Source organism: Pseudomonas sp. PSPC3-2 (assembly GCF_049897085.1).
GTDB lineage: Bacteria > Pseudomonadota > Gammaproteobacteria > Pseudomonadales > Pseudomonadaceae > Aquipseudomonas > Aquipseudomonas paraveronii.
In genome coordinates, this window is sequence record NZ_JAFCVO010000003.1 from 111,509 (window position 1) to 166,210 (window position 54,702).

General features: G+C 61.5%; 55 protein-coding genes, 1 other RNA gene and 1 pseudogene (2 of these 57 only partly in view). 29 read left to right on the plus strand and 28 right to left on the minus strand.

Annotated elements, in window-relative coordinates; translation table 11 throughout:
• The 3 genes from ACP7CJ_RS07190 to ACP7CJ_RS07200 all read left to right on the plus strand — a co-directional run.
• On the plus strand, nt 1-51 hold the end of the coding sequence (locus ACP7CJ_RS07190) for an ATP-binding cassette domain-containing protein (RefSeq protein WP_276195396.1). 1,860 nt of this gene lie to the left of the window's left edge; the window shows 51 of its 1,911 coding nt (coding positions 1,861-1,911); its start codon lies off the left edge, out of view; the stop codon is at nt 49-51.
• Complete coding sequence (locus ACP7CJ_RS07195; RefSeq protein WP_276195395.1) at nt 51-623, plus strand: mechanosensitive ion channel family protein; 573 nt, start codon at nt 51-53, stop codon at nt 621-623. The genes ACP7CJ_RS07190 and ACP7CJ_RS07195 overlap by 1 nt, the downstream gene beginning before the upstream one ends.
• Nucleotides 624-711: 88 nt before the next feature.
• Nucleotides 712-1,344 carry a LysE family transporter gene (locus ACP7CJ_RS07200; protein ID WP_247406615.1) on the plus strand — a complete coding sequence of 211 codons (633 nt, stop codon included), beginning with the start codon at nt 712-714 and terminating at the stop codon, nt 1,342-1,344.
• A 138-nt stretch (nt 1,345-1,482) separates the two neighbouring features.
• Here ACP7CJ_RS07200 and ACP7CJ_RS07205 read toward each other — a convergent pair whose 3' ends face one another.
• Genes ACP7CJ_RS07205 through ACP7CJ_RS07220 form a run of 4 tightly spaced genes read right to left on the minus strand, consistent with a single transcriptional unit; the run spans nt 1,483 to nt 4,626 of the window.
• Nucleotides 1,483-2,223 carry a penicillin-binding protein activator LpoB gene (locus ACP7CJ_RS07205; RefSeq protein WP_276195394.1) on the minus strand — a complete coding sequence of 247 codons (741 nt, stop codon included), beginning with the start codon at nt 2,221-2,223 and terminating at the stop codon, nt 1,483-1,485.
• A 3-nt stretch (nt 2,224-2,226) separates the two neighbouring features.
• Nucleotides 2,227-2,814, minus strand: coding sequence for a penicillin-binding protein activator LpoB (gene lpoB, locus ACP7CJ_RS07210; protein ID WP_426099922.1), 588 nt, complete (start codon nt 2,812-2,814; stop codon nt 2,227-2,229).
• A gap of 35 nt (nt 2,815-2,849) precedes the next feature.
• A complete protein-coding gene (locus ACP7CJ_RS07215; protein WP_426099923.1) occupies nt 2,850-3,221 on the minus strand; it encodes a YcfL family protein in 372 nt (123 codons plus the stop codon).
• 10 nt (nt 3,222-3,231) lie between these two features.
• Nucleotides 3,232-4,626 carry a COG3014 family protein gene (locus tag ACP7CJ_RS07220; RefSeq protein WP_276195391.1) on the minus strand — a complete coding sequence of 465 codons (1,395 nt, stop codon included), beginning with the start codon at nt 4,624-4,626 and terminating at the stop codon, nt 3,232-3,234.
• A gap of 313 nt (nt 4,627-4,939) precedes the next feature.
• On the opposite strand from ACP7CJ_RS07220, the gene ACP7CJ_RS07225 reads away from it, so the two are divergent.
• The gene (locus ACP7CJ_RS07225) at nt 4,940-6,835 is read left to right on the plus strand and encodes an FTR1 family protein (protein ID WP_276195390.1); all 1,896 of its coding nucleotides are present in this window, start codon (nt 4,940-4,942) and stop codon (nt 6,833-6,835) included.
• A gap of 2 nt (nt 6,836-6,837) precedes the next feature.
• Nucleotides 6,838-7,293, plus strand: a complete 456-nt coding sequence (locus ACP7CJ_RS07230) for a YaiI/YqxD family protein (RefSeq protein WP_276195389.1) — start codon at nt 6,838-6,840, stop codon at nt 7,291-7,293.
• Here ACP7CJ_RS07230 and elbB read toward each other — a convergent pair.
• A complete protein-coding gene (gene elbB, locus ACP7CJ_RS07235) occupies nt 7,290-7,955 on the minus strand; it encodes an isoprenoid biosynthesis glyoxalase ElbB (RefSeq protein WP_247398864.1) in 666 nt (221 codons plus the stop codon). The two genes, ACP7CJ_RS07230 and elbB, sit on opposite strands and share 4 nt — an antisense overlap.
• Nucleotides 7,956-8,070: 115 nt before the next feature.
• Here elbB and ACP7CJ_RS07240 point away from each other — a divergent pair, with 115 nt between their 5' ends.
• Complete coding sequence (locus ACP7CJ_RS07240) at nt 8,071-9,306, plus strand: sterol desaturase family protein (protein ID WP_247398867.1); 1,236 nt, start codon at nt 8,071-8,073, stop codon at nt 9,304-9,306.
• Here ACP7CJ_RS07240 and ACP7CJ_RS07245 read toward each other — a convergent pair.
• Nucleotides 9,287-9,934 (minus strand): DedA family protein, encoded by a 648-nt coding sequence (locus tag ACP7CJ_RS07245; protein ID WP_247398870.1) that lies wholly within the window; start codon nt 9,932-9,934, stop codon nt 9,287-9,289. The two genes, ACP7CJ_RS07240 and ACP7CJ_RS07245, sit on opposite strands and share 20 nt — an antisense overlap.
• A gap of 207 nt (nt 9,935-10,141) precedes the next feature.
• On the opposite strand from ACP7CJ_RS07245, the gene hemB reads away from it, so the two are divergent.
• Nucleotides 10,142-11,155, plus strand: coding sequence for a porphobilinogen synthase (gene hemB / locus ACP7CJ_RS07250; protein WP_426099924.1), 1,014 nt, complete (start codon nt 10,142-10,144; stop codon nt 11,153-11,155).
• A gap of 18 nt (nt 11,156-11,173) precedes the next feature.
• A complete protein-coding gene (ppk1, locus tag ACP7CJ_RS07255) occupies nt 11,174-13,393 on the plus strand; it encodes a polyphosphate kinase 1 (RefSeq protein WP_247398886.1) in 2,220 nt (739 codons plus the stop codon).
• Between the two features lie 75 nt (nt 13,394-13,468).
• On the opposite strand, the gene ppx is transcribed toward ppk1, so the two are convergent.
• Nucleotides 13,469-14,971, minus strand: coding sequence for an exopolyphosphatase (gene ppx, locus ACP7CJ_RS07260; RefSeq protein WP_247398889.1), 1,503 nt, complete (start codon nt 14,969-14,971; stop codon nt 13,469-13,471).
• 480 nt (nt 14,972-15,451) lie between these two features.
• On the opposite strand from ppx, the gene ACP7CJ_RS07265 reads away from it, so the two are divergent.
• The 4 genes from ACP7CJ_RS07265 (at nt 15,452) to ACP7CJ_RS07280 (ending at nt 19,969) form a co-directional block, all read left to right on the plus strand.
• Nucleotides 15,452-16,099 carry a DUF1120 domain-containing protein gene (locus tag ACP7CJ_RS07265; RefSeq protein ID WP_276195386.1) on the plus strand — a complete coding sequence of 216 codons (648 nt, stop codon included), beginning with the start codon at nt 15,452-15,454 and terminating at the stop codon, nt 16,097-16,099.
• 133 nt (nt 16,100-16,232) lie between these two features.
• On the plus strand, nt 16,233-16,922 hold the full coding sequence (locus tag ACP7CJ_RS07270; protein WP_426100009.1) for a fimbria/pilus chaperone family protein: 690 nt from the start codon (nt 16,233-16,235) through the stop codon (nt 16,920-16,922).
• Between the two features lie 7 nt (nt 16,923-16,929).
• Complete coding sequence (locus ACP7CJ_RS07275) at nt 16,930-19,431, plus strand: fimbria/pilus outer membrane usher protein (RefSeq protein ID WP_276195385.1); 2,502 nt, start codon at nt 16,930-16,932, stop codon at nt 19,429-19,431.
• On the plus strand, nt 19,421-19,969 hold the full coding sequence (locus tag ACP7CJ_RS07280; RefSeq protein ID WP_276195384.1) for a hypothetical protein: 549 nt from the start codon (nt 19,421-19,423) through the stop codon (nt 19,967-19,969). Before ACP7CJ_RS07275 ends, ACP7CJ_RS07280 begins: the two co-directional genes overlap by 11 nt.
• Here the strand turns inward: ACP7CJ_RS07280 and ACP7CJ_RS07285 are convergent.
• The 4 genes from ACP7CJ_RS07285 to ACP7CJ_RS07300 are packed head-to-tail and all read right to left on the minus strand — an operon-like array spanning nt 19,941 to nt 22,787.
• Entirely contained in the window at nt 19,941-20,678 is a 738-nt protein-coding gene (locus ACP7CJ_RS07285; RefSeq protein WP_017845136.1) for an amino acid ABC transporter ATP-binding protein, read from the minus strand. The two genes, ACP7CJ_RS07280 and ACP7CJ_RS07285, sit on opposite strands and share 29 nt — an antisense overlap.
• Nucleotides 20,665-21,315, minus strand: a complete 651-nt coding sequence (locus tag ACP7CJ_RS07290) for an amino acid ABC transporter permease (protein WP_247398900.1) — start codon at nt 21,313-21,315, stop codon at nt 20,665-20,667. Before ACP7CJ_RS07290 ends, ACP7CJ_RS07285 begins: the two co-directional genes overlap by 14 nt.
• On the minus strand, nt 21,312-21,980 hold the full coding sequence (locus ACP7CJ_RS07295) for an amino acid ABC transporter permease (protein WP_017736949.1): 669 nt from the start codon (nt 21,978-21,980) through the stop codon (nt 21,312-21,314). The genes ACP7CJ_RS07290 and ACP7CJ_RS07295 overlap by 4 nt, the downstream gene beginning before the upstream one ends.
• 21 nt (nt 21,981-22,001) lie before the next feature.
• Entirely contained in the window at nt 22,002-22,787 is a 786-nt protein-coding gene (locus ACP7CJ_RS07300; RefSeq protein ID WP_276195383.1) for a transporter substrate-binding domain-containing protein, read from the minus strand.
• Nucleotides 22,788-23,042: 255 nt separating this feature from the next.
• Here ACP7CJ_RS07300 and ACP7CJ_RS07305 point away from each other — a divergent pair, with 255 nt between their 5' ends.
• The 5 genes from ACP7CJ_RS07305 to ACP7CJ_RS07325 all read left to right on the plus strand — a co-directional run bounded on the left by ACP7CJ_RS07305 (nt 23,043) and on the right by ACP7CJ_RS07325 (nt 28,273).
• The gene (locus tag ACP7CJ_RS07305; RefSeq protein ID WP_426099925.1) at nt 23,043-23,738 is read left to right on the plus strand and encodes a FadR/GntR family transcriptional regulator; all 696 of its coding nucleotides are present in this window, start codon (nt 23,043-23,045) and stop codon (nt 23,736-23,738) included.
• A 121-nt stretch (nt 23,739-23,859) separates the two neighbouring features.
• Nucleotides 23,860-24,189: a thioredoxin TrxA gene (gene trxA, locus ACP7CJ_RS07310; protein WP_247398910.1), complete on the plus strand. Its 330-nt coding sequence runs from the start codon at nt 23,860-23,862 to the stop codon at nt 24,187-24,189.
• A gap of 234 nt (nt 24,190-24,423) precedes the next feature.
• Nucleotides 24,424-25,683 carry a transcription termination factor Rho gene (rho, locus tag ACP7CJ_RS07315; RefSeq protein ID WP_003176825.1) on the plus strand — a complete coding sequence of 420 codons (1,260 nt, stop codon included), beginning with the start codon at nt 24,424-24,426 and terminating at the stop codon, nt 25,681-25,683.
• 155 nt (nt 25,684-25,838) lie between these two features.
• The gene (ubiD, locus tag ACP7CJ_RS07320) at nt 25,839-27,305 is read left to right on the plus strand and encodes a 4-hydroxy-3-polyprenylbenzoate decarboxylase (protein WP_426099926.1); all 1,467 of its coding nucleotides are present in this window, start codon (nt 25,839-25,841) and stop codon (nt 27,303-27,305) included.
• On the plus strand, nt 27,305-28,273 hold the full coding sequence (locus tag ACP7CJ_RS07325; RefSeq protein ID WP_276195380.1) for a CDP-6-deoxy-delta-3,4-glucoseen reductase: 969 nt from the start codon (nt 27,305-27,307) through the stop codon (nt 28,271-28,273). The genes ubiD and ACP7CJ_RS07325 overlap by 1 nt, the downstream gene beginning before the upstream one ends.
• A gap of 39 nt (nt 28,274-28,312) precedes the next feature.
• On the opposite strand, the gene ACP7CJ_RS07330 is transcribed toward ACP7CJ_RS07325, so the two are convergent.
• The gene (locus ACP7CJ_RS07330; protein ID WP_276195379.1) at nt 28,313-28,795 is read right to left on the minus strand and encodes a sn-glycerol-3-phosphate transporter; all 483 of its coding nucleotides are present in this window, start codon (nt 28,793-28,795) and stop codon (nt 28,313-28,315) included.
• Nucleotides 28,796-29,078: 283 nt separating this feature from the next.
• Here ACP7CJ_RS07330 and ACP7CJ_RS07335 point away from each other — a divergent pair, with 283 nt between their 5' ends.
• A complete protein-coding gene (locus ACP7CJ_RS07335) occupies nt 29,079-29,732 on the plus strand; it encodes a gamma-glutamylcyclotransferase (protein WP_426099927.1) in 654 nt (217 codons plus the stop codon).
• Here ACP7CJ_RS07335 and glpT read toward each other — a convergent pair.
• Nucleotides 29,729-31,066 (minus strand): glycerol-3-phosphate transporter, encoded by a 1,338-nt coding sequence (gene glpT / locus ACP7CJ_RS07340; protein WP_426099928.1) that lies wholly within the window; start codon nt 31,064-31,066, stop codon nt 29,729-29,731. The two genes, ACP7CJ_RS07335 and glpT, sit on opposite strands and share 4 nt — an antisense overlap.
• A gap of 310 nt (nt 31,067-31,376) precedes the next feature.
• Nucleotides 31,377-32,354: an NADPH:quinone oxidoreductase family protein gene (locus ACP7CJ_RS07345; RefSeq protein ID WP_426099929.1), complete on the minus strand. Its 978-nt coding sequence runs from the start codon at nt 32,352-32,354 to the stop codon at nt 31,377-31,379.
• A 150-nt stretch (nt 32,355-32,504) separates the two neighbouring features.
• On the opposite strand from ACP7CJ_RS07345, the gene ACP7CJ_RS07350 reads away from it, so the two are divergent.
• Nucleotides 32,505-32,921: a flagellar basal body-associated protein FliL gene (locus ACP7CJ_RS07350; RefSeq protein ID WP_276195376.1), complete on the plus strand. Its 417-nt coding sequence runs from the start codon at nt 32,505-32,507 to the stop codon at nt 32,919-32,921.
• A 96-nt stretch (nt 32,922-33,017) separates the two neighbouring features.
• Here ACP7CJ_RS07350 and ACP7CJ_RS07355 read toward each other — a convergent pair whose 3' ends face one another.
• The 4 genes from ACP7CJ_RS07355 to ACP7CJ_RS07370 form a co-directional block, all read right to left on the minus strand.
• Nucleotides 33,018-34,136 (minus strand): ABC transporter permease, encoded by a 1,119-nt coding sequence (locus tag ACP7CJ_RS07355; protein WP_276195375.1) that lies wholly within the window; start codon nt 34,134-34,136, stop codon nt 33,018-33,020.
• Nucleotides 34,136-36,862, minus strand: a complete 2,727-nt coding sequence (rbbA, locus tag ACP7CJ_RS07360; protein WP_426099930.1) for a ribosome-associated ATPase/putative transporter RbbA — start codon at nt 36,860-36,862, stop codon at nt 34,136-34,138. Before rbbA ends, ACP7CJ_RS07355 begins: the two co-directional genes overlap by 1 nt.
• Entirely contained in the window at nt 36,859-37,824 is a 966-nt protein-coding gene (locus tag ACP7CJ_RS07365; protein ID WP_276195373.1) for an HlyD family secretion protein, read from the minus strand. The genes rbbA and ACP7CJ_RS07365 overlap by 4 nt, the downstream gene beginning before the upstream one ends.
• A 139-nt stretch (nt 37,825-37,963) precedes the next feature.
• Nucleotides 37,964-38,413 carry an EVE domain-containing protein gene (locus ACP7CJ_RS07370; RefSeq protein ID WP_276195372.1) on the minus strand — a complete coding sequence of 150 codons (450 nt, stop codon included), beginning with the start codon at nt 38,411-38,413 and terminating at the stop codon, nt 37,964-37,966.
• A 195-nt stretch (nt 38,414-38,608) separates the two neighbouring features.
• Here ACP7CJ_RS07370 and ACP7CJ_RS07375 point away from each other — a divergent pair, with 195 nt between their 5' ends.
• The gene (locus ACP7CJ_RS07375) at nt 38,609-38,758 is read left to right on the plus strand and encodes a hypothetical protein (RefSeq protein ID WP_426099931.1); all 150 of its coding nucleotides are present in this window, start codon (nt 38,609-38,611) and stop codon (nt 38,756-38,758) included.
• A gap of 7 nt (nt 38,759-38,765) precedes the next feature.
• Here the strand turns inward: ACP7CJ_RS07375 and ACP7CJ_RS07380 are convergent, their stop codons facing one another.
• The 4 genes from ACP7CJ_RS07380 to ACP7CJ_RS07395 form a co-directional block, all read right to left on the minus strand.
• The gene (locus ACP7CJ_RS07380; RefSeq protein ID WP_426100010.1) at nt 38,766-39,395 is read right to left on the minus strand and encodes a 5-formyltetrahydrofolate cyclo-ligase; all 630 of its coding nucleotides are present in this window, start codon (nt 39,393-39,395) and stop codon (nt 38,766-38,768) included.
• Nucleotides 39,396-39,452: 57 nt separating this feature from the next.
• Nucleotides 39,453-39,631: non-coding RNA, 6S RNA (gene ssrS, locus ACP7CJ_RS07385), on the minus strand.
• A gap of 30 nt (nt 39,632-39,661) precedes the next feature.
• Nucleotides 39,662-39,979: a cell division protein ZapA gene (locus ACP7CJ_RS07390; RefSeq protein ID WP_247405663.1), complete on the minus strand. Its 318-nt coding sequence runs from the start codon at nt 39,977-39,979 to the stop codon at nt 39,662-39,664.
• Complete coding sequence (locus ACP7CJ_RS07395; protein WP_247405660.1) at nt 39,976-40,185, minus strand: TIGR02449 family protein; 210 nt, start codon at nt 40,183-40,185, stop codon at nt 39,976-39,978. The genes ACP7CJ_RS07390 and ACP7CJ_RS07395 overlap by 4 nt, the downstream gene beginning before the upstream one ends.
• 138 nt (nt 40,186-40,323) lie before the next feature.
• Here ACP7CJ_RS07395 and ACP7CJ_RS07400 point away from each other — a divergent pair, with 138 nt between their 5' ends.
• From ACP7CJ_RS07400 to gcvH, 9 genes are all read left to right on the plus strand, one after another.
• Nucleotides 40,324-40,881 (plus strand): YecA family protein, encoded by a 558-nt coding sequence (locus ACP7CJ_RS07400; protein ID WP_247405657.1) that lies wholly within the window; start codon nt 40,324-40,326, stop codon nt 40,879-40,881.
• Between the two features lie 37 nt (nt 40,882-40,918).
• The gene (pepP, locus tag ACP7CJ_RS07405) at nt 40,919-42,241 is read left to right on the plus strand and encodes a Xaa-Pro aminopeptidase (protein ID WP_247405654.1); all 1,323 of its coding nucleotides are present in this window, start codon (nt 40,919-40,921) and stop codon (nt 42,239-42,241) included.
• Nucleotides 42,238-43,425, plus strand: a complete 1,188-nt coding sequence (ubiH, locus tag ACP7CJ_RS07410; RefSeq protein ID WP_247405651.1) for a 2-octaprenyl-6-methoxyphenyl hydroxylase — start codon at nt 42,238-42,240, stop codon at nt 43,423-43,425. The genes pepP and ubiH overlap by 4 nt, the downstream gene beginning before the upstream one ends.
• On the plus strand, nt 43,418-43,903 hold the full coding sequence (locus tag ACP7CJ_RS07415; RefSeq protein WP_247405648.1) for a DUF4442 domain-containing protein: 486 nt from the start codon (nt 43,418-43,420) through the stop codon (nt 43,901-43,903). Before ubiH ends, ACP7CJ_RS07415 begins: the two co-directional genes overlap by 8 nt.
• A gap of 9 nt (nt 43,904-43,912) precedes the next feature.
• Nucleotides 43,913-45,130: a 2-octaprenyl-3-methyl-6-methoxy-1,4-benzoquinol hydroxylase gene (locus tag ACP7CJ_RS07420; RefSeq protein ID WP_426100011.1), complete on the plus strand. Its 1,218-nt coding sequence runs from the start codon at nt 43,913-43,915 to the stop codon at nt 45,128-45,130.
• A gap of 157 nt (nt 45,131-45,287) precedes the next feature.
• A complete protein-coding gene (locus tag ACP7CJ_RS07425; RefSeq protein ID WP_276195367.1) occupies nt 45,288-46,292 on the plus strand; it encodes an extracellular solute-binding protein in 1,005 nt (334 codons plus the stop codon).
• Between the two features lie 143 nt (nt 46,293-46,435).
• Nucleotides 46,436-48,052 carry an ABC transporter permease gene (locus ACP7CJ_RS07430; protein WP_426099932.1) on the plus strand — a complete coding sequence of 539 codons (1,617 nt, stop codon included), beginning with the start codon at nt 46,436-46,438 and terminating at the stop codon, nt 48,050-48,052.
• Between the two features lie 156 nt (nt 48,053-48,208).
• Nucleotides 48,209-49,291 (plus strand): glycine cleavage system aminomethyltransferase GcvT, encoded by a 1,083-nt coding sequence (gene gcvT, locus ACP7CJ_RS07435; RefSeq protein WP_426099933.1) that lies wholly within the window; start codon nt 48,209-48,211, stop codon nt 49,289-49,291.
• Nucleotides 49,292-49,342: 51 nt separating this feature from the next.
• Nucleotides 49,343-49,729 carry a glycine cleavage system protein GcvH gene (gcvH, locus tag ACP7CJ_RS07440; RefSeq protein ID WP_276195364.1) on the plus strand — a complete coding sequence of 129 codons (387 nt, stop codon included), beginning with the start codon at nt 49,343-49,345 and terminating at the stop codon, nt 49,727-49,729.
• A 42-nt stretch (nt 49,730-49,771) separates the two neighbouring features.
• Here the strand turns inward: gcvH and ACP7CJ_RS07445 are convergent, their stop codons facing one another.
• From ACP7CJ_RS07445 to ACP7CJ_RS07470, 6 genes and pseudogenes are all read right to left on the minus strand, one after another.
• Complete coding sequence (locus tag ACP7CJ_RS07445) at nt 49,772-50,911, minus strand: DegT/DnrJ/EryC1/StrS family aminotransferase (protein WP_276195363.1); 1,140 nt, start codon at nt 50,909-50,911, stop codon at nt 49,772-49,774.
• A 156-nt stretch (nt 50,912-51,067) separates the two neighbouring features.
• Nucleotides 51,068-51,733, minus strand: a pseudogene (locus ACP7CJ_RS07450) (outer membrane protein).
• A 184-nt stretch (nt 51,734-51,917) separates the two neighbouring features.
• Nucleotides 51,918-52,232 carry a DUF2388 domain-containing protein gene (locus tag ACP7CJ_RS07455; protein WP_003176799.1) on the minus strand — a complete coding sequence of 105 codons (315 nt, stop codon included), beginning with the start codon at nt 52,230-52,232 and terminating at the stop codon, nt 51,918-51,920.
• A 69-nt stretch (nt 52,233-52,301) separates the two neighbouring features.
• Nucleotides 52,302-52,748, minus strand: a complete 447-nt coding sequence (locus ACP7CJ_RS07460; RefSeq protein ID WP_426099934.1) for an NfeD family protein — start codon at nt 52,746-52,748, stop codon at nt 52,302-52,304.
• Nucleotides 52,749-52,758: 10 nt separating this feature from the next.
• On the minus strand, nt 52,759-53,679 hold the full coding sequence (locus ACP7CJ_RS07465; protein ID WP_046381704.1) for an SPFH domain-containing protein: 921 nt from the start codon (nt 53,677-53,679) through the stop codon (nt 52,759-52,761).
• Between the two features lie 77 nt (nt 53,680-53,756).
• Nucleotides 53,757-54,702: the 3' portion of a GspE/PulE family protein gene (locus ACP7CJ_RS07470; protein ID WP_426099935.1), read on the minus strand. The gene runs 737 nt beyond the window's last position; the window shows 946 of its 1,683 coding nt (coding positions 738-1,683); its start codon lies beyond the right edge, outside the window; it ends in the stop codon at nt 53,757-53,759.

A 54,702-nucleotide genomic window follows, 5' to 3' on the forward strand; every position in this document is an offset into this window, starting at 1 on the left:
GCCCTCGAACTGCTCGAAAGCCTGCAAGCGGAGCTGGAGGCGCTGTCCTGATGGAAGCGCTGCAACTGCCGCTGCCGGCGCAATGGGTCGAGCCTGTGTGGATCGGCGTGCAAGTCCTGCTGATCCTGCTGGCTGGCTACCTTACCCAGCGGTTTGTCGCCAAGGGCCTGACCCGACTGGGTGAGCGCTACCCCTTCCCGCCGCAATTGTTGATGCCGCTGCGCGGCGGCTTGCGCTGGCTGATCATGGGCAGTGCGCTGATCTTCGTGCTGGAACGCCTGGGCGTGTCCGCCACGGTGTTGTGGACCGCGCTGTCGGGGTTCGTCGCGGTGGCGGCGGTGGCGTTCTTCGCCATGTGGTCGGTGTTGTCCAACCTGTTGTGCGCGATCCTGATCTTCACCGTCGGGCCGTTCCGCCTGGGTGACATCGTCGAGTTGGTGGACACCGTCGACAAACCGGGTGTGAAGGGCCGCGTCGTGGCGATCAATCTGCTTTACACCACGCTGATCGAAGTGGAAGAGGCGGGGACCGGCGGAGTGACGGTGCAGGTGCCCAATAGCCTGTTCTTCCAGCGCTCGGTGCGACGCTGGCGCGACAGTGCGGTGATGCCGGGCGAGCGCTAGCGTTCACATCTTGTAAAAATCTATAGCCAGCCTTCGGTCGGCAGAGTTAGCTTAAGGCACAACCGCAAACTCGCTGCTGAGGTGTGCAATGGCACTCGACACATGGCTGGCCTTTTTCCTCGCCAGTTGGATCATCTCCCTTTCCCCTGGCGCAGGCGCCATCGCCTCGATGTCCAGCGGCCTGCAATACGGTTTCCTGCGCGGTTACTGGAACGCCATCGGCCTGCAAATCGGCCTGGCGATGCAGATTGCCGTGGTCGCGGGCGGGCTGGGGGCTATTTTGGCGGCGTCGTCCACCGCGTTCTATGCGATCAAATGGTTTGGCGTGGCGTACCTGGTGTACCTGGCCGTCAAGCAGTGGCGTGCCTTGCCCATGGACATGACCGACGACGCGGCAGTGCGGCCGATTGGCAAGCCGATGGCGATGATGTTCCGGGGGTTTCTGGTCAACGCCAGTAACCCCAAGGCGCTGGTGTTCATGCTCGCGGTGTTGCCGCAGTTCGTGAACCCGCAGGCACCGCTGCTGACCCAGTACCTGATCCTCGGCGCGACGATGATCAGCGTCGATATGATCGTGATGGCGGGGTATACCGGCTTGGCGTCGAAGGTCTTGCGCCTGTTGCGCACGCCCAAGCAGCAAAAACGCATGAACCGCACGTTTGCCGGGTTGTTCGTGGGGGCGGCGGGGTTTCTGGCCAGCTTGCATCGCGCAACGGCGTAACTGACGAAACCGCAGCAAAAATGTGGGAGCTGGCTCGCCTGCGATAGCAGCACCTTGGTGTAACTGATACACCGAGGTGTCCGCATCGCAGGCAAGCCAGCTCCCACCTTTGATTTGTGTTGCTTGTGAAGTCGCGGCTCAGCGCAGAATCTTCGGCGCTTCATCCCTTGGCAGGTTATTGCGCAACACTGGCTGGCCTGGGTCTTGATACCCACCGCCCAACTGTTCCGCCAACTGCCTGGCCACATCCTCACCCAAGGCTTTCGACACTTCCTTCACCACACGCGGCCGGTTCAGGCTGACGTGCACGTCGCGGCTGTTCACCAGTTTGGTGTCCTGACCTTCACCCATCGCGGTAAACGCTGAGGTGATTTCGAAGGTGCGCGTGTTGATCAGGCTGAAATCCGCCACCAGCGTCAGGCCCAGCACCGCCGAGTAGCTGTTGGTGCGGTCCAGGGCGTTGATGTCCTGGGTGAAGTCGATGTCCGACAGGGTGCCGAACAGCACGTAGTCCGCGTCCTTGAAGTGGCCGGCCTTGATGCGCTTGATCACGTCATACACGTCACCCTTGGCATCGGCGGTGTAGGGCGTGCCCTGCACCAACTGGAACTGGCGCGACTTGAGGATCTCGCCCTTGATGTCGCCGCTGAATTTACGCAGCTCTGCCTGTTCGATGTAGCGGGTGCGGCTTTCGTACTCGCTGTAGTTCGCCGCGCCGCTGGCGTTGTATGCGCTGGCCTGGAAGTTGTTGCTGGCCGAGACCTGATGGATGTACTCCTCGACCTGCGCCTCGTAGGCCAGGTCGGTCACCGCGATCTTCGGTGCAGCCGAGGCGCCAAAGGCGCACAGCAGGCCGATCATGCCGATCCATGCACGCATTGCTTAGCGCTCCGTGGTCTTGCGGATTTCTTTTTCGTCCATCCATTCGGCCACGCCGCTTTCGACGTCGATCAGTTGCAGGCTGAACTTGTAGAACACGTCCTTGTAGTCCGAGCTGCGCTTGACGATGGAACTGATCGAGCCTTCCAGGCGGTACTTGGCAGCGACCATGTTGCCGGTCTTGCTCACGCTGGATTTTTTGTACAGGCCGCTCTGGTTCTGCAGCTTGAGCTGGTCGACCTGGCTTTGCATGTCGGTGTTGTCGCTGGCGAAACGCGCGGTGCCGGTCTTCATCAACTGGGTCTTGATCGACGTGGTGATCTCGCGGGTGTCGATGTACTCGCTGGTCTTATTCTTCACGTCATACACCTGCACCACCGGGCGGCCCTGGAGGACGCCGGACTGGGCGAGGGAGCGGGTCATGCTTTCGGCGATCATCTGCAGGTCGGTGGAGCCGAACTCGTTGGTCACCAGTTCCACGGCCTTGGTGTCGCCGTAGCTGATGTTCTTGCCGCCGAGTACCGGCGAGGTGTTGGCGCAGCCGCTGGCCAATACGGCGATCACGGCGAGGAGCGAGAAGCGTGCAAACATGGGAAATCTCTCTAAAACCTGAAAAGGGGAGCGACTCAAGGGGTCTTCACTTCGAGGCGGAAGTCCGCCGCTTGAGGCAAGTTGGCAATGGCTGGCAGGAACGTGGCCTGGTTGGCGTACAGGGTCAGTACCTTCCAGGTTTCTTCGTCGCCCACCGGGAAGCCGTCGGCGCCCAGCCAGGCGAAGCGGTAATACATCATCCGGTTGCTGCTGGTGATGTTGCTCAACTGCACCTTGGCGGTGAGAAAACCATTCTCGCGCGCCACCCGAATGGCACCGACGGCGATGCCCTTGAACTTGCCCATCACCACGATTTTGCTGGCGGCGCTGCCGGGTGCAGGTGGCGGCGGGGTGGCGCAGCCGGCGAGCAGGACCAGCGCCAAGGCGCCGAGGATGAAATGACGCATAGCGTGCTCCTTAAGGTTGTTTGAGGGCGATGGCCTGGGCGGAAGTACTCGGCACCACGTGGGCCGCCAGACCGCCGGCGAATACCTGGTTGCCGACCACGCGCAGGGTGATGACCTGATAGCGCTGATCGGCCTTGACCGTCACCCGCGTGCCGCCCAAGGCGTTGGGCAGGCTGACTTGATGCTCGCCGTGCTTGAGGCGCAGGCGCGTCACTTGGGTCATGTCCGGCAGGGTGCGCCAGGTGCGGGTGTCGGCGCCTTCGGCCACGGCCGAAGCAATGCCCAGCACCAGGCCGGCCATCGGGTTGGTCTTGTTCAGGTTGTTTTGCGCCACGCCCCGGCTGACTGCCCGCACGGTGGTGCGCAGGATGATCCCCGGCATGTCGTCACGCAGCGCGCGACGGGACATGGCGGTGGTGCTGTTGAGCACGGTGAGGTTCTGTTGCTGGCCGTCGACGCCGATCTGGGCGAAGGCCTGGGTGGACGTGTCGGCCTTGATCACCGGGAACGACAGCGGTGTGATCACCAGGTTGCCATTGATCGGGATTGGCAGCGGCAAGCGTATCGAGTCGCGGGCTGGCGCCAGGCCGCTCTGGACCACGATCAGCACGTCGGTTTCATCGGCGCCGACGTTGGACGCATCCAGGTTCAGCAGCGCTTGCTCGAGCAACGGCGTGTTGGGGCGCAACTCGGCGGCTTTGCGATAACCCGGCGCCGCCAGGTCTTTTTCGCCGAGGGCTTCGTAGACAAAACCGGCCAGGTAATGGCTGAACGCGCTCTGGTAGCTGTTTTTCAAGCCGACCACGTCCGGCGCGTCCAAGGCTTCCACCGGGTACCCGCGCAGGTCTTTGATCTGGGTGGTCACGCCCTGGCGTTCGGCCTCGTTTTCGCGCTTGAGGTATTCCTTGTCTCGCAGGTTGGCGATCACGGCTTCGCGCTCGTGGGTCTTCTTGATCTCGGTGCGCGCGCCGTCGAAGTCATTCAGGGCCAGCAGGTTCAGGGCCATCTGGGTGGTCAGCATGACTTTTTCGTAGTCGTAGCCTTCGTAGCGACGCACTTTGTCGTTGGCCAGGAAGCTGCCGAACTGGGAAAGGTACTTTTCGCTGTCGAACTTGACCGACTCTTCCCACTTGTAAACTTGCAGGTCAGCACTGCGCCAGGCGGTCTGGCTGCCGGTCAGGTCGCCCTTGGCCCGCAGCAGTTCACCTTTCTCGAAGAAATAGAGCAGGTCCTTGTCTTCGCCGGTGTTGTTCTTTTCCAGCAGGGTCAGCGCGGCCTCGACGTTGCCGGTTGCCAGTTGCTGGTTGGTAGCTTGCAGCTCGTCGTCGTAGCTGCGAAACATCGAACAGCCGGACAACGCAGTGACCGCAGCGAGCGCGAGCGGGGTTAAGGCGCGAAATGCCATGGCAGGCTTCTTCCCTGAATGTAATCGGCCGAGGTGCTGGTCGGCTCGAATCACCAATCGCGGGAGACAGCGTGCCTCCAACTAATTCCTCATAAAAATGAGGAGCAAAATTCCCTTTTGCGATAACAGGGCGCGGCATTATAGGCAGCGAGCATGGCAAAACAATGGCTTTTTGCTAGTTAGTCGCCATCATCCATGTTATTGCCGCTCCTTGGTCCGCACTGTTATTCCAAATACAAATCACTTACACCTTGAGTCAAACCTCTTAAAGCTCAACAATGTGTTACTTCGTATTTCTTTTTGAGATTCATTCATGACTGCCCCCTTCCGTTTTCTCGCCTGGCTGGTATTGCCGGCGTTGATGTCGTGCAGCTTCAACCTGTTGGCTGCACCTGCCGAGGGCGCCACGAAAGCCCTGCATTTGCTGGACTACATTGGCGCGGATTACCCGCCGACGGTAGCGGCGGGGAAGGTCATCGATGAGTCGGAATACCGTGAGCAGGTGGAATTTCTGGGGGTGTTGCAGGGCCTGGTGGCTGAGCTGCCTTCCAAGCCCGAGCGCGCCGATCTGGTCAAAGGGGTCGATGAATTGGTTGCCGCTGTGACCGCTCGTCAGGAAGGCGCCAGTGTGGCCCGCCAGTCCCGGCAGTTGGGCGCCAAGCTGGCGGCGGCATATGAAGTCAGCCAGGCCCCGGCGATTACGCCCGACCCGACACGCGGCGCACCGCTGTATGCGCAGCACTGCTCGGTCTGCCACGGCGCGGCCGGAGCCGGTGATGGCCCGGCGGGTGTGGGCATGACGCCGCCGCCGGCGAATCTGCAGAACGCTGAGCGCCTGGACCGCCTGAGTCTTTATGCGATCTACAACACGCTGGGCCTGGGCGTCGAAGGCACGGACATGCCGTCTTTCGCCGACCAACTGGACGACCGCCAGCGCTGGGACCTGGCCACCTATATCGCCAGCTTCACGGCCGACCCGGCTGCCGCGAAAAGCGCGCAGCCCTTCAACCTCGCCGACCTGGCCCGTCAGACCCCGAATGAAGTGCTGGCCGCCAGCGGCCCAGCCGCTGCCGCGACGTTCCGCGCCCAGCGTGCCCAGCCGCCGCAGGTCAAACGCGGCCCGGCGCAGTTGCTCGACTACACCGCCGCCACCCTCGACAAGAGCCTTGCGGCGTTCCGCAACGGCGACCATGAGCAAGCCTATGACCTGTCGGTAGCGGCGTATCTGGAAGGGTTCGAGCTGGTAGAAAGCTCCCTGGACAACGTCAACGCCAACGTGCGCAAGGACACCGAGAAGGCCCTGATGGCCTATCGGCAGTCGTTGCAGGACGGTTTGCCGCTCGAACAGGTGCAGCAGCGCCTGGACGCAGCCAAGGGCAAGCTCAGCGAATCCGCCGGCTTGTTGGGCGGCGATGGTCTGAGCTGGTCGTTGAGCTTTATCTCAGGCTTGCTGATCCTGCTGCGCGAAGGTCTGGAGGCGATCCTGGTGCTGGCGGCGGTCCTCGCCTTCCTGCGTAACACCGGCCAGGAATCGGCGGTGCGCAGCGTCCACGTCGGCTGGGGCTTGGCCTTGGTGGCCGGCTTGGCCACCTGGGCGTTGGCCGCCTATGTGATCGATGTGAGTGGCGCCCAGCGCGAACTGCTCGAAGGCTGCACGGCATTGTTTGCCAGTGTGATGGTGCTGTGGCTCGGCGTGTGGATGCACGACCGGCGCCACGCAGCGGCCTGGCAGGACTACATCAAGAGCAGCCTGGTGGGCGGCGGTGGGCGTTTCGGCTTCGCGCTGCTGGCGTTCTTCTCGGTGTACCGCGAGCTGTTCGAAGTGATCCTGTTCTACGAAACCCTGTGGCTGCAAGCCGGCCCGGCCGGGCACAACGCCGTGCTGGCGGGTGGCGCGACGGCGCTGGTGCTGCTGGTGGGCCTGGCGTGGGTGATCCTGCGCGGTTCGGCGAAGCTGCCATTGGCGCTGTTCTTCGGGATCAACGCGGCGTTGCTGTGTGCGTTGTCGGTGGTGTTCGCCGGGCACGGCGTGAAGGCGTTGCAGGAAGCCGGCATCTTCGGCACGCGGCCGGTGGCATTCTTTGACTTCGATTGGCTGGGTATCCACGCCGATGCCTACTCGTTGAGTGCGCAGGTCGTGGCGATCCTGGCGATTGTGGTGATGTATGGCCGCAGTCGGATCGCCGACAAGCGCCGGCTGGCGGCATAAGCATGCGCGTGTGGATCGACGCCGACGCCTGCCCGCGGGCGGCCAAGGACCAGGTGGTGAAGTTCGCCCTCAAGCGTCAGTTCGAGGTGGTGCTGGTGGCCGGGCAGAGCCAGATCAAGCCGAGCTTTGCCTGCGTGAAGCTGATCGTGGTGCCCAGCGGCCCGGACGCAGCGGATGACTACCTGGTGGCGCACGCGGTGCCCGGTGAGTTGGTGATCTGCAGCGATGTACCCTTGGCCGACCGCCTGGTGAAGAACGGCGTGACGGCACTCGACCCGCGTGGCAAGGAGTTCAGCCCGCAGAACATGAGTGAGCGGTTGGCGGTACGCAACCTGTTCACCGATCTGCGCGAGCAAGGCCAGATGGGCGGTGGTCCACCGCCCCATGGGGAAAAGGACAAGCAAGCGTTTGCCAACTCACTCGACCGTCTCCTTACGCGCTTGATGCGGGCCGATTAGTCGTTCTCGTGGGTCAGCTCAAGCACCCGATCCACCAGCTTGTTGATGCCTGACGCGACTTCACTGATGTTCTTGCCAAGCATATAGGCCGGCGTGCTGACCAGCTTGCGCGCCGTGTCTTCGACGATATCCTCTACCGTGCATTCCTGATGGTGGGCGCCCATCTTGTCCAGGGCGGCGGCGGTGTCGGTATCGTTGCCGATGGTGCAGGTCACGCCCGGACCATAGATTTTTGCGGCCAGGGCTGGCGAGATGCAGATCAGCCCCAGCGGCTTGCCCGCTTCGACAAAGGCTTCGGCCAGCGCCAATACCTGCGGGTTGAGGCTGCAACCCGCGCCTTCGATGGCAAAGTTCGACAGGTTCTTCGCCGCGCCAAACCCGCCAGGCACGATCAACGCATCGAAATCCTCGGCGTTGGCTTCAGCGATGTCCTTAACCTCGCCCCGGGCAATGCGGGCGGACTCCACCAGCACATTGCGCGACTCGGGCATTTCTTCGCCCGTGAGGTGGTTGATCACATGCAACTGCGCAATGTCGGGGGCAAAGCATTGGACCTGAGCGCCGCGCTGATCCAGGCGCAGCAGGGTGATCACGCTTTCGTGGATTTCTGCGCCGTCGTACACGCCACAGCCGGAAAGGATCACTGCAATCTTTTTGCTCATGGGCATTTCTCCTGATTCATGGCGTTAAATGTCTACTAATTTGTCATCTGTTGCCAATGGGAACTCCCGCCGCAGCACCTAATCTTGAGGCAATAAAAACAGACCGGACTAGCTCATGGACTTCGTGCCTTACGCGGTGCCGTTTTTCATCGCCTTGATCGTGGTTGAACTGCTCGCCGACCGTTGGCGCGGGGCGCGCAACTACCGGGTGGCGGATGCCATCAACAGCCTCAGCACCGGCGTGCTGTCCACCACCACCGGGCTGCTGACCAAGGGCGTGGGGCTGCTGACCTACGCGTTCGCCCTCAAGCACCTGGCGCTGCTCGAGTTGTCGGCCCAGAGCGTCTGGACCTGGGTGTTTGCCTTTGTGTTCTACGACTTCTGCTACTACTGGCTGCATCGCTGCGGGCATGAGCGCAATATCCTGTGGGCCGCGCACTCGGTGCATCACCAGAGCGAGGACTACAACCTCACCACCGCCTTGCGCCAGACCAGCACCGGCTTTCTGCTGAGCTGGATCTTCTACCTGCCCCTGGCCGTGCTCGGCGTGCCGCTGCTGGTGTTTATCAGCGTAGCCTCGCTCAACCTGCTGTATCAATTCTGGGTCCACACCCGCCACGTGCCCAAGCTCGGCTGGTTCGAGTGGTTCTTCGTCACGCCGTCCAATCATCGGGCCCACCATGCACAGAACGCTCTCTACATGGATCGCAACTACGGCGGGGTGTTCATTATTTGGGACCGGCTGTTTGGCTCGTTTCAGGAAGAGGACGATAACGAGCCGGTGATCTTTGGCGTCACCACCCCCTTGGCCAGTTGGAACCCGCTGTGGGCCAACCTGCAGTTCTATGCGCAGTTGTGGAGTGATGCGCGGCGCACGCAAAGCCGCTGGGACAAGCTGCGTATTTGGTTCATGCGCACCGGTTGGCGGCCCGCCGATGTGAAGGCCAACTACCCGTTGGCCAAGCCGGATTTGAGCCAGTTCCGCAAATTCGAGGTGCCGCTGGATACGCGACAACAGGTGTACGTCGCCCTGCAATTTGCGGTGTATGTGGGGTTTGGCAGTTATCTGATGAACGTCGGGGAAGGGCTGCCCACGACGGCACTGGTGCTGGGCTGGAGTGCGATGGCGCTGGGCTTGTTTTGCGTGGGCGTCGCCCTGGAGAACCGCCCGTGGGCGTTGAGGGCGGAGCTGGTGCGCCTGGGGCTGAATGTGCCGCTGGTATGGCTGGCGCCGCTGGTCGGGCTATGGCCGGCCAGCCACCTGGGCTGGCTGGGCCTTTTGAGCTACAGCTTGCTGAGCCTGATGGGCCTCTACTGTTGCAGAGGCCGGCTTACTCGGCTGGCGTCTTAGGCGGCTCGACCGGGCTGGTTTCGGCCGGGTGTGTAGCCGCCAGTCGGGCCTTTGCATCGGCACAGGCTTGACGGGCGATGCGCGCGTTCTTGAACCGCCGCCGCAGCCAGAGAGCCAGGCCCAGCAGTAACAAAGCACCCAGCACCCACAGCTCGTACTTCTTGATGCTGCCCAGCATGCCTTCCAGGACCGCGCCAAAATGGTACGCCGCCGCGGCGAGCGCCGCCGCCCACACCGCCGCGCCAATGCCGTTGAGCAATAGGTAGCGCAAGGGCGGATAGCCGGACAGGCCAATCGCCACGGGCATCACTGTGCGTAATCCGTAGACGAAGCGAAAGCTCAGCACCCAGATATCCGGGTGCTTGCGGATATGTTCCAGGGCCTTGTCGCCCATCAATTGCCAGCGCGGCTTGCGCGCCAACAGTTTGCGGCCGTGCTTGCGCCCCATGTAGTACCAAAGCTGGTCGCCGGCGTAGCTGCCGAAAAAGGCAACGACCACCACCAGGTTGATATCCATATATCCACGGAACGCCAGGAAGCCTGCGAGAACCAGTATGGTTTCGCCTTCGAAGAACGTGCCTAGGAAGAGGGCAAAGTAGCCGAAGTCATGCAGAAATTGTTGAAGCATGGTCTGGGTGCTGGCGAAATGAACGCGCAGCCTACGCCTTCGTGAACATTCATGAAAGTATCGAGATGTGTCACGAAGTGAACATTTCCTACATAAACGCCGAATGCGACTACAGGTCGCATGGATAAGCACAACTGTCATTCCTTCGTCATAATGGCCGCTTATAACTGCAACACTCGTCCGTAAATGCGGGCTCAGGAGTCTGTCGTGAGCTTTACCCCTGCCAATCGCCTGTTCCCCGCCACCCGTCTGCGCCGCAACCGTCGTGATGATTTTTCTCGCCGTCTGGTCCGTGAAAACGTACTGACCACGAACGATCTGATCCTGCCGGTCTTTGTGCTGGACGGGGAAAATCGTCGGGAAGCCGTGGCGTCGATGCCGGGTGTAGAGCGCTTGAGCATTGATCTGCTGCTTGAGGAGGCGGCGAACTGGGTGGAACTGGGGATTCCAGCGTTGGCGCTGTTCCCGGTGACGCCTGCGGAACTCAAGTCCCTCGATGCTGCCCAAGCCTGGAACCCGCAAGGGATCGCCCAACGCGCCACCCGCGCGTTGCGTGAGCGCTTCCCGGAGTTGGGGGTAATCACCGATGTGGCCCTGGACCCGTTCACCACCCACGGGCAGGACGGCATCCTGGATGAAGAAGGCTACGTGCAGAACGACATCACCGTCGACGCGCTGGTCAATCAAGCCCTATCTCATGCGGCAGCCGGGGCCCAGGTGGTCGCGCCGTCGGACATGATGGACGGCCGCATCCAGGCGATCCGCGAAGCCCTGGAGCTGGCCGGCCACGTCAATGTGCGAATCATGGCTTACTCGGCCAAATACGCCAGCGCCTACTACGGCCCGTTCCGCGATGCGGTGGGCTCTGCGCTGAATCTTGGCAAGGCCAACAAGGCCTCGTACCAGATGGACCCGGCCAACAGCCATGAAGCCCTGCACGAAGTGGCCGCCGACCTGGCCGAAGGTGCCGATATGGTGATGGTCAAGCCCGGGATGCCCTACCTGGACATCCTTTATCGGGTCAAAGAAGAATTCAAGGTGCCGACCTTTGTCTATCAGGTCAGCGGTGAATACGCCATGCACATGGCCGCGATCCAGAATGGTTGGTTGAGTGAAGGGGTGATCCTCGAATCCCTGACAGCCTTTAAACGTGCCGGCGCTGATGGCATTCTGACCTACTTCGCCGCCCGCGCTGCCCAATTGCTTAGAGAGCAACAATAGCCCTCACAGGAACACTCGATGAATACCGAAGGACTCTCAGAAGTTGCCGTAAAAGACGCCCACCCGGTGGTTGAACAAGTCGCCGAGACCCCGCCGGAGCTGGAGCCGCCTGTGGTGGTCGCGGAAGCGCCTGCTCCGGCGCCCGCGCCCGTCGTGGTGACCAACCTGGATGACAGCAGCCTGTACATCCACCGCGAGCTGTCACAGCTGCAATTCAACATCCGCGTGCTGGAGCAGGCGCTGGATGAGTCCTACCCGTTGCTGGAACGCCTGAAATTCCTGCTGATTTTCTCCAGCAACCTGGACGAGTTCTTCGAGATCCGCGTCGCCGGTCTCAAGAAACAAATCACCTTCGCCCGTGAACAAGCCGGTGCCGATGGTCTGCAACCGCATCAAGCCCTGGCACGCATCAGCGATCTGGTGCACGGTCATGTGGATCGCCAATACGCAATCCTCAACGACATCCTGCTGCCAGAACTGGAAAAACATCAGGTCCGCTTTATCCGTCGCCGCCACTGGACCACCAAGATCAAGACCTGGGTGCGTCGCTACTTTCGCGACGAAATCGCGCCGATCATCACGCCGATCGGTCTCGACCCGACTCACCCGTTCCCGTTGCTGGTCAACAAGAGCCTGAACTTCATCGTTGAGCTGGAGGGTATCGACGCCTTCGGTCGCGATTCCGGCCTGGCGATCATCCCGGCACCGCGTCTGCTGCCACGGATCATCAAGGTACCGGAAGAGGTGGGGGGCGCTGGCGATAACTATGTATTCCTGTCGTCGATGATCCACGCGCACGCCGATGACCTGTTCCAGGGCATGAAGGTCAAGGGCTGCTACCAGTTCCGCCTGACCCGTAACGCCGACCTGGCGCTGGACTCCGAAGACGTCGAAGACTTGGCCCGCGCCCTACGCGGTGAGCTGTTCTCGCGGCGCTACGGCGATGCGGTACGCCTGGAAGTGGCCGACACCTGCCCGAAACACCTGTCTGACTACCTGCTCAAGCAATTCAACCTCGGCGAGAGTGAGTTGTATCAGGTCAACGGCCCGGTCAACCTGACGCGCCTGTTCAGCATCACCGGCCTGGACAGCCACCCGGAGCTGCAATACACGCCGTTCACGCCGCAGATCCCGAAACTGCTGCAAAACAGCGAGAACATCTTCAGCGTGGTGAGCAAGCAGGACATCCTGCTGCTGCACCCGTTCGAGTCCTTCACCCCGGTGGTCGACCTGCTGCGCCAGGCCGCCAAGGACCCGCATGTATTGGCGGTCCGCCAGACCCTGTACCGCAGCGGCGCCAACTCGGAAATCGTCGATGCGCTGGTGGACGCTGCGCGTAACGGCAAGGAAGTTACTGCGGTGATCGAGCTGCGTGCGCGGTTTGACGAAGAGTCCAACCTGCAACTGGCCAGCCGCCTGCAAGCGGCCGGCGCGGTGGTGATCTACGGCGTGGTCGGGTTCAAGACCCACGCCAAGATGATGCTGATCCTGCGCCGCGAAGCCGGTGAGATCGTGCGTTACGCGCACTTGGGCACCGGCAACTACCACGCCGGCAACGCCAAGCTCTACACCGACTACAGCCTGCTGACCTCCGACGACGCCCTGTGTGAAGACGTCGGCAAGTTGTTCAGCCAGTTGATCGGCATGGGTAAGACGTTGCGCATGAAGAAGCTGCTGCATGCGCCGTTCACCCTGAAGAAGGGCATGCTCGACATGATTGCCCGCGAGACCCAGTTCGCCCTCGACGGCAAGCCGGCGCACATCATTGCCAAGTTCAACTCGTTGACCGATCCGAAGATCATCCGCGCGCTGTACAAGGCCAGCCAGTCCGGCGTGCGCATCGATCTGGTGGTGCGCGGCATGTGCTGCCTGCGGCCGGGCATCGTCGGGGTCTCGCACAACATCCATGTGCGCTCGATCATCGGGCGCTTCCTGGAGCACACGCGGGTGTTCTACTTCCTCAACGGCGGCGAAGAGCAGATGTACCTCTCCAGCGCCGACTGGATGGAGCGCAACCTCGATAAGCGCGTAGAGACGTGTTTCCCGGTGGAAGGCAAGAAGCTGATCATGCGGGTCAAGAAAGAGCTGGAAAGTTATCTCACCGATAACACCCACAGCTGGAGTCTGCAGTCGGACGGCCGCTACGTGCGCAACACGCCGACCGGCAACCAGAACCCGCGCAGCGCCCAGGCGACGTTGCTGGAGAAACTGGGTAGCCCGATTCTCGCGGTGAATTAACCCAGGCTGGCTCAGGCCCAATGTGGGAGGGGGCAAGCCCCCTCCCACATTTTTTTCGGTGCTGTCTAGATCGAGTTAGTGCACGTTCAGGCTGAAGCCCACCCGCGTCAGCCATTCCGCTTCCTGGGCGAAGTCCGCCTGGGTCAACTGGTTTTCTTCCAGCCAGCCTTCCGGGAACACCACGTCGAGGCTGTCGCCGCTGGCACGCAGGGTCACCTGGGGCATTTCCTGGGTGCCACGGATGTGGTGGAACAGGATCGCAAAGCGCAGCAGCACGCACAGGCGGATCAGCTTGATGCCTTCGTCACCGAATTCGGCGAACTTGTCCTTGGGGATATTGCGGCGATGGCCGCGTACCAGCAGTGCGAGCATCTGCTGGTCTTCCCGGGAGAAACCGGCCAGGTCGGAGTGCTCGATCAGGTAGGCGCCGTGCTTGTGGTAATGGTAGTGGGCGATATCCAGGCCTACTTCATGCACCTTGGCCGCCCAGCCCAGCAGTTCGCGCCATACGCCGTCTTCCAGGTCCCAGTCCGCAGCCACCTGGTCGAAGGCATGCAGGGCTTTGCGCTCCACGCGGGCCGCTTGTTCCAGATCGACGTGATAGCGCTCCATCAACGAGCTGAGGGTGCGCTCACGCACGTCCTCGTGGTGATGACGGCCGAGCAGGTCGTAGAGCACCCCTTCGCGCAGGGCGCCGTCGCAGTGGTCCATGCGTTGCAGTTCGAGGGCGTCGAAGATCGCTTCGAGAATCGCCAGGCCCGCCGGGAAGATCGTGCGGCGGTCAGGCTTGATGCCATCGAAGTCGATTTTCTCGGCATCGCCCAGTTTGAACAGCTTGCGCTTGAGCCACGCCAGGCCTTCGGCGTTGACCTCGCCGGTGCCATGGCCGCCGGCTTTCAAGGCCAGGCCGATGGCGCGGATGGTGCCGGACGAGCCGATGGCTTCATCCCAGGTCAGGCGATGCAGGGCGTGCTCGATGCTCATGATCTCCAGCCGCGCCGCCGTATAGGCCTGTGCATAGCGCGCCGGGGTGATTTTGCCGTCCTTGAAATAACGCTGGGTATAACTGACGCAGCCCATCTGCAGGCTTTCGCGCAGCAGCGGCTCAAAGCGCTGGCCGATGATGAATTCGGTACTGCCGCCGCCGATGTCCGCCACCAGGCGCTTGCCAGGGGTGTCGGCCAGGGTGTGGGACACGCCGAGGTAGATCAGGCGCGCTTCTTCGCGTCCGGAGATGACTTCTACCGGGTGCCCGAGGATTTCCTCGGCGCGGCGGATGAATTCGCCGCGGTTACGGGCTTCACGCAACGCGTTGGTGCCGACGATTCGCACAGCGCCCAGGGGCATGCCGTTGATCAATTGGGCAAAACGCTTGAGGCAATCGAGCCCTCGCTGCATGGATTCTTCATTGAGCTGGCGCGCGTCGTCGATTCCGGCAGCCAGTTGGACTTTCTCGCCTAGCCGCTCAAGGATGCGGATTTCGCCGTTCTGGGCCTTGGCCACGACCATATGAAAGCTGTTGGAGCCCAGGTCGATGGCGGCGATCAGGGACAGATTCTTGGCTTGGGATTGCGGCATGGTTAGGGGTCTCGGTCGATAACCTCGCCATCGTGCCACGATCGACCGCTGGAGCCAACGCGTAGCGCTTCGCTAATTTTCCTATGACTGTCTGTGAGGAACTCTTGTGGGAAATGTAAGGTGGGTTTCTAAAATTGCCCTGAATGAGGTTTTAGTTTCGTAGGAATTTTTAACTAGTTGTCGTTGTAAAAATTTTTGTGATTTTCCCTACAGGGTTATTGTTTGAAATCCTTTGGTTTTTTTGTTTTGGACTACCTCGTATTCGGGCAAAGGCGACTCTTTGTTTTTACAGCTCCCACAGTAACTGATGTGTTATCTGATTCTTTAATGAGGGGCCAAAGCGACAGACTGTCACTCGGCAATATTGCCTGGGTGTTATTTATTTATAGTCGTGCAGGTCCAGAGAAATAAACCGTTCGGCGCTGGGCTTGCTAAGAAGAAAATAAAGAACGCCTGATAACTTTTAGTGACAGGTCAAATATGAAAAAAATTGTTGGATTGACTCTCGGTCTCGCTTGCCTGGCTGCGGCCATCAGCGCACAGGCATCTACCGTTGCCCAGTTGTCCGTCAGGGGCACGATTACACCCGCTGCTTGCAACCTCAGCCTGACCGGGAGTGGCACTATCGATTACGGCACCATCCGCTCCGGTGAACTGTCCCAGACCGCGTTCAACCCGCGAGAGGAGAAAACCACCTCCCTGTCCGTCAGTTGCGGCACTACCCCTGCCAAGTTCGGGCTGAAACTCACCGATCTGCAGGCCGGCAGCAAGGTGACGGGCATTCTCGGTGCGGGTTTCACTGAAGCACAGAACTATGGCTTGGGTCAGGTCTCGGGCCGGCGAACCGGTGGCTATTCGGTCACTCTCAGGGACCTTCGGTCGTCGAGCACCGCGCTGTTTCCAATCATGCGTGTCGGCACCGGTACCTGGCAGAACAGTGATGGCAAAGTTACTCAAGCCCCTACCCAGTATTCCTGGCGCAGTAGCACCACGGTTACACCGGCTTCAATTTCCCAACTGACTGGCACCATCGCTGTGAAGGCAGTGATCAACAAAGGCCAGGACCTGGACCTGAGCCGCGACATTACCCTTGATGGGCGCGCCACCCTTGAACTGAGTTACATCTAAACGACTCAACAGCAGCCGATCAAGAAACTGACTATTTCTTATCGGCTGTTTTCATGTGAGCGATCAGTTGCCATTTGCTCAACGTCATGGTCACGGGGAATACCGAGTGCGTAGTCTTTCAATAATAAATAGTGTGCTGTTATGGAGTGTAAGTGCATGTCTCTGTTTTGCCACTGTTGCAGTAGCGGACGGCATGCAGCCGGAAACCACAGTGGTGGTGCTTTATGAGGAAGATGGCGAGGCCACAATAAATATCAGGAATACCGATTCGGGTCCGGCGTTACTTCATTCGGTAGTGGAAAATGTGCCAGAGGACCCGGAACCGTTATTAATTGTCACGCCTCCCATCACCCGCGTGGAGGCGGGCGAAACCCAGCTCGTGCGCTTCATCAGTACCTTGAAGGAACCGCTGAAGACCCAGCGGTTGAAGCGCGTATCTTTCGAGGGGATTCCCCAAGCGCGTGCCGCAGGTGGTGCGACGATCGGTATCACCCTGCGACAGAATTTGCCGCTGATTCTGCACCCCAAAAGTCTGCCTCGGCATCAAGCACCCTGGGAGCTGCTCACCTGGAAGCGGACCGGGTCGCGTCTAACGGTTCACAACGACAGCGCCTACGTAGTGCGGTTGGCGCCCCAGGTGCAGCTACTTCCGCAGCAGGCCCTGGCGACGTTGCCGCGTACCTACATTTTGCCGGGGGAGGCGTTGACGGCGAAGGTTGACGGAACGTTGGACGGCTTGGCTGAAGTCGAGATCCAGCCCGCCACGGTCTACGGGTTTTCAGTGGACAGCTACCGCGCCCCGATCAGTGCCGATGGGGATTGAGCGGCTTATGACGAACCTGTCGAGTAACAAATCTGCGATTTTTATCCGGCCTCGCCGCCCCACGCTGCTCATCGGGTGTGCGACGCTGTGGAGCTTGCCCGGCCTGGCCCCGGCGCTGGAGTTGGGCGAGGGTTTCGACCTCGCGGCACTGACCACCCACGGCATTGACCCGAAGGTCTCCGACTACTTCCGCAGTGCGGCGCGTTTTCGCGAAGGCGTCCAGGTGGTGGGGCTGCGGGTCAACGGGAACCCGCTCGGGTCAGTCGATGCGCGGTTCGATGCCCAAGGGCAATTGTGTTTCACCCCGGGCTTGCTCGAGAAAGCCGGGTTGGTGCAGCCCCGCGCCGTTGTTCGCGAAGGTGCCTCACCGGACCAGGCCTGCCATGACTTCCTGGGGGCCTTTCCGACGACGATGGTCCGGCTCCGGCCCGGCATCGATGAGGTGGCGCTGGTGGTGCCGACCCAGGCATTGCATGAACCCCAGTGGGAGGCCGGGCACTTTGCCCAGGGCGGCGCAGCGGCGATGTTCAACTATGACGTGCTGGGTTTCGACAGCCGTTCGCGCAGTGGGCCCAGCCGGTTCGTGTCGGCCTACACCGAAGCGGGCTTCAACCTGGGCGACTGGATTGTGCGCAGCCGCCAGTTTTATGTGTCTGACAATGGTGAAGCCCGTACCGAACACCTGTATGCCTACGCCCAGCGGGATATCGCCGCGTTGCAATCGACTTTTCAGATGGGCCAGCTCTCCAGCAACAATCCGCTGTTTGGTGGTATCCAGTTGTCCGGCATCCAGTTTTCCCCCGATGGTCAGTCGCGGGCGCTGGCGGGCAGCAACAACGCAGTCGTCGAAGGTCTGGCCCAGAGTCAGTCGCGGATTGAAGTACGCCAGTCCGGCGTGCTGATCCATAGCACGCTGGTGCCCGAAGGCCCCTTCCGGCTGACGGGGTTGCCTTTGCTCAATGGCACCAGCGACCTCGACGTCAGCGTGATCGATGTACGCGGCGCCAAGCGCAGTTTCGTGGTGCCGGCGGCGTCATTCGCGGGAGCGGCCCCGGCGGCGCCCGGTTATTACGTTTCCCTCGGCAAGGTGCGCGAAAATATCGACGCACAGGTTCCGTCACCGGTGGTCGCCATGGGCAGTGGCACCTGGGGCCTGGGGCGTGAATCGTCGGCGGGGTTTGGCTTATTGAGTACCGAAGAGTACTGGTCGGCAGGCGGCACCCTGAGCAGCGTGTTTTTCCAGCGGGTTGCCGTTGGCGCTCGTCACAATGTGTCCCGAGACAGCCGTAACGCCGTGTCGGGTTCGCGTAGCAGCGTGTCCGCGAGCAGCCCGGTCTACGCCAATATAGACGTGAACTTCAGCGCTACCACCCAGACCCGAGGGTATCGCGAGGTACTTGAAGCGGGTCGCTCGTTCAAGGCCGGCGAACTGGATTCGCGATTCAAGAACCAGTACACAGCGGGCATGAGCTGGGTTGATCCGACCCTGGGCGTGTTCTCCCTGGGCTATTCGCGCAGTGCGCAATTTGACCGGCACACGGCCGAACATGTGTTTGCTTCGTGGAACAAGTCGTTCAGCCATCTCGATGTCGCGTTGATCGCCGATTCGCAGGTGGGCGGTACACGGCCTCGCCGTGATGCTGCCGTTGCCGGCGACCGGCGCGATAGCGCTGAGGACAATGATCTGTCGGTACGGCTGCAGATCAGTGTGCCGCTGGGCGGCGATCGTCGTGTGAACAGCTACGTCAGTCGGCGTGGCGACCAGTCCCGCGTCGGTACGGCGCTCAGTGAGCGGGTCAATGAGTATGTGAATTACGAAGTGGGCGTCGAACGCGACCTCAGCGCCCGCGAGCAGTCGGTTCGCGGCCATGTGGACTTGCTGCCACGCTACACCCGCGTTGGCCTGGGCGTCAGCCGAGATGCGCAGGGCACCGGTTATACGGGGCAGTTGCAAGGCGGCATCGTCGCGCACGAAAACGGCCTGACATTTTCGCCCTACACCGTGCAGGACACGTTTGGCATCGTCTCGGTGGGGGATATCGGTTCTGCAAAAGTCGAAACCCCGCAGGGGCCGGTGTGGACTGACTTCACCGGGCAGGCGGTGATTGCCGGCTTGCCCGCGTATGCCAATAGCCGCGTCGAAGTGCAGACGCAGTCGTTGCCCAAACGGGTTGACCTGAAGAACGGCACCCAGGTGCTCGCCGCCGGTCGCGGGTCCTTCAATACCGTCGCGTTCGATGTGGTGACAGCGCGCCGCGTGCTACTCACCGCCAGTGATCAGTACGGTCGGCCGTTGCCCCAGGGCGCTTCGGTGTTCGGCAAGGATGACCGCTTCCTGACCAGCGTGGCGGGCGAGGGCATGATTTTCCTGAATGACGTCAATGAGTCGCAAAGCCTGCGGGTTTCGTTGCCGGACTCTTCCACCTGCCGGCTAAGCCTTGACCCCGGAACCAAACCTGATCATGACAAGTTCTATGAGACCACGACGGCGGTGTGCCATGGCCGGTAAATGGAAAAGTGCATGTTTCACCCTGTTCTGCAGCCTGTTGATGGCCCAGGGCGTGCGCGCTGAAAACTGCCGGTTGTCCGTGAGTCAGCCGCGCATCGACTATGGGGTCATTCGCCGGGAGGCCTTTGTCGAAAGCACCACCTTAGCCCTTGGCACCCGCACGCTGCATCTGAACGTTGCGTGTGCGCAGCCTTCGGTGATGGCGTTGCGCTTCATCGGTGCGGCGGACGGGCAAGGTTTTCGGTTTGATCGCCAGGGGCGTATGCGTATGCATCTCAGGCATGCTCAGGTGGATGGGCGCGCCGTCGAGTGGGAAGTGGCGCATCCGCCCGGTGAAACCGTCAGCGGGCAGTTGTTACCGGGCCAGGTCCTGGTGGCACGCGCAGCAGGCCAAACAATGGTCGGCCAGCGCCTGACCGCCCAGGTCGATGTCGATATCGACCTGCCTTCCGATGCCCTGCAGGTACGCAATGAGACGCGGCTGGAGGGGCAGGGCACCTTTGAGCTGGTCAGCCCGGCTGTCCCACTGAGCCGATGAAGTTAGCCAGCTCGGGCGTTCTGGGATTGGCGAACAGTGCTTGGGGCGGGCCCACTTCATGCACCTTGCCCTGGTGCATGAACACCAGCTTATCCCCGACTTCGCGGGCGAAACGCATTTCGTGCGTCACCATGATCAGGGTCATGCCGTCCTTGGCCAGTTGGCGCACCACGCTCAGTACTTCATTGACCAGTTCCGGGTCCAGCGCCGAGGTGATCTCGTCGCACAGCAGCACCTTGGGCGACATGGCCAGTGCGCGGGCTATCGCGACGCGTTGTTGCTGGCCGCCGGACAGGCGATCAGGGAAGGCATCGAACTTCTCCCCCAGGCCGACCCGCTCCAGCATCTGTCGCGCCAATTGGGCGGCCTTGGCCTTGGGCACTTTCTGCACCACCTGCGGCGCGAGCATGACGTTTTCGCCCACCGTCAGGTGCGGGAACAGGTTGAACTGTTGGAACACCATGCCGACTTTTTGTCGCAGGCTGCGCAGGTCGGCGCGGGCGGCGTCGAGGTATTCGCCGTCGACTTCGATCACACCGTCGTTGATCGACTCCAGGCCATTGAGGGTGCGCAGCAAGGTCGACTTACCCGAGCCGCTGCGGCCGATGATCGCGACGACCTGGCCTTCTTCAACGGTCAAGTCGATGCCCTTGAGCACGTGGTGATCGCCGTAATACTTATGCAGGGCGGAAATTCTAAGCAGAGGCATGCAGTCTCCTTTCCAGGTAGCGCGCACTGAGGGACAAGGGGTAACAGAGCAGGAAGTAACCGAGGGCCACCAAGCCGTAGACCATAAACGGCTCGAACGTGGCGTTGGCGAGCATGCCGCCGGTCTTGGTCAGTTCGGTGAAGCCGATGATCGAGGTCACGGCAGTGCCTTTGACCACTTGCACCGAGAACCCCACGGTAGGTGCTACGGCAATCCGCAGGGCCTGGGGCAGGATCACGTAGCGCAGCTGTTCAAGCGGATTCAGGGCCAGGCTGGCCGAGGCTTCCCACTGCCCGTGGGCGATGGAGTCGACACAGCCGCGCCAGATCTCGGCGAGGTAGGCGCTGGTAAACAAGGTCAAGGCAATCGCCGCCGCCAGCCAGGGCGAGATATCCACCCCAAGCAGGGCAATGCCGAAAAACACCAGGAACAGCTGCATCAACAGCGGCGTGCCCTGGAACAGTTCGATATAGGTGCGGGCGACATTGCGCGTGAAGGCTTTGCGGCTGATGCGCATCGTCATCACCAGCAGGCCGATCAAGCCACCGCCTACAAACGCCACCAGCGACAGCAAGAGCGTCCATTGCAGGCCGATGAGCAGGTTGCGCACGATGTCCCAGAAGGAAAAATCACTCATCGGCTGTTCCTCATCACAAACCGGCGACCGATCCAGTTGAGCAACTGGCGAATCATCAGCGCCATGCACAGGTACACCAGGGTGGTCAGGGCATAGGTTTCAAAGGCGCGGAAGTTGCGCGACTGGATGAAGTTAGCGGCAAAACTCAGCTCTTCGGTGGCGATCTGCGAACACACCGCCGAGCCGAGCATCACAATGATGATCTGGCTGCTCAGGGCCGGCCACACCTTGCCCAGCGCCGGCAGCAGCACCACATGGCGGAACGCCTCGAAGCGCGTCATCGCCAACGCGGCGGCGGCCTCTAGCTGGCCACGGGGGATCGCCTGGATGCCAGCGCGGATGATTTCGGTGGAATAGGCGCCCAGGTTGATCACCATTGCCAATACCGCCGCTTGCCATTCGGTGATTTTCAGCCCCAGGGAAGGCAGGCCGAAGAAGATGAAAAACAACTGCACCAAAAATGGCGTGTTGCGGATCAACTCGACATACACCCCGAAGAACCAGGCGAACGGCTGGATTTTCCACGCCCGCACCACCGCGCCGACGGTGCCCAGGGCGACCCCCAGGATCGCACCGATCGCCGTCAGTTCAAGGGTGAACAGGGCGCCGCGCAACAGCAGGTCGGTATTGGCCAGCACCGGCACAAAGTCGAATTGATAGGCCATGAATCAGCTCCGTCGCAGGCTTCAGAGATCAGCAGGCAGGGGTTCTTTCAGCCACTGCATCGCGTTTTTTTCCAGGCTGCCGTCAGCCTTGGCCGCGACCAGGATCTGGTTGACCTTCTCCAGCAGCGCCGGCTCGTTCTTGTTCACGCCCACGTACACCGGCGAATCCTTGAGCTTCACTTTCAGCGCCGGCACGCGTTTCGGGCTGCGCTCGCTGATCGCAACCATCACCACGTTGCCGCTGGCGATCAGGTCGACCTGGCCGGCCAGGTAGGCGGCGATGGTCGAGTTGTTGTCTTCGAAGCGCTTGATCGTGGCTTCCTTGGGCGCGACGGATGTCAGCTCGATGTCCTCGATGGCGCCACGGGTCACGCTGATGGTCTTGCCCTTGAGGTCGTCGATGCTGCTGATGGCGGCATCAGGCGGGCCGAATACGGCCAGGTAAAAGGGTGCGTAGGCCTTGGAGAAGTCGATGACCTTTTCCCGCTCGGGGTTCTTGCCCAGGCTGGAGATCACCAGGTCGACCTTGCCGGTCGTGAGGAACGGGATGCGGTTGGTGCTGTTGACCGGGGTCAGCTCCAGTTTGACCTTGAGCTGGTCGGCCAGCAGCTTGGCGGTGTCGATGTCCAGGCCACGTGGTTTCATGTCGGGGCCGACCGAGCCGAACGGCGGGAAGTCCTGGGGTACGGCGACCTTCAAGGTGCCACGGGCAACGATATCGTCCAGACCGTTGGCCTGGGCGGGTGCCTGGCTCAGCATCAGGCTGGCAAACAGGGCGGTGAGCAGGGCGCTGTAGCGCTTGGTCATGGGAACTCTCCGAGAAGGGCGAAGGGATATTCTGTTTTTGCCCAGTGCACAGCCCATGCCATGACCGCTCGGATTGTCTGCAAGGCCGGGATTTGTTGCGTTGTGGTGGTCTTACTGGTCTGAACAGTGAGCACGGGTTTTGCACCGTTTTCGAGCGCCGGCAAAACCGCGCGAGCCCCTTTGGGGCGTGGCTTGCCGCCAGGCGCGAATAGCTTTACAACTACTCGCTCAGTTGTCTGGAACCTTGAGTTTTTTATGAATTCCATCGCCCAAGCGGTACCGGAAGCGGCCTTGCAGGCCATCCGCAAACTGATCAAGGAGCAAGGCTTCGGGCCGGGCGACGCATTGCCATCCCAGCGCGACCTGGCGCTGCAGTTGGGCGTGAGCCGGGCGTCATTGCGCGAGGCGTTGTCGTCTCTCAGTGCCTTGGGGGTGGTCAGCGTGCAGCCGGGCAAAGGCGTGTTCGTGCAAGAGGCACAAGAGTCGCCGGGGTTTGCATGGCCCTTCGCGGCCCAGGCGACGCCGCTGGATATCTTCCAGTTGCGCTATGCCCTGGAGGGGTTTGCGTCGGGGTTGGCGGCCGTCACGCTGACCATCGATGAGCTGGACCGCCTGGAAGATAATGTCGAAGCCATGCGCAAGGTGCTCAAGGCCGGCGACTTCGAAGCCGCCGCCCGGCTGGACTTCGAATTCCACCAGCGCCTCCTCCTGGCCAGTGGCAACCAGGCGATGGTCAGCATCCTGAGTGCCAGCGCCGAGGTGTTCCTGGAGAGCCAGAAGCTACCGTTCATCCGGCCGGAACGGGCCATGGAAACCTGGCAGGAGCACCGTAGAATTCTGCGCGCCCTGGCCCGTCGCGCCAGTGCGGCGGCACAGAAAAGCATGCAGGAGCATGTGCGCAATGCGGCGTTGCGCACGGGGATTGCCTTTGTGACGCCGGTATCGCCGTGAGCGGAGCGATACCCAAACTCATGCATCACCATAGCAAGACTCAATCAGAGGCGGCTTCCTGAACGGGGGAAGGGCAGCTATGATGGGCCACGTTTTTTTTGCTTACAATCCGGAGACATCCATGAGCAACGATCTTATCAAGCACGTCACTGACGCGACCTTTGAGGCCGAAGTACTCAAGGCAACTGGCCCGGTGCTGGTTGACTACTGGGCTGAATGGTGTGGCCCTTGCAAAATGATCGCTCCGGTTCTGGACGAGATTGCAACCACCTACGACGGCAAGCTGACCATTGCCAAGTTGAACATCGACGAAAACCAGGAAACCCCGGCCAAGCACGGCGTGCGTGGTATTCCGACGCTGATGCTGTTCAAGAACGGCAACGTGGAAGCGACCAAAGTGGGCGCGTTGTCGAAGTCCCAGTTGGCGGCATTCCTCGACGCAAACATCTAAGCGTCGTCAAAAAAGCCCCGCAATTTGCGGGGCTTTTTCGTGAAACAGGGCTAGACGCTCCTAAATTCAGGTGGTACATTCGGCCCCGCACTGGTTTCTCCACTGCCCCCTGCAAGCCGTCGCCGACGCATTCCTTTTCGATTAGTACGCGATCATGTCGCCTTCTCTGCGGCGCGGCCTCATTAAGCCAAAAGCTTAATTTCCCCCCTCCATAAATGATTACGTCATTCCTATATGAATCTGACTGAACTCAAGCAAAAGCCGATTACCGACCTGCTCCAATTGGCCGAAGAGATGGGCATAGAAAATATGGCCCGTTCGCGCAAGCAGGACGTGATTTTCTCCCTGCTCAAAAAGCACGCGAAAAGCGGCGAGGAAATTTCCGGTGATGGCGTGCTGGAGATTCTCCAGGACGGCTTCGGCTTCCTCCGCTCTGCGGACGCTTCCTATCTCGCCGGCCCAGACGATATCTATGTCTCGCCGAGCCAGATCCGTCGCTTCAACTTGCGCACCGGTGACACCATCGTTGGCAAGATCCGCCCTCCGAAGGAAGGCGAGCGTTATTTCGCCCTGCTCAAGGTCGACACGATCAACTTCGATCGTCCCGAGAACGCGAAAAACAAGATTCTCTTCGAGAACCTGACCCCGCTGTTCCCGACCGTGCGCATGAAGATGGAAGCCGGCAACGGTTCCACCGAAGACTTGACCGGTCGTGTCATCGACCTGTGCGCCCCGATCGGCAAGGGCCAGCGTGGCCTGATCGTCGCACCGCCGAAAGCCGGTAAGACCATCATGCTGCAGAACATTGCCGCGAACATTGCGCGTAACAACCCTGAAGTTCACCTGATCGTGCTGCTGATCGATGAGCGTCCGGAAGAAGTGACCGAAATGCAGCGCACCGTGCGCGGCGAAGTGGTTGCCTCGACGTTCGATGAGCCGCCAACCCGCCACGTGCAGGTTGCCGAAATGGTGATCGAGAAGGCCAAGCGCCTGGTCGAACACAAGAAAGACGTGGTGATCCTGCTCGACTCCATCACCCGTCTGGCCCGTGCCTACAACACCGTGATCCCGAGCTCCGGCAAGGTATTGACCGGTGGTGTCGATGCCCACGCCCTGGAGAAACCGAAACGTTTCTTCGGCGCCGCACGGAATATCGAAGAAGGCGGCTCGCTGACCATCATCGCTACCGCGCTGGTTGAAACCGGCTCGAAGATGGATGAAGTGATCTACGAAGAGTTCAAGGGTACCGGCAACATGGAACTGCCCCTGGACCGTCGTATCGCTGAAAAGCGTGTGTTCCCGGCCATCAACATCAACCGTTCCGGCACCCGCCGCGAAGAGTTGCTGACTGCCGACGACGAACTGCAGCGCATGTGGATCCTGCGCAAGCTGCTGCACCCGATGGACGAAGTCGCCGCCATCGAGTTCCTGATCGACAAGCTGAAAACCACCAAGACCAACGACGAGTTCTTCCTGTCGATGAAGCGTAAGTAATACGACGTTTCAGGTCCAAAAAAATGGCGCCCTCAGGGGTGCCATTTTTTTTTCCCGTTTTTTAAGTGCCTTCGACCCCCCAATGCACTGCGATAAGCTGCCAGCCGCCCTCAGAGCAGGTACGATGTACGCCTATTTTACGGGTGGCATGGTTAATGAAATTCAAGGATCTTCGGGATTTCGTGCAGCAACTTGAGCAGCGCGGAGAGTTGAAACGTATCCAGATGCCGGTTTCGCCGGTGCTGGAAATGACTGAGATTTGCGATCGCACCCTGCGCAACAAGGGCCCGGCGCTGCTGTTCGAGAACCCGACCGGTTTTAATATCCCGGTGCTCGGCAACCTGTTCGGTACCCCCGACCGCGTGGCCTTTGGCATGGGTGCCGAGTCGGTCAGCGAACTGCGCGAGATCGGCAAGTTGCTGGCCTTCCTCAAAGAGCCCGAGCCTCCCAAGGGCTTGAAGGACGCCTGGTCGAAGCTGCCGATCTTCCGCAAGATCATTGCCATGGCACCCAAGGTGGTCAAGGACGCGGCGTGTCAGGAAGTGGTCATCGAAGGCGATGACGTCGACCTGGGGATGCTCCCGGTGCAGACCTGCTGGCCCGGCGACGTTGGCCCGCTGATCACCTGGGGCCTGACCGTCACCAAAGGCCCGAACAAGGACCGCCAGAACCTCGGTATCTACCGTCAGCAAGTGATCGGCCGCAACAAGGTGATCATGCGTTGGTTGAGCCATCGTGGCGGCGCCCTGGACTTTCGTGAGTGGTGCGAAAAGCATCCCGGCAAGCCGTTCCCGGTCGCCGTGGCCCTGGGCGCCGACCCGGCCACCATCCTCGGCGCCGTGACCCCGGTGCCTGACAGCCTGTCCGAATACGCCTTCGCCGGCCTGCTGCGCGGCAATCGCACCGAGCTGGTGAAGTGCCGCGGCAACGACCTGCAAGTACCGGCCACCGCCGAAATCATCCTCGAAGGCGTGATTCATCCGGGCGAGATGGCCGATGAAGGCCCCTACGGCGACCACACCGGCTACTACAACGAAGTCGACAGCTTCCCGGTGTTCACCGTCGAGCGCATCACCCATCGGATCAAGCCGATCTACCACAGCACCTACACAGGCCGTCCGCCGGATGAGCCGGCGATTCTTGGCGTGGCGCTGAACGAAGTGTTCGTGCCGATCCTGCAGAAGCAGTTCCCGGAAATCACCGACTTCTACCTGCCGCCCGAAGGCTGCTCGTACCGTATGGCCATCGTGACCATGAAGAAGTCGTACCCCGGCCACGCCAAGCGGGTAATGCTCGGTGTGTGGTCGTTTTTGCGACAGTTCATGTACACCAAGTTCGTTATCGTCACCGACGACGACATCAACGCCCGCGACTGGAACGACGTGATCTGGGCCATCACCACGCGCATGGACCCCAAGCGCGACACGGTGATGATCGACAACACGCCGATCGACTACCTCGACTTCGCTTCGCCGGTTTCGGGCCTGGGCTCGAAGATGGGCCTGGATGCCACGCACAAATGGCCGGGTGAGACCACCCGCGAGTGGGGCAGGGTGATCGTCAAGGACGAAGCCGTGACGGCGCGTGTCGATGCGATCTGGAAAGAATTGGGAATAGATTGATGCGTGTAACCCTGCAACCTTCCGGCGCCGTATTGGAGCTGGACCCTGGCGAGCGAATCCTCGAAGGTGCGCGCCGCCTGGGCTACGAATGCCCGCAAGCCTGCCGCAATGGCGTGTGCCATGTGTGTGCGGCGCTGTTGGTGGAAGGCCGCGTGCAGCAGGCCGGTGAGGTACGCGACCATGGTGAGTTCTACACCTGTATCGCCGAGCCGCTGGAAGATTGTGTGGTGTTGTGGGATGGCGTGCTGGCGCCGGGAGAGTTGCCGTTGCGCAAGTTGTCGTGCCAAGTGAGTGAGTGTGTGGAAGTCGGTGGCGATGTATGGCGCGTGCGCTTGCTCGCCCCGGCCGGTAAGGCCGTGCGTTACCACGCCGGGCAATACCTGATGATTGAACGGGAAAACGGCGAGAAGTCGGCGTTTTCCCTGGCCTCGGCGCCCCACTCCGGACGCGAGCTGGAACTGCACGTGCTGGCTCGCGAAGACAGCGCGCGCAACCTGCTCGAGCAGTTGCAGCGCAACCAGATGGCCCGCATCGAGCTGCCGTTTGGCGATACCCACCTGGCCGAGTTACCCGATGGGCCGCTGGTGTTGATCGCCGCCGGTACCGGCATGGCGCAGATGCACAGCCTGATCGAGCATTGCCGCGCCTCCGGCTTCAAGCACCCGGTGCATCTGTATTGGGGCGTGCGGCGTCCGGAAGATTTCTACGAGATCGAGCATTGGGATCAATGGTTGCAACTGCCCAACCTGTTCCTGCACAAAGTGGTCAGCGACGTGTGCGGCTGGGAAGGACGCTGTGGGCTGTTGCATGAAGCGGTGTGCGAAGACATCCGCGACCTCAAGGGCGTGTATGTCTACGCCAGCGGTTCACCGGCGATGATCTACGGCACATTGGACGCGCTGGTGGACGCCGGCATGGATGCACATCAGATGCGTGCCGACGTATTCGCCTACGCCCCGCGGCCCTGAAGCCCTACGCGGGCTTCTAATGGGGAGCTGGCGTCGCGTTCAGAAACGCACGCCGGTCGTGATCATCGCCGCATTGAACCCCAGCAGCACCAGCTCCGCCGCCACTGGCCCGTAATGGGTGCCTACGGACGGAATGATCACCGGCGCCACGCCGAAACGGTTCAACGGGATCTTGTCGCGGTACTTGCCGCGATAGCCCTGAATCGCCCCGCCTGTCAGCTTCAAATAGACCGGATAGTCGGTCATGTCATAGCGTTTGCCCGCATAGGCGTAGTAGGACCGCTGGCTGAACGAGTTGCGAAACGTCGCCGCGCCATACACCAGGCCTGACGCTTCATTGCGCTCCAGGCCGAGCAGATCCTGATGGTTGTTATGCTCGGGGTCCGGCGCAAAGTGCCGGGTGTAGACGCTGGTCTGCGCATACCAGAAGCCCTTGTCATCGTCGACAGGTGGGGCCTCGGCCGCGAGGGCGGTGGTGGCCTGGGCCAGGAACAGCAGGCCGGGCAGTCGAAATTTTTTCATGGGGATGACCTCGATTAGTCGGTATGAGGGGCGGCTAGGTGGGTCGTGATGTGGAGACTATTTTGAAGGTTGTGCGCGCACCCAGGCTGAACCGGCGCTGAAAGTAGCGGGATTGGCGCCCTGAATCCTGACGAATGGGTGGAACCACGCCCCAGCCCCAGGGCAACTCGGCCGATTAGCACTTTTTCGCCATACGGTTACAGCGGCGGGTTCTATTACGGTAAAGTTACTTACAATTGGTAATAGATTCTCGTAGCCGCACAGGAGACCTCAGCGATCCGCCATGACCGCCATTGAATCCGATCTTTTGCAATTGGCTTACCCTCCGCAGCTCGATCTGGGGCCGCAACTCACTCACGAACAGTTGATGAGCTCGATGCAGGCCACCATGGCCCGGCATAAGGGTGGGCCGGTCTGGCTATTCGCTTACGGTTCGCTGATCTGGCGGCCTGAGTGTTCATCGACCGAGCGGGTGCGGGCACGGGTCCATGGGTATCACCGCGGTTTGTACCTGTGGTCCCACGAGCATCGGGGTACGCCGGAAATACCCGGGTTGGTCTTCGGCCTGGATCGCGGGGGTTCGTGCAGCGGTTTTGCCTACCGCCTGCCGGAAGACCAACTGGAGGCCTCGCTTTACGCCTTGTGGCAGCGCGAAATGCCTTACCCTTCCTATCGGCCGCACTGGCTCAGTTGCCGTCTGGAAGATGGCAGTCGGGTGCAGGCGCTGGGGTTTGTATTGGAGCGGGACCTGCCGAGCTACGCCGGCAATCTGCCCGACATCGTGCTCAGCCACGTGCTGCAAAGCGCTTGCGGGCGTTACGGCACTACGCGCGATTATGTCGAGCAGACCGTTAACGCCCTGCGTAGCCACGCCATGCCAGACAAAAACCTGGAGGCGCGGCTCAAGCGTTGTGCCAAGGATTGCTCAGGCGATTAACGCGCCGAGCTGACACTGTTGGTGTGCCACAACGTCGGGATCAGGCACGCGATCGCCAGCAGGCACGCGCCGACCAGCAGCACAAAGCCGCCGTCCCAGCCGAAGTGGTCCACGGTGTAGCCCATGGCCGCACTCGCCGCCACCGAACCGCCCAGGTAACCGAACAGGCCGGTGAAGCCCGCAGCCGTACCGGCGGCTTTTTTCGGCGCCAGTTCCAGCGCCTGTAGGCCGATCAGCATCACCGGGCCGTAGATCAGGAAACCGATCGAGAACAGCGCGATCATGTCGACCATCGGGTTGCCCGGCGGGTTGAGCCAGTACACCAGGGTCGCAACGGTCACCAGCGCCATGAACACGATACCGGTCAGGCCACGGTTGCCGCGGAAGATCTTGTCCGACATCCAGCCGCACAGCAGCGTGCCCGGAATACCTGCCCACTCGTAGAAGAAATATGCCCAGGACGACTTGTCGACCGTGAAGTGCTTGGCTTCTTTCAAGTAGGTCGGTGCCCAGTCCAACACGCCGTAGCGCAACAGGTAGACGAACACGTTGGCAAAGGCGATGTACCAGAGCATTTTGTTGTGCAGCACGTACTTGACAAAGATTTCCTTGGCGCTGAATTCGTCTTCGTGGCTGGCGTCGTAGCCTTCCGGATAATCGTTTTTGTACTGCTCAATCGGCGGCAGGCCGACCGATTGCGGGGTGTCGCGCATGGTGATGAAGGCGAATGCCGCCACCAGTAACGCAACCGTTGCCGGCACATAGAACGCGGCATGCCAGTCATTGAACCAGGCCATGCCGAGCAGGAACAACGGGCCGATCAGGCCGCCGCCGACGTTGTGCGCCACGTTCCACACGGACACCACGCCACCGCGTTCCTTCTGCGACCACCAATGCACCATGGTCCGTCCGCTCGGCGGCCAACCCATGCCCTGGGCCCAGCCGTTGATGAACAGCAAAATGAACATCATGGTCACGCTGGACGTCGCCCAAGGCGCGAAACCGAAAATGAACATCACTCCCGCCGATACCAGCAGGCCGAAGGGCAGGAAGTAGCGCGGGTTGGAGCGGTCGGACACCAGGCCCATGAGGAACTTGGACAGGCCGTAGGCAATCGCGATCGCCGACATCGCCAGGCCCAGTTCGCCCCGGGTGTAACCCTCGTCGATCAGGTAGGGCATGGCCAGGGAGAAGTTTTTACGCAGCAGGTAGTACCCGGCGTAACCGAAGAAAATACCGGCGAAGATCTGCCAGCGCAGGCGTCGGTAGGTACTGTCTATTTTTTCTTCAGGCAGGGGCGCCTTATGCACGGCAGGACGAAAGAAAGCAAACATTCAAGAGCTCCAAATTTCTTGTTTTGACAGCGGATGCGAATGTTACAGTTTCGTTACCGAAAATAGCATCGCGTCTTATGTGCAAACACAGGAAATATGAGCAAACGCATGTTCTCTTACGAACATGTCGTGAATGGGCAAGTGATGGTCGCAGTTGGCGTCTGCAGGACACTGGAGATCAAAATGTGGGAGGGGCGGTGCGACGATTCGACTTGCCCCCGATGACAGTGGGTCAGTGAATACATCTGTTGACTGAACCAACGCCATCGGGGGCAAGCCCCCTCCCACATTTGAGCGCATTTCACCTCTGTCAGCGGGTCTGCACGACCACCTTGCCGACGGCCTTGCGCTGCCCCAGGTCATTGATCGCCCGGGCAGCCTGCTCAAGTGGATACACCTGCGACACCAGCGGTTTCAACTTGCCCTCGGCATACCAACCAAACAGTTGCTGGAAGTTCGCCGCATTGTCCTGCGGCTGGCGCTGGGCGAACGAGCCCCAGAACACCCCGACCACGGCCGCACCCTTGAGCAGCGCCAGGTTCACCGGCAGCTCTGGAATACGCCCGCTGGCAAAACCCACCACCAGCAGGCGGCCGTTCCAGGCGATGGCGCGGATGGCCTGGTCAAACAGGTCGCCGCCCACCGGGTCGTAGATCACATCGGCGCCGTTGCCGTCGGTCAGGCGCTTGACCTCATCTTTCAGGCTGGCTTCGCTGTAGTTGATCAGTTCATCGGCGCCGGCGGCCTTGGCCACCGCCAGTTTGTCCGCGCTGCTGGCGGCGGCGATCACGCGGGCGCCCATGGCCTTGCCGATTTCCACGGCGGCCAGGCCCACGCCGCCGGAGGCGCCGAGGACCAGCAGGGTTTCGCCGGGTTGCAGGTTGGCCCTTTGTTTCAGGGCATGCATCGAGGTGCCATAGGTCATGCTGAACGCGGCTGCGGTGTTGAAGCCCATGCTGGGCGGGATCGGCAGCACGTTATAGCCGGGCACCGCGACCTGCTCGGCAAAACTGCCCCAGCCGGTCAGCGCCATCACGCGGTCACCGACCTTCAGATGGCTGACTTTTTCGCCCACTTCACTGACTACCCCCGCCGCTTCGCCCCCCGGTGAGAACGGAAAGGGCGGTTTGAACTGGTACTTGCCCTCGATGATCAGGGTGTCCGGGAAGTTGACCCCGGCGGCATGCACGTCCAGCAGGATCTCGTTCTTCTTGATCGTCGGGCTGGCGATCTCTTCCAGCACCAGGGTTTCGGCGGGGCCGAAGGCTTTGCACAGCACAGCTTTCATCGGACTATTCCTTTTGGCGTCGTGGCCGATAAGTGTAGGAGGGTGCGCCCGTGGGTCAACAAGCATGCCCGGGCCTGATAAGTCGCCATAAGCTTGTGCTCTGCCCTGCTAGCGTTATGCTACTGGGCAACCGAATGTGAGGAATGAACTGTGAAAGCGTGGATTCTGTTGATGCTCGCCCTGACCTTGCCGATGGCGGCCCAGGCCCAAGAGGCGAAAGAGGCGAAAGAAGGCGAGGCGCCGAAGGTCAGCTATATCAGCCTGGCCCCGCCGCTCGTGGGCAACTATGGCCTGGATGGCACGGCCAAGCTCAAGGTGTACAAGGCCGATATCGCCCTGCGTGTGACCGGGCCCGAAGCGGCTGCCGCCGTCAAAGCCAACGATGCGTTGATTCGCAATCAACTGGTGGCGCTGTTCACCCAACAAACCAACGAGAGCATGAGCACCGTTGAAGGCAAGGAAAAACTGCGCCAGGAAGCCCTGAAGCAGACCCAGCAAGTGATGAACGACGAAACCGGCAAGCCGATGGTGGAAGACCTGTTGTTCAACAACCTGATCATCCAATAGTCGCTGTACGGCGATCGCAAGCAGGCACGCGCACACATCGGAATGCGTTCCAAATGTGGCAGCGGGCTTGCTCGCGATCGCGGCCATGCAGACACCTCAAGACGCCAGGCTCTTCCTGAACCGCGCCAACGCCACCGCAAAGAACAGCAAGCCAATCCCCGCCAGCGCCAGCAAATCTGGCCACACCACACTCACGCCCGCATCGCGGAACAGGATCGCCGCGCTCAGGCTCACAAAGTGCGTCGACGGCGACCCCTGCATCACCCACTGCAACCACTCGGGCATGCTGTCCAGCGGCGTACTGCCGCCGGAGAGCAACAGCATCGGGATGATCACCGGGATCGCCAGCAAGCCGAATTGCGGCGTCGAGCGGGCGAGGGTGGCGAGGAATATCCCCAGGGCGGTGCTGGCAAACAGGTACAGCGCGGTCACGAATAGAAACAGGCTCAGCGACCCGGCCAGCGGCACGCCGAGCATGCCCTTGACTACCACTTCCAGGGACAGCCAGGTACACAGCACCACCACCAGCATGTTGCTCCAGATTTTCGCCAGCATGATTTCCAGCGCCGTCAGCGGCAGCACCAGCAAATGGTCGAGGGTGCCGTGTTCGCGCTCGCGCAGCAGCGCGGTACCGGTAAGCACGATGGCGAGGATGGTGATGTTGTTGACGATCTGGATGACCGCGAGAAACCAGCCGCCTTCCAGATTGGTATTGAACAGCGCCCGCGTCGTCAGCAGCGCCGGCGCTTTGCTGGCGGAGTCGGCCTGGCCGCTGTAGGTCAGCAGCTCGCGTTGGAAAATCCGCCCGATGTAGCCGGCGCCCATGAAGGCCTGGCTCATCGCGGTGGCATCGACGTTCACCTGCACGCCGGGCTCGCGACCGGCCAACAGATCGGCCTGGAAATTCGCCGGTACGTTGATCACGAAAGTGTACTGGCCGCTGTCCATGACCTTATCCAACTGGTCGTAGGCCAACGGCACGGGAGGCTGAAACTCGGGCGGCTGCAACGCCTCGGCCATCTGCCGCGAGAGCGCACTGTGGTCCTCGTCGATAAACGCCACGCTGGCGTTATGCACACCAATCACCGAGCCGGCCGCAGGCATATAGATCGCGACGGTGAAGGCGTAGAACAGAAACAACAGCAGCACGCTGTCGTGGCGCAGGCTGGTCAGTTCCTTGATCCCCAGGCGCAGGATGTGCGCGAACTTATGCATCAAGCCTCCTGCTTCTTCAGCATGATCAGGCTAAGCCCGGTAAACCCGAGGAAAAACCCGAACAGCGCCAGGCACTGCGGCCACAGTTGGCGCAGGTCGAGGGCCTTGGTGAACGTGCCCACCGCGATATCGAGAAAGTGCCCCGCCGGAAACAGTGTGCCCATCACCGCCGCCGCACCTTCCAGGGACGAACGCGGCACGATCAGCCCGGAGAACTGAATGGTCGGCAGGCTGGTGATGATCATGGTGCCGAGGATCGCTGCGATCTGGGTGCGGGTGAACGCGGAAATCAGCAGGCCCATGCTGGTGGTGGCGAGCACGTACAGCAGGCCGCCGAACGCCAGGGTCAGGGCGCTGCCCTTGAACGGCACGCCGAACAGCCAGCGGTTCATCGCGGCCAGCACGGCCAGGTTGACCAGGCTCACGGCCAGGTACGGCGCCTGTTTGCCCAGCAGGAACTCCAGGCGGGTCAGCGGCGTGGCATAGAAGTTGGTGATCGAGCCCAGCTCTTTCTCGCGCACGATACCGAGCGCAGTCAGCATCGCCGGGATGAAGGCGAGGATCAGTGCCATCACGCCTGGGCCGATGGCGTTCACGCTGACCACATCCTGGTTGTAGCGAAAGCGGGTTTCGAGCTTGGCCGCGCTTTGGCTGTTCAACGGCTGGCTGCTCAGTTCGGACAGTTGCTGCAGGTTGGCCTGGTGGACCGCCTCTACATAGTTACGGCTGGTTTCTGCGCGAAACGGCATGCCACCGTCGAGCCAGGCGGCCACGCTGGGTTGGCGGCCGGCGTAGAGGTCGCGGCCAAAACCGGGCGGGATTTCCAGGGCCAGTTTGATTTCCGAGCGTTGCAGGCGCCGGTGCAGTTCGTTGGCATCCTGGATGGGTGTTTGTTCGGCGAAGTAGCGCGAGCTGCGGAACGCTTCCAGATAGGCGCGACTTTGTGGGGTCTGGTCCTGGTCGTAGACGGCAAAGGCGAGGTTTTCCACATCGAGGGAAATGCCGTAGCCGAAGATCACCATCATGAACATCGCCCCGAGCAGGGCGAAGGCCATGCGCACCTTGTCGCGCAGCAGTTCCTTGCCTTCACGGCTGGCCACGGCCAACAGGCGCGACAGGCTGAACCCGCGCTTGCTCACGGGCGGTGGGCTGGTTTCGCTGACGGTAGCGGTGGGTGCGTTGGGCGCGGCGGGTTCGGCTTCGCCCTGGGCTTGCTCCAGGCATGTGACGAACGCGGCTTCGAGGGTGTCGCCGTGGAATTGCTGCTGCAGCGCGTCGGGCGTGTCGCAGGCCAGCACCTTGCCCGCGTGCATCAGGGAGATGCGGTCACAACGCTGGGCTTCGTTCATGAAGTGGGTGGACAGAAAGATCGTCACCCCTTGTTCGCGCGACAGTTCGATCAGCAGCCGCCAGAAGTCATCCCGCGCCGCCGGGTCGACGCCCGAGGTCGGTTCATCGAGGATCAGCACTTCGGGGCGGTGCAGCACCGCCACGGCCAACGACAAGCGCTGACGCAGGCCGAGGGGCAGCTCGCCCGACGGCTGCTCGGCCACCTCGCCGAGGTCGAAACGCTGGATCAGCTCATCGATCCGCTTGCCACTGTCGGCTTTGGGCAAATCGAACAACTGCGCGTGCAGCACCAGGTTCTGCAGCACGCTGAGTTCGCCGTACAGCGAAAAGCTCTGCGACATGAAGCCCACGCGCTTGCGGGTGGCCAGGTCCTTGGCGTTCACCGGGTTGCCCAGCAGCGTGGCAGTGCCCTCAGTGGCCGGCATCAGGCCGGTGAGGACTTTCATGGTGGTGGTCTTGCCGCAGCCGTTGGAGCCGAGGAAACCGAAAATCTCGCCGCGGCCGATGGCAAAGCTGACGTTATCGACCGCCGTGAAGTCGCCAAAGCGCAGGGTCAGGTTGTGGGCTTCGATGGCGATATCGGTGCTGTTGCTTGCGCGCGCAGGGATAACCAGCGGTTGGTTGTCATGGGCGCTGTCGCCCTGGAAGTGGGTGAAGGCCTCATCCAGCTTGCCGCTGGGGGTTGCTGCGGCGAGCTCACTGCTCAAACCGTCGGCGATCAGTTTGCCGCGGTCAAGCATCAGGCAATGTTCAAACTGCTCGGCTTCTTCCATGTAGGCCGTGGCCACCAGCAGCGTCAGTTGTGGGCGCTCGCTGCGAACGGTTTCGACCAGTTCCCAGAAGCGCCGACGTGACAGCGGGTCGACCCCGGTGGTGGGCTCGTCGAGGATCAGCAGGTCCGGGTCATGGATCAGCGCGCAGCACAGGCCGAGTTTCTGCTTCATCCCGCCGGAGAGTTTGCCGGCCGGACGGTCGGCGAAGCGCTCAAGGTCGGTGGCCAGCAGCAGGCTGTGCATGCGCTGGTCGCAATCGGCTTTGGTCAGGCCGAACAGCGTCGCGAAGAAGCGGATGTTTTCGCTGATGGACAGTTCGGGGTACAGGTTGCCGCCCAGGCCTTGGGGCATGAAGGCGATGCGCGGGTAGAGGCTGTTGCGGTGGTGGCGGTCGGCGATGGAGCCGCCGAGCACCTCCAGTTGGCCGTCCTGGAGTTTTTTAACCCCGGCGATCAAGCCCAGCAGGCTCGACTTGCCCGCGCCATCCGGGCCGATCAGCCCGCAGCGCGTGCCAGCGGGCAGGCTGAAGGCGATATCGACCAGCGCCTGTTGCTTGCCGTAGCGGTGCTGGATGCCCGTGGCGTGCAGCGCCAGATCGGTCATTGCAGGTTAGCCGGCCAGTCGATGTCAGCCGTGCGCACGTAGCCGGCGCCGGGCATGCCCGGTTTGGCCTGCGGCACGGCGCTGGGGTGGGTCAGGCGCAGTTTGACGCGAAACACCAATTTCTGGCGTTCATCGCGGGTTTCTACCTCTTTGGGCGTGAACTGCGATTTGGCCGCGACGAAGCTGATTTTGGCCGGCAGCGATTGGTCGGGAAGCGCGTCGAGGAGGATGCGCGCGTCGCTGCCGACGGTCAGGGCGCCGGTCACCGAGGCGGGCAGGTAGAGGTTCATGTATTGATCTTCGGGATCGATCAGCAGCAAGACGCGGCCGCCCGCGCCGAGCACTTCGCCCGGCTCGGCCAGGCGCAGTTGGATAATGCCGTCGATGGGCGCACGCAGGCTGCTGTCATCGATTTCGCTGGTGAGCTGCGCCACCTGGGCCTGGGCGGCACCGATGGCGGCCTTGGCCGAATTGACCTGGGCCTGGGCGGCAACCACGGCCGCATTGCCGGTGTTCTGGCGCGCCTGCTGCTGGTCGATCAACTGGCCGCTGGCGAAGCCACGCTTGTACAGCTCCTGGGTTCGCTTGAGTTCCTGGTGGGCGAGCAGTTGTTCGCTCTGGCGCAATTGCACATTGGCTTCGGCGGCGGCGAGGTTTTCCTTGGCGCGCAGCACTTCGGCTTCGGCCTGGGCGCGCTGGGCTTCCAGGGTGCGCGTGTCCATGCGCGCCAGCAGTTGGCCCTTGAGGACCTTGTCGCCTTCATCCACTCGCACTTCGTCCAGCCGCCCGGGGATCTTGGCGGCAATCTGCACTTCGGTCGATTCCAGGCGGCCATTGCCCATGCTCAAGCCTTCGGGCAGGCGGTCCTGGGTGGATTTCCAGTAACCGAAACCGCCGGCGGCGAGCAGCAACACAATCAGGAGGGTGGCAAACAACTGGGAGGTGCGATGGTTCGTCGACATGGTTGCTTCCTGCGGTGTTAGCGTCCTAGTCTGACCGGTTCGGCCCGAGGGCGCTTGATACGGGTCAAATGAAGCGCAAGCCTAACCCGGTTGCGGTGCAGATGCATGCGTTGGGCGCGTGACTGTAAGGTTCTGCTGTTTAGCGCAGCGCGAGTACCGCTGACCATTGCTCGGCGGTCACCGGCATCACCGAGAGACGGCTGCCTTTTTGCACCAGCGGCAGTTCGGCCAGTGCGGTTTGTTGCTTCAGATAGCCCAGGCCGAGTACCTTGGGAAACGTCTGGACGTGGGCCACGTTGATCGCGCTCCACGGGTTTTTGTCCGGGCCGGCCTTGGCGTCGAAATAGTGGCTGGAAGGGTCCAGCGCGGTGGGGTCGGGATACGCCGCCGCGACGATTTTGCCGATGCCGGCAATGCCAGGCTCCGGGCAACTGGAGTGGTAGAAGAAAAACGCATCGCCCACCGCCATCGCGCGCAGAAAGTTGCGCGCTTGATAGTTGCGAACCCCATCCCATGGCGTTTCGCCGAGGTGTTCCAGGCCGGTGATGGAAAGTTCGTCGGGCTCGGATTTCATCAGCCAGTAGGCCATTGGGCGGCTCCTGAAAAAGGCGTTGGACAGGTTGTCGGGCAATTGCATGACAAACCGACGGTCGGTTGGCGTCAAGGTTTGCGTGTTGGTTCACGTTAACGCAGAATGCCGGGATTTTAAGCTTGACGCAGCTGCAACGGACTACTTTGGAACGTTGTTGTCATCGTGTACGAGGTGCCTGAAGGGGGGCAATCGATGCAACGTAAACCGGATTTACTATGGATATTGGTTATTTTGTTTGGTCTGGGCGTCGTGACCACCGGGTATGCGCAGAGCTTGTGGTCGAACAAGACCGATGCGCCCATTGAGCTGACTCAGCAGCCGCCACAACCGTTCAAGCGTTAACCCTTCTTCAGGGCGTCGCAGGTTCCAGCGACGCCTGCGCGATATACCATTTCTTATCGGTGACGGTGCCCGCCAACGGCACATCCCAGCTCGCCTGCACCAGTCGTTCGACTTTCTGACATTCATGGGCCAGGCCCAACAGCGTCGGCTTGCGCCAGTGCTGGCGGCGCACCAGGTAAGCCAGGCTGCGGTCATAAAAGCCGCCGCCCATGCCCAGGCGCCCACCCGCGTCATCGAACCCAACCAACGGCAATAGCACCAGATCCAGCGCCCAGACCTTGCGCTGGCGGCGGACATTCGTCCGTGGTTCAAGAATGCGAAAGCGATTGGGCAGCAGCTTCTCCCCAGGCCGAACACGCTGGAACACCATCTTGGTCCGTGGCCAGGCGCTGAGCACCGGCAGGTAGGTGGCCTTGCCCCGCCGCTGGGCCGCACGCAGCAGCAAGCGCGGATCGATTTCACCGTCCGTCGGTAGATACAGGGAAATATGCTTGGCCCGGCGAAACAGCGGGTGCTGTGCCAGTTGCCGATACACGCCTTGGGCGGCTTTGCGTTGCTCGCTCGGCGTGAGGGCGCGGCGGGCGTTGCGCAACATGCGTCGAAGTTGCGGACGGGAAAGCGGCGCAGGTTCGGTCATGGTTTTTCGGCTCATAAAACAATGCCAGTCCTGGGACTGGCATTGAGTTTGGGATTCAGGCTCCCCGACAGAACCGCTGTCGACTAAGCCCTTGAACCCGAAAGTTCAAGGTGGAAGATGCAGTAGGCTTTAAGGCTTTCCGTCTAGCGGACATGCACACCAGCCAAACGTGCAACTTCCAGGGTAGTGCGAATCGGCTCCGGGACATCGCCGACTGGCAAGCACGCCAGGGAGTGGGGCGAGTATACCTTAAACGGGCGCGGCAATCAGCCCTTGGGTGCCTCGGAATCGTTGGACAGTGCCAGGTCCACACGCTCCAGCAGGTCACGCACCTGCTCGCGCGTCGAGCCGCTGGCCTGTACGTCAGGGCGCTCCTGCTTATGCAGCAGATCGTGGGTGATATTCAGCGCGGCCATCACGGCGATGCGGTCGGCGCCGATCACTTTGCCGCTGCTGCGGATTTCACGCATCTTGCCATCCAGGTAACGGGCGGCGCTCACCAGGTTGCTGCGCTCTTCCTGGGGGCAAATGATCGAATATTCTTTGTCGAGAATCTGCACGGTGACGCTATTGCTTGAACTCATGAGTCTTGCTCCAGGGCCTTAAGGCGCGAAATCATCGATTCGACCTTACGCCGGGCGATTTCGTTTTTTTCAATGAGGTGAGCGCGTTCCTCGCGCCAGGTCTTTTCCTGAGCTAATAGGAGTCCGTTTTGCCTCTTTAGTTGCTCGACCCGATCAATTAGCAATTCGAATCTGGCCATCAGCGCTTGCAGGTCGGTGTCTTCCATTGGGTTCCACTGGATTTGTCTGATGAATGGCAACTGCAGGATAAACGATCTGACGCCCTTGATAGTCTTGGTACGTCTGCCGGTGCTAGGATACAGCGCTCCATTCTAGACATTGCGCCGTCTGGCGCCTAGCTCACCATGCCTATTCAGAACTCCCCGTATGATGCTTTTACCAAACTGCTGAGCACCAGCGGTCATCCTTGCTCGCCTGCCGAACTGCACGGCGTGTTGCTGGGCCGCAGTTGCACCGGTGTCGGCTTTGACGCCGACAACTGGCTGGCCGATGTGGCCGAACTGCTGGAAACCGAACCCACCGAGAACGTGCGTAACGCGCTGATCGGCCTGCAGGAAATGGTCAAGGGCGAGCTGACCGGTGATGACGTCACCGTGGTCCTGCTGCTGCCGACCGACGATGCACCGCTCACCGAGCGCGCTGCCGCGCTGGGCGAATGGTGCCAGGGCTTCCTCCATGGTTTTGGCGTGAACGCCGGCGGCCTTGAGCTGAGCACCGACGCCAAGGAAGTGCTGCAAGACCTGGCCGCCATCTCCCAGGTGCAAGATGCCCTGGAAGAGTCCGAAGACGGTGAAGGCGACTACATGGAAGTCATGGAATACCTGCGCGTCGCGCCGTTGCTGCTGTTCACCGAGACCCGCAAGTCCGCTGAACCGGTCGCGGCCAAGCCGTCGTTGCACTAAGGCTGTCACTGCACCAAGAAAGGAAACCCATCTGCCCATGATCCATATCCCGAAAGCGGAATACACCCGTCGCCGCAAGGCGCTCATGGCGCAGATGGTGCCCAACAGCATCGCGATTCTACCGGCCGCTGCCGTGGCCATCCGAAACCGTGATGTCGAACATGTCTACCGCCAGGACAGCGATTTCCAGTACCTGAGCGGCTTCCCCGAGCCTCAGGCAGTGATCGTGCTGATGCCCGGTCGCCAGCACGGCGAGTACGTGCTGTTCTGTCGCGAACGCAATGCCGAGCGCGAACTGTGGGACGGCCTGCGCGCCGGCACCGAAGGCGCAGTGCGTGATTTTGGCGCCGACGATGCCTTCCCCATCACCGATATCGACGACATCCTTCCCGGCCTGATCGAAGGCCGCGACCGGGTGTATTCGGCCATGGGCAGCAATGCCGAGTTCGACCGGCACCTGATGGAGTGGATCAACGTCATCCGCTCTAAAGCGCACCTGGGCGCCCAGCCGCCGAACGAATTCGTTGCCCTGGATCATCTGCTCCACGACATGCGCCTGTATAAATCGGCGGCGGAAGTGAAGGTGATGCGCGAAGCAGCGCGAATTTCCTGCGCGGCCCACGTGCGGGCGATGCAGGCCAGCCGCGCTGGCTTGCATGAGTTCAGCCTCGAAGCCGAGCTGGATTACGAGTTCCGCAAAGGCGGCGCGAAGATGCCGGCCTATGGCTCCATCGTCGCCGCCGGGCGCAACAGCTGCATCCTGCATTACCAGCAGAATGACGCGCTGCTCAAGGACGGTGATCTGGTGCTGATCGACGCCGGTTGTGAGATCGACTGCTACGCCAGCGACATCACCCGCACCTGGCCGGTCAACGGTAAGTTCTCGCCCGAGCAAAAGGCGATCTATGAAGTCGTGCTGGCCTCCCAGGAAGCCGCCTTCGCCGAGATTGCACCGAACAAGCATTGGAACCAGGCCCATGAGGCCACCGTGCAGGTCATCACCGCCGGGCTGGTGAAGTTGGGGTTGCTGCAAGGTGACGTTGACGAACTGATCGCCAGCGAAGCCTACAAGCCTTTCTATATGCACCGCGCCGGCCACTGGCTGGGGATGGATGTGCATGATGTCGGCGAGTACAAAGTGGGCGGTGAATGGCGTGTGCTGGAAGTCGGCATGGCGTTGACCGTGGAGCCGGGGATCTATATTTCGCCGGACAACCAGAACGTGGCAAAGAAATGGCGTGGCATTGGCGTGCGCATCGAGGACGACGTGGTAGTGACCAAACAAGGCTGTGAGATTCTGACCAGCGGCGTGCCCAAGACCGTCGCCGACATTGAAGCGTTGATGGCGGCCGCCCGATGAGCCGGGTCAACCTGGCCATTATCGGCGGCGGCCTGGTGGGCGCCAGCCTGGCGTTGGCGTTGCAGTCCGGGGCCAAGGCGCGGGGCTGGAAGATCGTACTGATCGAACCCTTCGCGCCGGGCGACAGCTACCAGCCGAGCTACGACGCTCGCTCTTCGGCGCTGTCCTATGGCGCACGGCAGATTTATCAGCGTTTGGGCCTGTGGCAGGCCATCTCCCGCCGCGCCGAACCGATCAAGCAGATTCATGTGTCGGACCGCGGGCGCTTCTCCACTGCGCGTTTGTCCGCCATGGAAGAGGGCGTGCCGGCCCTCGGCTACGTAGTGGAAAACGCCTGGCTCGGCCAATGCCTGTGGCAAGGCCTGGATAAGGACGTGGTCAGTTGGCGCTGCCCGGCTGAAGTCACGCGCATGGAGCCGTTGCCCGACGGCTATCGCCTGACCCTCAACGACGAAACCGTGCTCGAGTGTGACCTTGCCGTGCTGGCCGACGGCGGTCGCTCCGGCCTGCGTGAGCAATTGGGTATCGCCGTGAAAGCCCGCCCGTACAACCAGAGCGCGCTGATCGCCAATATCACCCCGAGCGAAGCCCACAACGGCGAAGCCTTCGAGCGTTTCACCGACGACGGCCCGATGGCCCTGCTGCCGCTGCCGGACAACCGCTGCGCGTTGGTCTGGACCCGTGCCGGCATGGACGCGCAGCGTCTGGCCAACCTGGATGAGCGCAGTTTCCTCAGTGAATTGCAGGGCGTGTTCGGCTACCGCCTGGGCACCTTGAAGCAAGTCGGCGCGCGGCATCTGTACCCGCTGACCCTGGTGGAAGCCGAAGAACAAGTACGCTCGCACCTGGCGATCCTCGGCAATGCCGCCCACAGCCTGCACCCGATTGCCGGGCAGGGTTTCAACCTGTCCCTGCGCGATGCGAGTGCCCTGGCCGAGGCCTTGCTGGCCGGGCCAGCGGTGCCGGGTGACCTGGCGACCTTGCAGGCATATCGCGAGCGTCAGCGCATGGATCAGAAGCTGACCGTGGGCTTCTCCGATCAGGTCACGCGCCTGTTCGGCAGCGCCCAGCCGCTGGTCGCGCTGGGGCGCAACATGGGCTTGCTGGGTCTGGATTTGCTACCGCCGGCCAAACGCTGGTTCGCCCGTCAAGCCATGGGCCTGGGCACGCGTCCGGATGCGTAAGTGGCTGATCGCCCGTCTGGGCAAAGCGCGCTTGTTGCGTTGGGTCATGAGTGTGTACCCACCGTATTTGGGCGCTGGGGTCCGCGTGCAGCAGATGAGCGCGGATTTCCGGCACGTCAAAGTGCGTATGGGCCTGGGCTGGTACAACCGTAACTACGTCGGTACGCAATTCGGCGGCAGTCTTTATTCGATGGTCGACCCGTTCTACATGTTGATGCTGATGGAGAACCTGGGCCGCGACTACATCGTCTGGGACAAGGCCGCGAGCATCGACTTCATCTCGCCGGGCAAAGGCCCGGTGTATGCCGAATTTTCCATCGACGACGCCTTGCTGGATGAGATTCGTCGACAGACCGAGGGCGGCGAGAAGTACTTGCCCCACCTCAAGGTCCAGATTCATGACGGCTCCGGCACCCTGGTGGCGCGGGTCGACAAAACCCTTTACGTGCGGCGCAAGCCGCCAGCGAGACAGGCTTAAAGCATGGACATGCGCGCAGATGTGCTGATTGTCGGGGCCGGAATGGTCGGGAGCGCCCTGGCGCTGGCGTTGCAGGGCAGTGGCCTGCAGGTGCTGCTGCTGGATGGCGGCCCGCTGAGCGTCAAGCCGTTCGAGCGTGACGCCGCCTTTGAACCGCGGGTGAGCGCCTTGTCGGCCGCCAGCCAGCGCATCCTTGAGCGCCTTGGCGTGTGGGACGGCATCGTCGAACGGCGCGCCAGCCCGTATGGCGAGATGCAGGTGTGGGACGGCAGCGGCACCGGGCAGATCCATTTTTCGGCGGCCAGCGTGCATGCCGAAGTGCTCGGGCATATCGTCGAAAACCGCGTGGTCCAGGATGCCTTGCTCGATCGCCTGCACGACTGCGACCTGGGCCTGCTGGCCAATGCGCGCCTGGAACAGATGCGCCGCTCCGGCGATGACTGGCTGCTGACCCTGGCCGATGGCCGCACGCTGCGCGCGCCGCTGGTGGTCGCGGCCGATGGCGCCAACTCCGCCGTGCGCCGTTTGACCGGCACCGCGACCCGCGAATGGGATTACCTGCATAACGCTATCGTCACCAGCGTGCGCAGCAGCCAACCGCACCAGCGCACAGCCTGGCAACGCTTTACCGACACCGGCCCGCTGGCGTTTTTGCCACTGGTGCGCGATGGGCAGGAGGACTGGTGTTCGATCGTCTGGTCGACCACGCCGACTGAGTCCGCACGCCTGATGGCGTTGGATGATGAACACTTCTGCCGTGAGCTGGAGCGCGCCTTCGAAGGGCGGCTGGGCACGGTGCTCAGCGCCGACCCGCGCGTGTGCGTGCCATTGCGCCAACGCCACGCCAAACGTTATGTGGCCGAAGGCCTGGCGTTGATCGGTGACGCGGCCCATGTGATCCACCCGTTGGCGGGGCAGGGCGTGAACCTGGGCTTTCTCGACGCGGCCGTGCTGGCCGAGGTGCTGTTATCGGCGACCGAACGTGGTGAGCGCCTGGCGGATGTGAAAGTGCTGAGCCGTTACGAGCGCCGGCGCATGCCGCATAACCTGGCGCTGATGGCGGCGATGGAAGGTTTCGAGCGCTTGTTCCAGGCCGATCAACTGCCGTTGCGTTGGCTGCGCAATGCGGGCTTGAAGGTGGTCGACCAGATGCCGGAAGCCAAGGCGATCTTCGTGCGCCAGGCCCTTGGTTTGACCGGGGATCTGCCGGAACTGGCCAAACCCTGACACACAATACAGTGCCTTGTGGGCGCCGGGCGTGCCCGCGATGAACTGCCGATCGCGGTCGTGCAACATCTCGTAACGCCTCCGCTGAGTGTTTGATTGAGATGCTAAATGTGAGTCCTTATCATTTGTGCTCTTTTGTTCACGAGAGACCGCACCCATGTCGGCACCCAAGCGCCTCCTGACTGCCCTGGCACTCACCCTCATCGGCAGCTCCACCGTGCAGGCGGCCGACGAAGTCGTGGTCTACTCCTCGCGCATCGACGAACTGATCAAGCCGGTGTTCGATGCCTACACCCAGAAAACCGGGGTGCAGGTGAAGTTCATCACCGACAAGGAAGCCCCTCTGATGCAGCGCATCAAGGCCGAGGGCGAAAACGCTACCGCCGACCTGCTGCTCACCGTGGACGCCGGCAACCTCTGGCAGGCCGAGCAGATGGGCATCCTGCAACCGTTCACCTCCAAGGTGATCGACGCCAATATTCCGCTGCAATACCGCTCGTCCACCCATGCCTGGACCGGGTTGAGCCTGCGTGCGCGGACCCTAGCCTATTCCACCGACCGGGTGAAGCCGGGCGAGCTGACCACCTACGAAGCCCTGGCCGACAAACAATGGGAAGGCCGCCTGTGCCTGCGCACGGCGAAAAAGGTCTACAACCAGTCGCTGACCGCCACCCTGATCGAAACCCATGGCGCGGCCAAGACCGAAGAAATCGTCAAGGGCTGGGTCAATAACCTGTCCACCGATGTGTTCTCCGACGACATCGCCGTGCTCGAAGCGATCAACGCCGGGCAGTGCGACGTTGGCATCGTCAACACTTACTACTACGGCCGCCTGCACAAGCAGAAGCCGAACCTGGCGGTGAAGCTGTTCTGGCCGAACCAGGGCGACCGTGGCGTGCATGTGAACCTGTCCGGCATCGGCCTGACCAAGCACGCGCCGCACCCCGAAGCGGCCAAGGCGCTGGTGGAATGGATGACCACGCCTGAGGCGCAGAAGATTTTTGCCGACGTGAACCAGGAGTTCCCGGCCAACCCGGTGGTGGCGCCGTCGGCTGAAGTGGCCAGTTGGGGCAAGTTCGTGGCGGACACCTTGCCGGTGGAAGTGGCGGGCAAGCGCCAGGCAGAGGCGATTCGCTTGATGGATCGGGCCGGCTGGAACTGAATGTGTCTGTGGGAGGGGGCTTGCTCCTGATGGCGGTCGGTCAGTCACTGATGAGGTGACTGGCACTGCGCTATCGGGAGCAAGCTCCCTCCCGCACTGTTTTGTGTCTGTCTGTAGATCATCCTTTCCCAGGGAATTTGCTCTTGGCCCACTCCGCCCAACGCCGCTGGTACCTGCCGGTCTTCAGCGTCGCCGCCCTGGTGTTGCTGCCGCTGAGCGTGCTGTTGCTGTCCTGGCAAAGTATCGATGTGCAAATCTGGTCCCATCTGTGGGAAACCCAGATGCCGCGCCTGTTGGGCAATACCTTGACCCTGGTGCTCGGCGTTGGCGTCGGCGTGACCCTGTTGGGTGTGAGCCTGGCGTGGCTGACCAGCCTCTGCGAATTTCCCGGGCGGCGCTGGCTCGATTGGGCGCTGATGCTGCCGTTCGCGATCCCGGCGTATGTGCTGGCGTTTGTGTTTGTCGGCCTGCTGGACTTCGCGGGGCCGGTGCAAACCCTGCTGCGTGAAACATTCGGCAGCGGCTTGCGCCTGCCCCGCGTGCGCTCCACCGGTGGGGTGGTCGTCGTGTTGGTGCTGGTGTTTTATCCCTACGTTTATTTGCTGGCGCGCACGGCGTTCCTGGCCCAGGGCAAGGGCCTGATGGAAGCGGCGCGCGTGCTGGGGCAATCGCCCTGGCAAGCCTTCTGGCGCGTGGCCCTGCCCATGGCGCGGCCGGCGATTGGCGCCGGGGTGGCCCTGGCGCTGATGGAGACCTTGGCGGATTTCGGTGCGGTCTCGGTGTTCAACTTCGATACCTTCACCACCGCCATTTACAAGACCTGGTACGGCTTTTTCAGCCTGTCCAGCGCGGCCCAACTGGCCAGCCTGTTGCTGCTGGTGGTGATGCTGGTGCTGTACGGCGAGCGTCGTGCCCGCGGTGCCAGTCGGCCGAGCAATGAGCGGCCGCGCGGCAAGGCGCTGTATCACCTGCGCGGGTGGAAGGCGGCGGTGGCGAGTGGTTGGTGCGGCCTGGTGTTTGCCTGTGCCTTTGTCATTCCGATGCTGCAACTGGTCGCCTGGTTCTGGCAGCGCGGCCGCTTCGACCTGGACGAGCGCTATACGGGCCTGATCGTCCACACCCTCTACCTGGGCGGTATCGCGGCGCTGGTCACTGTCGGCGTGGCCCTGATCCTGGCCTTCGCCAACCGCCTGGCACCGACCCGGGCGATTCGTTCCGCCATCGGCCTGGCCAACGTCGGATATGCCTTGCCGGGCTCGGTACTGGCGGTGTCGATCATGTTGGCGTTCAGTTACCTGGACCGTGAATGGGTGGTGCCGTTGTCGGGCTGGCTCGGCGGCGCGGGCAAGCCCTTGTTGCTGGGCAGTTTGTCGGCCTTGGTGCTGGCGTATCTGGTGCGCTTCCTGGCGGTGGCTTACGGGCCGCTGGAAAACAGCTTGGCGCGTATTCGTCCATCGTTGCCCGAAGCGGCGCGCAGCCTTGGGGTGAGCGGCCCACGACTGTTTTGCAAAGTGTATCTTCCGTTATTGCTGCCGGGCACCCTGAGCGCCGCGTTGCTGGTGTTCGTCGACGTGCTCAAGGAAATGCCCGCGACCCTGCTGATGCGCCCGTTTGGCTGGGACACCCTGGCGGTGCGGATCTTTGAGATGACCAGTGAAGGGGAGTGGGCGCGGGCATCATTGCCAGCCTTGACCTTGGTGCTGGTCGGCCTGTTGCCGGTGGTTGGACTGATACGACGCTCCGCTCGACAAATCGGTTAGGTGCCAGTCCTACGGCTTGAGGCTACAATGCGCGGCATTCGGTACGCTCCGTGTTTCGGACCGGCTCGTTGGATGTGGCGGCAGGCCTTTTAATTCAAGGTGTTCAGCCCATCCCGCAGCCCTGCGTACCTTCGCCAAGCCCGGAAGGAGAAACCCATGGGACAGCGCACGCCTCTGTATGACCTGCATCTCGCCCTCGGCGCGAAAATGGTCGATTTTGGCGGTTGGGATATGCCTCTGCACTATGGCTCGCAAGTGGAAGAACACCATCAGGTGCGACGCGACTGCGGGGTGTTCGATGTATCTCATATGACCGTGATCGATGTCACCGGCCCCCAGGCCAAGGAATGGCTCCAGTACCTGCTGGCCAATGACGTCGACCGTTTGCATGGCTGCGGCCGTGCATTGTACAGCGCCATGCTCAACGAGCACGGTGGGGTGGTGGACGACATGATCGTCTACCGCACCGACACCGGTTATCGTCTGGTGGTCAACGCCGCCACCCGTGACCAGGACATGGCCTGGATGCAGGCGCAGTTGGGCACTTATCAGGCGCAACTGCACGAGCGTTCCGAACTGTCCATGCTCGCTATCCAGGGCCCCCACGCCCGGCAGAAAATCGCCGAGCTGGTGACTCAGTCGCGTGGCACCCTGATCCACCAGCTAAAGCCCTTCGAAGGCCAGGCCGACGGCGATTGGTTTATCGCCCGCACCGGCTACACCGGCGAAGACGGCCTGGAAATTGTCCTGCCAGCCGATCAGGCCCCAGGATTTTTCAACGATCTGGTGGGCGCGGGTATTTCACCCATCGGCCTCGGCGCCCGTGACACCCTGCGCCTGGAAGCCGGTATGAACCTGTATGGCCAGGATATCCACCAGGACGTTTCGCCCCTGGCGGCCAACATGGCCTGGAGCATTGCCTGGGAACCGGCCGAGCGCCGTTTCATCGGCCGCGCCGCGCTGGAAGCCGAACTGGCGGCAGGTGTGCAGACCAAATTGGTCGGTTTGGTGCTGGAAGAGCGTGGGGTTTTGCGCGCTCACCAGGTGGTTCGTATCGCCAATGTTGGCGAAGGGGAGATCACCAGTGGTAGTTTCTCTCCTACGCTGAGCAAATCCATTGCTTTGGCGCGTGTACCGACGGCGACAGCCGATCGGGCCGAAGTGGAAATCCGCGGCAAGTGGTATCCGGTTCGAGTGGTCAAACCGACCTTTGTGCGCCATGGTAAAACCTTGATCTAACTATTCCGGCAGGCCAATGGCCGCTGACATTTCTTCTTGAGGACATAGACTATGAGCGATATCCCTGCCGGCCTGCGTTTTGCCGAAAGTCATGAATGGGCCCGTTTGGAAGCCGACGGCACCGTCACCGTCGGGATCTCCGACCATGCCCAGGAAGCCTTGGGTGATGTGGTGTTTGTAGAGTTGGCCGAAGTCGGCAAAGTGTTTGCGGCGGGTGACACGGCGGGTGTCGTGGAGTCGGTTAAAGCGGCTTCTGATATCTACTCGCCAGTTGCTGGCGAAGTGATTGCGGTTAACGAAGAACTGGGTGGCAGCCCTGAGTTGCTGAACACCGACCCTTACGGCGCTTGGATCTTCAAGCTCAAGCCAAGCAGCGTTGACGCCGACCTGGCCAAATTGCTCGATGCTGACGCCTACAAGGCCGCCATCGGCGAGTGATTCCGCTGCAGGAGCCGGTCACCCGGCTCCTGCAACTGGCTTTCAGCGTTTCAACACGGCCTTCACGGCCGCTACCGAGCGTTCCACATCCGCCTCTGTCATCGCCGTGAACATCGGCAACGACACGATCAAACGCCCAACACGCTCCGCCACCGGGAACATGCCTTCCTTGAAACCCTGTGCCCGATACAGGCTCAACAGGTGGATCGGCGGGTAGTGATAGCCAATGCCGACGCCGTGGGCCTGCATCTGCTCCATGAATGTGGCACGGGCGGGCAGACCGTCCTGGCGCTCCGGCAGGACCAGTTGGAACAGGTGCCAGTTGCTGTTTTCGAAATCTGCCGGTGGCAGTTGCGCGCCGGATTGTTCTTCAAAATCACTGCCGAAGCACTTGAAGTAGTGCCGCGCCAGGTTCTGGCGGTGAGCGGTGATCTCCTGGATATGGGCAAATTGCCCCAGGCCGATGGCGGCGGCGATGTCGGTCATGTTGAACTTGCCGCCCAGCACATCCACGTCCAGGCCGTCGAAGCCGGTGCGGGTGACGCCCTGCAAGCGGTACTTCTCCGCCAGGCGTGCTTCGTCGGCGTTGTTCAACACCAGGCAGCCGCCCTCGGAAGAGGTGATGTTCTTGTTCGCCTGGAAGCTGAACGACACGAAGTCGCCGGTGGATCCGATCCGCTCACCGTTCCAGCTCGAACCCAGTGCCTGGGCGGCATCCTCAACGATACGCAGGTTGTACTTGTTGGCCAGTGCGTAAAGCATCGGCATATCCACGGGCAGGCCGGCCAGGTACACCGGGATGATCGCTTTGGTGCGCGGGGTAATGGCCGCTTCGACCTGGGCCAAGTCGATATTGCGGGTTACCGGGTCGATATCGGCAAACACCGGCGTGGCGCCGACTTCCAGAATCACGTTGGCCGTGGCGACCCAGGAGATCGGCGTGGTGATGACTTCATCACCCGGCCCGATACCGGCGATGCGCAGGGCGATCTCCATGGTGCAGGTGCCCGAGTTGAAGGTGCGTACCGGTCGCCCGCCAAAGTATTCCGACAACTGCGCTTCGAACGCCTGCACTTTCGGCCCGCTGGTGATCCAGCCTGAACGGAGTACATCACCGACCGCCGAGATGGTGGCTTCATCAATGGTAGGTTTGGAAAATGGCAGAAAGGGCTGTTGGCTCATGACGACGAAGGCATCCGTTTCAGATAGACGATGAGAGAAGGCGTATCAATACCGGCATGGTTGCACGGCTTGACTGAATATAGCCTGTCTTCTGTGAATGAAACGTCACCCAAACGGCGAAAATACCGCATTGAACGCGGCATTTTCTGCTGCGAGTCAGAAGGAAACGCGCGCCTCCAGAAACATATTCTGCTCTTTGAGCTTGCCTTTGAGCTGCTCATCCCGTGCGTTCACGCGGTTGGCGAAGGTGTTGTAGCCCGTTTCCACATCGCCCATGGCGATATAGCGATAGCCGGCGCCGAGGGTGAGTTGTTCGCTGATCTTGGCCTCCAGCCCCATGCCGACGCTGTAGGCGAAATTGTGCTGGCGGTTATTGGCAAAACGCCGGGTCTCGTTGGTTTGGTAGCCCTCGGCGCTAATCCGCGCCACCCCCACCCCGGCCATGCCGTAAAACGACAGCCAATCATTGATCGGGATGTCCTTGTAGCCATTGAGCATCAAGCGCTGGCTATGGACCTGCAGGCTGTTGACGTTGGCATTGAAGGGCGCCCAGTAGGATTTGAAGGTCGAATTCTTCGGCATGGTGTATTCCCCTTCCAGGCGCCAGCCATCGGCAAAGGCATAACCCGTGGCGAAAGAGGCGACGATGGACTTGCTGCTATCGGGCGCCTCCACCCGGTCGGTGACGCGTGGGCTGGTCAGTAGAGCGCTGGAGAGATTCTGGCGGGCGTGGTTGAGCTTTAACGACCCGTACCAGTTTTCTGCATGGGCTTAGGGGGTAAAGAGCGCAGAGAGCAGCAGCGCGTAGGCAAGTTTTTGCATGGAGGGGATTCGCTTGATGTAAAGGGAACCCTTAGCTTGTTGCCTAGCCCTTGAGGGTTCGACAGGACTTCTCTGTCAGCGGCTGGAAAAAATAGACTATCTGCGTAGTGCCCGGGGGCGATGACTGTAGGAAATGATCCAAAAAAAATGCCGCTCAGAAGCGGCATTTTTTATGGGGCGAGTCTTACTCGGTGACAGCGTTTTTCGCGAGGATAGCGTTGGCCAATTCCATGTCCGTGGCTTGGAGGCCAGGGTTGTCGGCGCGGACTTTCTGCATGGCGGCTTCCAGGTACGGGCCGCGGATGCCGCCGTCGCTGGCAACGAAACTGCCTGCGTCGTCTTGGGCGGCAACCACCAGCTTGTGGTCCTTGAAGGTCAGGTACGTCGAGCCGGTTGTGGCGCCCGACGAGATGACATTGCGCCAGAAACTGTCGGCCATGGCTGAGCCGACAGGTAGGGAAAGCACAGCGAGGGTGGCGACAGCATATTTGAGACGCATGGCGGGTGACTCCGGGTGGGTTATCTGTACATTATGATTGTAGTTAACCCAATCGAGTTCCATCACTGACTAAACAGTTTCAACCTGCAAAACCGTCCCATCCTGTGCAATCACGCGTACATGAGCGCCTACGGGGGTGTCCGGGCCGGTCACGATCCACACGCCATCGCCGACTTTTATCTTGCCGCGGCCATCCACAATCGCCTGATGCACGACAAACGTGTGGCCGATCAGCTCAGAACCCCGCTCGTTGAGCCCCGGTTGGTCGCTGGCCTTGGCGCTGCTGCGCTGGCGTTTCCACCAGTACACCGCCGTCAATATCGACAATACCGCGAACAGCAGCAGTTGCCATTCCAGCCCGAGCGGCGGCACCAGGAACTTGATCACGCCCACGGCAGCGGCGGCAATACCCATCCACAACAGGTAGCCGCCGGCGCCGAACACCTCAAGAATCAGCAACACCGTCCCCAGCGCCAGCCAATCCCAAAACGATAGATGCTGCAGGAAATCCCACATGGCGATGGCCTCAGCCTTTCTTGTTGTCGAAAGTCGCTTTGACGATTTCGCCGATACCGCCCACAGCGCCGATCACCTGGCTGGCTTCCAGCGGCATGAGGATCACCTTGCTGTTGTTGGCGGAAGCCAGTTTGCCCAGCGCATCGATGTATTTTTGTGCGACGAAGTAGTTGATGGCCTGCACGTTACCGGTGGCGATCGCTTCGGAGACGACTTGGGTGGCGCGGGCTTCTGCCTCGGCTTGACGCTCGCGGGCTTCGGACTCCAGGAACGCGGCTTGGCGTCCGCCTTCCGCTTCGAGGATCTGCGCCTGCTTCTTGCCTTCGGCGGTCAGGATCGCCGACGCCCGCAGGCCTTCGGCTTCGAGGATCTGTGCACGCTTGATCCGCTCGGCTTTCATCTGGCCCGACATGGCGGCCATCAGGTCAGCAGGCGGGCTGATGTCCTTGATCTCGATCCGGGTGATCTTGATACCCCACGGCGCCGTGGCTTCGTCGACGGTGCGCAACAGTTTTTCGTTGATGCCGTCACGCTGGCTGAGCATCGCATCCAGTTCCATGGAACCGAGTACGGTACGGATGTTGGTCTGCAACAGGTTGCGGATGGCATGTTCGAGGTTGTTCACCTCATATGCGGCCTGGGCGGTGTTGACCACCTGGAAGAAGCACACGGCGTCGATCTGCACGGTGGCGTTGTCGGCGGTGATCACTTCCTGGGGCGGGATATCCAGCACGCTTTCCATCACGTTGATCTTGCGACCGATGCGGTCCATGACCGGGATGATGATGTTGAGGCCGGGCTTGAGCGTGTTGGTGTAGCGGCCGAAGCGTTCGACCGTCCACTGATAGCCCTGGGGCACGACTTTGAAGCCCATGAACAGGATGGCGATGGCCAATCCCACGAAAAGAAGCAGTACGGTTCCGATCTGCATAGCGATTCCCTATCTGAAGATGTCAGTAAAACGACGTTCGGCCGATTGTAGCGGGGTTGTCTGCGATAAGAAGGATTTCACCGCCCGACAGCCAACGGATTTGTTTCTGAATCCCCAGGCGTGACCCGTAAGACTTCCGCCAGGCTGGTCAGCCCGGCTTCAACCCTGTGCATGCCGGCCATTCGCAGGCTGCCCATACCTTGCCGGAGCGCCGTCCGGCGCAAGGCCTGCACGTCGGTACAAGGGGTGATCAGCGACTTGAGCGCGTCGTCCAGCACCATGATTTCGTAGACCCCGGCGCGCCCACGATAACCGCTGTCACGACACTCTGCGCACCCGATCGCTGTGGTGTGCTTGCCGCTCGTCGTGCGTTTGCAGTCGGGACACAAGAGTCGCACCAGGCGCTGCGCCATCACGCCCAATAATGTGGCATTGATCAAATAATGAGCAATTCCCAGTTCCTGCAAACGGCTGATCGCACTCGGCGCATCGTTGGTGTGCAGGGTCGACAGCACCAGGTGCCCGGTCAGCGCGGCCTGGATCGCCATCTCGGCGGTTTCCTGGTCGCGAATCTCGCCGATCATGATGATGTCCGGGTCTTGGCGCAGCAACGCACGGATGCCGCTGGCGAAGGTCAGGCCGATATTGTGCTGCACCTGCATCTGGTTGAACGCCGGCTCGACCATCTCGATCGGATCTTCCACCGTACACAGGTTGACCTCACGGCTCGCCAGGCGCTTGAGGGTGGTGTAGAGGGTGCTGGTCTTGCCGGAGCCGGTGGGGCCGGTGACCAGGATGATGCCGTGGGTCTGGCGGGTCAGGCTGTGCCAGCGCTCTTGGTCCTGGGCCGAGAGGCCAAGCTGGTCGAAGTCCCTGAGCAGTACCTGGGGGTCGAAAATCCGCATCACCAGTTTCTCGCCAAACGCCGTGGGCAAGGTTGAAAGGCGCAATTCAACCTCCGCGCCCGCCGGGGTTTTGGTCTTGACCCGCCCGTCTTGCGGCTTGCGTTTTTCCGCCACGTTC

Excerpts from the sequence above, each read along its gene's own strand:
- ACP7CJ_RS07375 (WP_426099931.1), top strand. The coding sequence starts at position 38,609 with ATGCAACGTAAACCGGATTTACTATGGATATTGGTTATTTTGTTTGGT.
- ACP7CJ_RS07330 (WP_276195379.1), bottom strand. The coding sequence starts at position 28,795 with ATGAAAAAATTTCGACTGCCCGGCCTGCTGTTCCTGGCCCAGGCCACC.
- ACP7CJ_RS07445 (WP_276195363.1), bottom strand. The coding sequence starts at position 50,911 with ATGAGCCAACAGCCCTTTCTGCCATTTTCCAAACCTACCATTGATGAA.
- rbbA (WP_426099930.1), bottom strand. The coding sequence starts at position 36,862 with ATGACCGATCTGGCGCTGCACGCCACGGGCATCCAGCACCGCTACGGC.
- gcvT (WP_426099933.1), top strand. The coding sequence starts at position 48,209 with ATGGGACAGCGCACGCCTCTGTATGACCTGCATCTCGCCCTCGGCGCG.
- ACP7CJ_RS07420 (WP_426100011.1), top strand. The coding sequence starts at position 43,913 with ATGCGCGCAGATGTGCTGATTGTCGGGGCCGGAATGGTCGGGAGCGCC.
- ubiH (WP_247405651.1), top strand. The coding sequence starts at position 42,238 with ATGAGCCGGGTCAACCTGGCCATTATCGGCGGCGGCCTGGTGGGCGCC.
- pepP (WP_247405654.1), top strand. The coding sequence starts at position 40,919 with ATGATCCATATCCCGAAAGCGGAATACACCCGTCGCCGCAAGGCGCTC.
- ACP7CJ_RS07300 (WP_276195383.1), bottom strand. The coding sequence starts at position 22,787 with ATGACCAAGCGCTACAGCGCCCTGCTCACCGCCCTGTTTGCCAGCCTG.
- ACP7CJ_RS07265 (WP_276195386.1), top strand. The coding sequence starts at position 15,452 with ATGAAAAAAATTGTTGGATTGACTCTCGGTCTCGCTTGCCTGGCTGCG.
- lpoB (WP_426099922.1), bottom strand. The coding sequence starts at position 2,814 with ATGTTTGCACGCTTCTCGCTCCTCGCCGTGATCGCCGTATTGGCCAGC.
- ACP7CJ_RS07305 (WP_426099925.1), top strand. The coding sequence starts at position 23,043 with ATGAATTCCATCGCCCAAGCGGTACCGGAAGCGGCCTTGCAGGCCATC.
- ACP7CJ_RS07215 (WP_426099923.1), bottom strand. The coding sequence starts at position 3,221 with ATGCGTCATTTCATCCTCGGCGCCTTGGCGCTGGTCCTGCTCGCCGGC.
- rho (WP_003176825.1), top strand. The coding sequence starts at position 24,424 with ATGAATCTGACTGAACTCAAGCAAAAGCCGATTACCGACCTGCTCCAA.
- ppx (WP_247398889.1), bottom strand. The coding sequence starts at position 14,971 with ATGCCGCAATCCCAAGCCAAGAATCTGTCCCTGATCGCCGCCATCGAC.
- ACP7CJ_RS07465 (WP_046381704.1), bottom strand. The coding sequence starts at position 53,679 with ATGCAGATCGGAACCGTACTGCTTCTTTTCGTGGGATTGGCCATCGCC.
- ACP7CJ_RS07325 (WP_276195380.1), top strand. The coding sequence starts at position 27,305 with ATGCGTGTAACCCTGCAACCTTCCGGCGCCGTATTGGAGCTGGACCCT.
- ACP7CJ_RS07345 (WP_426099929.1), bottom strand. The coding sequence starts at position 32,354 with ATGAAAGCTGTGCTGTGCAAAGCCTTCGGCCCCGCCGAAACCCTGGTG.
- ACP7CJ_RS07240 (WP_247398867.1), top strand. The coding sequence starts at position 8,071 with ATGGACTTCGTGCCTTACGCGGTGCCGTTTTTCATCGCCTTGATCGTG.
- ACP7CJ_RS07295 (WP_017736949.1), bottom strand. The coding sequence starts at position 21,980 with ATGGCCTATCAATTCGACTTTGTGCCGGTGCTGGCCAATACCGACCTG.
- ACP7CJ_RS07285 (WP_017845136.1), bottom strand. The coding sequence starts at position 20,678 with ATGCCTCTGCTTAGAATTTCCGCCCTGCATAAGTATTACGGCGATCAC.
- ACP7CJ_RS07200 (WP_247406615.1), top strand. The coding sequence starts at position 712 with ATGGCACTCGACACATGGCTGGCCTTTTTCCTCGCCAGTTGGATCATC.
- ACP7CJ_RS07355 (WP_276195375.1), bottom strand. The coding sequence starts at position 34,136 with ATGCATAAGTTCGCGCACATCCTGCGCCTGGGGATCAAGGAACTGACC.
- ACP7CJ_RS07460 (WP_426099934.1), bottom strand. The coding sequence starts at position 52,748 with ATGTGGGATTTCCTGCAGCATCTATCGTTTTGGGATTGGCTGGCGCTG.
- ACP7CJ_RS07280 (WP_276195384.1), top strand. The coding sequence starts at position 19,421 with ATGGCCGGTAAATGGAAAAGTGCATGTTTCACCCTGTTCTGCAGCCTG.
- ACP7CJ_RS07290 (WP_247398900.1), bottom strand. The coding sequence starts at position 21,315 with ATGAGTGATTTTTCCTTCTGGGACATCGTGCGCAACCTGCTCATCGGC.
- ACP7CJ_RS07205 (WP_276195394.1), bottom strand. The coding sequence starts at position 2,223 with ATGCGTGCATGGATCGGCATGATCGGCCTGCTGTGCGCCTTTGGCGCC.
- ppk1 (WP_247398886.1), top strand. The coding sequence starts at position 11,174 with ATGAATACCGAAGGACTCTCAGAAGTTGCCGTAAAAGACGCCCACCCG.
- ACP7CJ_RS07275 (WP_276195385.1), top strand. The coding sequence starts at position 16,930 with ATGACGAACCTGTCGAGTAACAAATCTGCGATTTTTATCCGGCCTCGC.
- ACP7CJ_RS07400 (WP_247405657.1), top strand. The coding sequence starts at position 40,324 with ATGCCTATTCAGAACTCCCCGTATGATGCTTTTACCAAACTGCTGAGC.
- ACP7CJ_RS07335 (WP_426099927.1), top strand. The coding sequence starts at position 29,079 with ATGACCGCCATTGAATCCGATCTTTTGCAATTGGCTTACCCTCCGCAG.
- elbB (WP_247398864.1), bottom strand. The coding sequence starts at position 7,955 with ATGAGCAAAAAGATTGCAGTGATCCTTTCCGGCTGTGGCGTGTACGAC.
- ACP7CJ_RS07370 (WP_276195372.1), bottom strand. The coding sequence starts at position 38,413 with ATGGCCTACTGGCTGATGAAATCCGAGCCCGACGAACTTTCCATCACC.
- ACP7CJ_RS07225 (WP_276195390.1), top strand. The coding sequence starts at position 4,940 with ATGACTGCCCCCTTCCGTTTTCTCGCCTGGCTGGTATTGCCGGCGTTG.
- ACP7CJ_RS07245 (WP_247398870.1), bottom strand. The coding sequence starts at position 9,934 with ATGCTTCAACAATTTCTGCATGACTTCGGCTACTTTGCCCTCTTCCTA.
- ACP7CJ_RS07365 (WP_276195373.1), bottom strand. The coding sequence starts at position 37,824 with ATGTCGACGAACCATCGCACCTCCCAGTTGTTTGCCACCCTCCTGATT.
- ACP7CJ_RS07395 (WP_247405660.1), bottom strand. The coding sequence starts at position 40,185 with ATGGAAGACACCGACCTGCAAGCGCTGATGGCCAGATTCGAATTGCTA.
- ACP7CJ_RS07455 (WP_003176799.1), bottom strand. The coding sequence starts at position 52,232 with ATGCGTCTCAAATATGCTGTCGCCACCCTCGCTGTGCTTTCCCTACCT.
- gcvH (WP_276195364.1), top strand. The coding sequence starts at position 49,343 with ATGAGCGATATCCCTGCCGGCCTGCGTTTTGCCGAAAGTCATGAATGG.
- ACP7CJ_RS07415 (WP_247405648.1), top strand. The coding sequence starts at position 43,418 with ATGCGTAAGTGGCTGATCGCCCGTCTGGGCAAAGCGCGCTTGTTGCGT.
- ACP7CJ_RS07425 (WP_276195367.1), top strand. The coding sequence starts at position 45,288 with ATGTCGGCACCCAAGCGCCTCCTGACTGCCCTGGCACTCACCCTCATC.
- ACP7CJ_RS07390 (WP_247405663.1), bottom strand. The coding sequence starts at position 39,979 with ATGAGTTCAAGCAATAGCGTCACCGTGCAGATTCTCGACAAAGAATAT.
- ACP7CJ_RS07230 (WP_276195389.1), top strand. The coding sequence starts at position 6,838 with ATGCGCGTGTGGATCGACGCCGACGCCTGCCCGCGGGCGGCCAAGGAC.
- ACP7CJ_RS07220 (WP_276195391.1), bottom strand. The coding sequence starts at position 4,626 with ATGGCATTTCGCGCCTTAACCCCGCTCGCGCTCGCTGCGGTCACTGCG.
- trxA (WP_247398910.1), top strand. The coding sequence starts at position 23,860 with ATGAGCAACGATCTTATCAAGCACGTCACTGACGCGACCTTTGAGGCC.
- glpT (WP_426099928.1), bottom strand. The coding sequence starts at position 31,066 with ATGTTTGCTTTCTTTCGTCCTGCCGTGCATAAGGCGCCCCTGCCTGAA.
- ACP7CJ_RS07380 (WP_426100010.1), bottom strand. The coding sequence starts at position 39,395 with ATGACCGAACCTGCGCCGCTTTCCCGTCCGCAACTTCGACGCATGTTG.
- ACP7CJ_RS07195 (WP_276195395.1), top strand. The coding sequence starts at position 51 with ATGGAAGCGCTGCAACTGCCGCTGCCGGCGCAATGGGTCGAGCCTGTG.
- ubiD (WP_426099926.1), top strand. The coding sequence starts at position 25,839 with ATGAAATTCAAGGATCTTCGGGATTTCGTGCAGCAACTTGAGCAGCGC.